This is a genomic window from Nostoc sp. DedQUE02 (genome assembly GCF_034531035.1).
GTDB lineage: Bacteria > Cyanobacteriota > Cyanobacteriia > Cyanobacteriales > Nostocaceae > Nostoc.
The window spans coordinates 1-46765 of sequence record NZ_JAVRBY020000056.1 but is presented as its reverse complement, the minus strand read 5'-3'; the positions used below and the strand labels follow the sequence as shown (position 1 = coordinate 46765).

The window sequence follows — 46765 nt, the reverse complement described above, 5'->3', positions numbered from 1 at the left end:
TCTGTGGAGAAGCCAACATCTCCGGCTGGGGTTTTTACCTTAAACCCCGTCACTTCTGAATCTAGCGCTCTCAATGCGCCTTGCAGTAGTTCATGGAATTTGTTCGGTTCAGTCTAGTTTCAGTAGACCTAAAAGTTCTGCGATCGCGCACAGAAAGATATCTATAAAATTGATCATTGTCAAAAAAACCGTATTCTTAGATACATTCTTTGGAAAACCATTGAGCGAGTTTAAATAAGTAAAACTAATTAATCACCTCAAAAGTTAAGGGTAACGTGCCCATCAAAACATAGTTCTGGTGGTGTTTTGTTACGCAATTTTTGTAAAGTATGGAGGTAAAGAAGCACAATTGAGGATTATTTAGTGTGGCTATGACTACAACTACCCCAGTTCTAACTGATAGTAAAACGTTGAACGAAGTAGTTAACTGTTTAACAGAAAATATTCCAATTCAGACTCAAGGTAAGTGTGAACAGAAGAATATCTTTTAAATTTTAATTCGAGCAGCAATTCAGAAAGATAGTATTGAAAAGATTACGTTGGTTTAGAGTGATAAATAGCGATCGCATCTGGGTGCAGACCATTTTAATTCACATTAGGCGTGAATTATAAACCTTATACAGATTTAGCTGACTGGCACCTTGGTTTGCTGTTTCCATATCACGTCTGCATACAATGATGTGTCGAAGTCCGGCGAAATGTTGCCGTTAGTGATCCGGGCTTCGTGTAATGACCAGTCAGCAAAGAATAAGTCGTGGCTGATGCGGGCCACTATTGCTGGCACATCGCGTCGGATGCTGGGTACGTCACCGATGGGCAGACCGAAGCTGACAAAGCCAGCAGGATTGAACACATGGATGTCTTTCAAATAGGGGGCATTGCCAGGTACTTTCTCTTGGTATTCATGGGCACTGCCAAGGTAAGGGTGGGTGCTGAGTTGATCGTCACGCTGGTCGGCTGGGGCTTCATAACGATCACGCCAGAGGGCAATGTGAAGTGCAAATTCGGCGAGTTCCGGCCGCTTTGTCGGGTCAACAAAGTAGCCAGTACCAGCGATCGCAAAATCGAACTCGAAAACATCATCATTTACTTGAGCAACGATGCGATCGCCCTGGTTGTGAGCAGATTTCCAAGGTGCAGATAAGTGCAGGTGGAAGTTAGAGAACGCTATTACCCGCTCGATTGCGTCTGGTGGTGGTGTAGAGCCAACTTGATTAAACCGCCAAGCTTGGAACCAGCGAGCCGCATCAGGTAGTTGTGGATAGTTATAGTAAGCGCCAGGATAACCTCGGAGGCGATTCACTGGCAGAGATGCGATCGCTGGCCGTCGTGCGAACAGGTGTACTGCCTTAGCGCCTGATTCCAATGCCACTCCTGCCGCATCGAAGGCTGAGGCCGCAGCACCCAGCACTGCTACTGTTTTGCCATGTAGATTGTTGAAGTCGATTTCATCGGCGGTATGTGCATATAAGGTACGTGGCAGAGATGCCAATACAGGCGGTATGTTTGGGCCACCAGTGCCAGCTACACCGTTGGCGAAAATAATTTTACGTGTGGTTTCCACTTGGACGACACCGTTAACTTCTAAGTGTAGACGAAAGAAATCTGCGTCCGGCTCAATCCGCACCAACTTCGTCTGATACCGAACTGGAATACCCAGAAAATGCCGATACCAGCTGAGGTACTCAGCCCAGTCCACTCGTGGAATGCGGTCAAGGGCTGCGTATGCCTCAACACCATGCCGCGCCTCGTACCAAGCTTGAAATGATAGCGCCGGAATACCCAGTTCTGGCCCTGGCAGGTTTTTCGGTGTGCGTAGCTTCTTCATCCGCGCCCGCGTCAGCCACACGCCTGCATGGGCTTCGTCAAGAGCCTCATCAATGACTGTCACGCGGCCAATGCCGGCACGCCGCAGGGCAAATGCAAAGGTGCTGCCACTGCCACTACCACCTACTATCGTCACATTGTGGTCAATACCTGAGCGATCGCTCACCCAGTTTTCGGAATCGGGGCCGAGTAGGCGCAACGCCTCACGTGCAGCAAAATCGAGGTCAGTCGTTGTTGTCATATCGGTATTTGAGGATGAAATGAGAGTCATCAAATGTTTTCCTGATTCTTTAACTATTCTGAATTTTGATTCCTGAATTCTTACAAAGAAGCTACCCCGGTAAAGGTGTACTGCACATTGCAAATTAGTTGAAATTTTCTATAAATTTGAGTAGCTGATAATGCTTATCTTTATTTATTGGCGATCGCCTTTAAAGAAAAACTTTTTAGTTTGCTAAAAATCCCAAACTGTTTTATCTCCTGCTTAACCACAGGCTGGCGATCGGCAGATTCTTGTGGTGGGAATTCCCAAATATCACGGATCTTATCTTCTTGCTGATCTGTTAATTGGAGATGATGTGGTAATTGAGACTGTTGCCCAAATAACCAAGGTAATCCATTTAATAATTCTCTTTCTATTCCATGAAATATCATTTTTACCATGATTAAAAATCAGGTGATTTTGACATTTAGCTTTTTACTTATTGCTGCAATTATTGGCATTTGGCGATATCTTGGTTCAAACTGCTGTCCCAAAGTTGTTTAACATCAACTTTTGTGGAAATTACACCCGCTTGAAAAAAAGTATCAGCAACCTTTTGCTGAGAAGCAATAGCTTCGTCAGAAACAGGAAGTAATTCTTGACGACGCTGTTGTAGTCCTTGCTTGGCATCCTGATAAACGATGCCTTCATCAACATCAATGGTATTTGCATAATTCTTCGACCATTGCTTGAGATTAGATTCCCGCCAAGTTTGAGATTTCTGCAAACGACAGAGAAAATCAGCGATTGCAATTTTCTTTTGAGGATCGGCGATCGCATTCGGTGAAGCAATAATCACAAAGTTACCGCTCAAAATATCTTTTGCAGATTCCAGCACCCGCGCCCCTTCTTTTTTGGCTTGGGGAATGGAGTAACCGTAGGTAGCCCAACCATCAAGCTGTCCTTTACGAAAAGCAGCTAGTCCATCGGGTATCGATAAAGGAATTGCATTGATATCCTTCATCGTTAGCCCGACTTTTTCCAACATCTTAATCAGGAAGTAGTGGGCAGTTGTAGCTTTAACGTAACCCACTTTCTTACCTTTAAGGTCAGCGATCGTTTTGGCAGTCGAGTTTTTGGGTACGAGTACAACTTGACCAACTGTAGGCCCTTTGAGAGTGGCAATAATTTTTACAGATGCTTTCGATTCAATCGCAAAAATCGGCGGAATTTCACTAGCTGAAGCCAGGTCAATCGCACCAGCATTGATTGACTGTACCATCAAATTACCCCCAGTAAACTCAGTAAATTGAGTTTGATAAGGGAAATTATCTAGTTTAGCTAACTTTAAATTTAAGTCCCAGCCACCTTTAAATTTAGCAACATGCAGTTGAGTTGTATTCGATAATGCGACTTGGGATGCACTAGGATTAGTAGCGATCGTTGCCGGACTTGTGGACTTAACCTCTGAGCAAGCTGTTGTTGCTACTAACAAGCAACCCAAAGAGAAGAAAAAATTCTGCCGCAGCCAATTGGTAAACACGTTAATTTTTGGGTATAAAAAGACAATCAAGAAAAATAACCACCAACTACTCTAGTAAGCCTGGTTCTTCGCCCACAATTCGGTCGTAGAGTGGCTGAAAGCTAAACCAACCACCGGAATGGGTTCCTACTTGGTTATGAGTAAAAGTTGCTGTTTCGTGGTCAATGGGAAGTGGTTTGCCAGCTGCTTCTGCAAGTAGTTGGGCTTGAGCCGATCGCTCAAAAGAAATGTACCAAAAAGCAGCTTCGTCTACTGTCTGTCCCACCGTCAAAAAGCCATGATTACGCAGGATGACAGCTTTCTTGTCTCCCAAAGATTCAGCAATTCTTTTACCCTCTGAAGTATCTAAAACTACTCCTTTATAGTCATCAAATAGAGCGTGGTCTTGATAGAAAGCACAAGCATCTTGAGTTAGAGGATCAAGCAGGCGACCAAGACTTGACCAAGATTTACCATGCAGAGAATGAGCATGAGCCGCTGCAACTATATCAGGTCGCGCCTCATGAACCTGGGAATGAATCGCGAAAGCGGCGCGATTGACAGGAGCATTACCTTTGACAACTTCCCCTTCTCTATCGACCAAAATCAAGTCAGAAACTCGGATGTGACCAAAGTACTTGCCAAGGGGATTTACCCAAAAATGGTCGGTAAACTCTAGATCTCTGGCGGTGATGTGGCCTGCTGTCCCCTCACTAAAGCCAAAACGAGCAAACAGCCGAAATGCCGCAGCAAGGCGTTGTTTGCGGTAGAGTCGTTCTTCTTCAACTCGTTCAAAGACTGGCGGTTGTGGTCTAGTGAAATTTGGCATAATTTTCTCTTTCTTGTTTCACAGGGACATTAAGCTACAGTTGCTGTTTGTCGTTGTTGTTGCACTTGTTGACGTACCAAAGGAATCACATCTCGACCATAGGCGATCGCATCTTCCACTGGGTCAAAACCGCGAATCAATAGTGTTGTCACTCCAGCTTTGTAGTAATCAAATAATGACTCTGCAACCTGTTCTGGAGTCCCCACCAAAGCAGTAGTATTACCACGAGCGCCAGTAGCAGCTGCGATCAGTGTCCATAAACGTTTGTCATGAATTTCGCTTTCCTTGGCGAAATCCAGCAACCGCGATGAACCAACAGCTTCAGGTCGGAAAGAAGCACCAACAGATAATTGAATCCCAGCCTTAGCACGGCTTTCATTGATCCGTGAGAGAATATAACGCGCCTTTTCCCATGCTTTTGCTTCTGTTTCGCCCAAAATCGGGCGCAAAGAAACGCTAAACCGCAAATCTTTTCCAGGCGGTGCTGCGGCTTTCACCTCTGCGATCCGTTGTTTAATAGCAGCTATGGGTTCTCCCCAAAACGCATATACATTACTGTGCTTTGCACCTACATCCACAGCAGCACCAGAAGCACCACCGAAATATATTGGTATATGCGGTTGCTGTAAAGGTTTAACTTCCGAAAATGCTTGTTTGAGTTGGTAAAACTCCCCTTGATAATCGAAGGGTTCTTCACTCGTCCAAACTCGCCGCACAATATCGAGATATTCATCGGTACGGCGATAGCGAGTATCATGATCGAGCCAATCACCATCGCGCTGTTGTTCGGCATCGCTCCCACCAGTAATAATATGTACCGCAACGCGACCATTAGAAAAGTGATCTAATGTTGCTAATTTACGGGCGGCTAAAGTGGGAGCCACAAAACCCGGTCTATGTGCAAGTAAAAATTTGAGTCGTTCGGTTGCAGCAGCCACATAACTGACTACATTAAAGCCATCTGGCCCTGTAGAACTATAACCAACTAGCACACGATCAAAGCCACCATCTTCATGGACTTTTGCAAATTTGCGGACATAAGCTAAGTCTATACTTCCTCCCGTCAGAGATACGGTAGGATCATTTAATTCAGACGCTTCTCGCGTACCAATCATGCCAATAAATTCCACAGGCATATTATATTTGCTCCAAACTTTTGTTATTTGAGTTTTTAGTGGCAGTTATTCTGTGCCTCTTTTCATCTTTCCTACCTAGCGGCGGTAGTTTCTAACGGACATACTGCTGTCGCAATATCTACTCGTTGCGGAATAATTTTTTGCTCTAGTAACCAGTCAGCTGTTTTCTGAAGCTTGGCAATATCTTCAGTATTAGGAAATACGTAAGACTCCGGGCCTCGATTTTTAGTCACCTGCTTGGCTACCGCATCAGAGATTTTTAGCTCTTTAACTAAAAAATCTGATGCAGCATTAGTATGTTGATTTAACCATTCACCATCCTCACTCAAAGCAGTCAGAGCAACTTTCACGGCTACAGGATTTTCTTTTGCTGCATCACCACGAACAACCATAATGCTGTAGGTAGGAGCAGGGTGTGTAGTGGTGATTCTTCGCGCCTTATGTTCTAATTCTGCAATGGAAATATAAGGTTCCCAAACTGCCCACGCATCAACAGAACCTTGATATAAAGCAGGTGCAGCATCATTCGGTGATAAGTAAACTCGCTGGACTTTAGATGAAGGAATATTTTCTTTTTCCAAAACTTTTAATAACAGATATTCGCCTGCACCACCTTGATTAACTGCAACTTTCTTACCTACTAAATCAGTCGGTTTACGAATGGGAGAATCACCACGAACTAAGATGGCACTACTCAAAGAATCTGGACTAGGACGCTGTACAGAGCCAATACAAAGAGGTTGTCCGGCAGCAATTCCAGAGATGGAAGGGATATCACCACATCCGCCAATATCCGCTCGATTGCCATTGAGAGAACTTAAAAGCGTCGCACAACGGTCAAATGGCCCACTCCATTCAACTTTGATATTTTGCTTGGCTAACTGACGCTCTAACTCACCTCGTTGACGCGCAATCGGAATTATCCCGCCTTTTTGGTAGCCCAAGCGAATCACATTGTTTTTCTCTGTAGTTTTGGTAGTGAGAGTTTTTGAAGAGGAATCTGAGTTAGCTACGACATTAGTAGCTGTTTGTTGGCTGCAACCAGAAGCGAAAGCGATCGCTCCAAGAACAGAAGTTGCAACAGCAAAGATTTTACTGGCAGAATATTTTTGTTTATGCGGAAAGCCGTATTTTGTGAAATAATTCACCACAATTGACTCCTTGATATCAGTTTTTAGGAGTTTAAGCAGCTATATTAATGATTATAGGAATTAAATACAGTAAATCGATAGATTTAACGTATTTAATAGAAACAAGAATACCACCTTTTGATAGATTGTCCAAATCAAGTCAATATTTCTTTATTTCTATACATCCGTTTAAGAGATTGTTTGAAAAGTGGTTATTTGTAATTTTAATCACATTATTAGCCCCCTTAATCTCCCCTTATAAAGGGGGGAAACTGTTCCCTCCTTTTTATAAAGGAAGGGTAAAAAATATTTGATATAGCAATCCTGTTAGGAGTTACAAACAAATTTACTCCCCATTCCCTATTCCCTCCCTCTACGAGTAGTTTTACAAATCAAATAGGATTGCTATACATCAATCATGATTTTTCAAACATCCTCTAAGCAACAGTCGCTAAAAGACAGGGATAAGCCTTCCTTTATATTCTTTGTTGATAAAGTCTTTGACGTTGGGATGAACGAATAGCTTGTTTAACTTTTGAATCTTGGGTTCGTTTTCTCGACCTTGTAATGTAACTAATGCGAGCGCGTATTTCTTATCCTTAGCGGTTTCTGCACCCATAAAATTGGGTTCTATCCCTGCAAGTGCAACAGTTTGCGCTGAAGATACAATAAAATCTACATCATTAATAGCTCGGACAACTTGTACACCTTCGACTTCTTTGATTCGTAAATTTTTTGAATTAGCAGCAATATCTCTTTGGGTAACAAACTGTGGAGCATTTTCTTTTAATTTAATTAGACCGTTAGCTGCTAATAACCGTAATCCTCAGTCGTTATTTATGACATCATTGACAATGGTGAGAGTTGCGTTTTGGGGAATTTCGCTGACTGATTTTAACTTTTTGGAGAAAAGACCTTAAAAAAATCCTCTCTGTGGCAGTGGTGTACCGTTAATCTCGTAGTCCCCAATCGCACGAGCCTTAAAATGATTTGGGTTGTGTGAGGACAAAGTACGAGCATTGCGCCAGTGACGGTCAAAGTTGGAGCTTTTCTTCGTTGTAGAAGCCCCACCAACTTCAAACAGTAAAGTGGCTGAACGTAATGCCAAATCATCAACAATCAATTTCGCTTTGGCTGCATTCAAAGAAGTTTCTAACGCCGCAGCTGTCTCTACGTCTTGTCCTTGGGCTTTAGCAGCAGGAAGGCGATCAAGTCCATCAGCTGCCGCTAAAACAATTGCTTCGGCAGCAAAGGCATTGGCGGCAATCTGTCCAACGGTCTGCTGCAAAATAGGATCTTCTGTTGCTTGTTCGGTTACGGCATGATAGAAAGTCCTGTTTCGAGTACGGACGAGGTTTGTGGCATCGCGCAGAACGCTGCGAATAATGCCAGCATTGATTGCTGTCAGGAATAATTGCGGAATGATATTGTATGGCAAGTTGTCTTTGTCTGTATCTGTCTCAAAAATTACTTCATCTGCCTCTACGCGGACGTTGCTAAAATTAGTCGTTCCCGTCCCTGTAAGCCTTTGCCCGAAGCCGTCCCAGTCATCTACAAGGTCAATTCCCTCGCGGTTAGTTGGGATGAGTATGAATGCTGTAGTGCCATCAGGTACTAGTACACGGACGAAAATCAAGTCTGCATAAAGGCTGCCAGTACTGTAATACTTCGTCCCATTCAGACGATAGCCGTCGCCATCGGGTGTTAATTTTGTATTTACGACTTGCCCGCCACCGGCTCGTTTGACTTCTAGTTCGGTGGAAGCGAGTCCAATAATCGCACCATCGGCAACGGCTTTGAGCCAGCGACGATTCCTTGCGGTGCGTTCTGAACGCAAAATTCGCTCCGTCACAGAAAAATGATTCCGTACAATGTGAGCTACGTTTGGGTCAGCATCCCCCAGCCGTATTACGACCTCGAATAGTTCCCGCGTAGTGCTACCACCACCACCTTCGTTTATCGGAATTCGCAATGCACCCAATCTGGAACGCCGGATTAATTCAACCACATCAAAAGGCAAGATACGATCGCGATCGCGATCGCTTGCCCCCAGTGCAATAAAATCAAAAAGCTGCTGAAGTTCTGGCGAATTTGCTCTTACAGGAGCCGAAAACTGAATTGTCGTATCTGCAAATTTCTCTGGACTCTTTATCATTAGTTTTTATCTCCAAATATTCTGTGAAAAATCTATGTTGGTGGCTGGTAAAACAATTACTACTCAAGGCTTGACATCTTTTGGCGTCACAGCAGCATACTGTTGAGGAGAGAGAGTTGCATCCCTAACGTTGATTTTCTTTGGATTTTCAATAATATCTTTTGGGCTTGCTGGACGAACATTAACCTTAAGTTTGAGTAAACCTGATTCTTCCAATACTTTTAAAGCGCGATGGGCATTGCTAGGATCATCAGGAATTGTGACTAGAGCTTTATTAGGTACATCTTTCAGAGACTTATATCTCTGAAAGATGTACCTACTGGATTTAAATGAATTTGGGGAGTAAAGGCATACATCTCGAAATTATGTTTTTTGCCGTAGTCTTCCATAAAAGGAATATATTGAAAATAATTAGCATCGATTACGCCATCTTTCAAAGCTGTGTTATTCTGCACAAAGTCATTGAAAGTAACAATTTCGATATCTAGCCCAGCTTCAGGTGCTAAATTCTTTTTGACAAACTCTAAAATCTCTCCGGCTGGAACTGGTGTGACACCAACTTTTATTTTTTCTTTGGTTGCGGTTGTGGTGGTGTTAGCAGCTAGGGTTGCTGATGAATTTGTGCTTGTATTAGCAGCAGAATTATTTTGTGGTGAACTACAGCTAGAAAATATTGTAGAAGCCGCAAATGATGTAATGGCTATTAAAAAGAATCGACGGTTAATGTTAGTAGGTAATTTCATAGTTATAATTACGAGTTATCGTCACATTTTTTAAATGTAATCTTGGTTTTTTAAGAAACATTTTGAATTAGTTTTGGGCATAAAGAATTATCTCGTTTCTATGCCTAAAGCCCCAAAACTTGTTAAGTTTTTTCCAAAAAAAATTAGTTCTATTAGGAAGAATATAATATATATAGCAGATAACTATATAATTGTTGTGCTCGTGGCAACTAATTTTTATTTTTTATGTAAATTAATCCAAAATATTGAGATTTTCATAATTTTAATTAAGAAAATATTAATATTTTGGATTAATGATTAGTAATATTGTTAGTTGTTATGAATACAGCTTTGAGAATTAATAAAATATTTGCTCTCTTACTTCTTTATATTCCTTAAAAATTTGAATAAATAGTGGGCATTAACTAGTGTATTTTATATGAAAAGATAGTTTTACTAAAAATGCCCACCCTACTGCTTAATCATTTACACTCACAAGTTGGGGCAATTTAGTGACAGGGATATCCAAGAAATAAGATAAAACTTCTTGCCGCCAAGTATCGTAAAGTATTGGCAAATCATCAATTTCAATCCCAATAGCTTTTTGACTCAACCGCCAATGATCCCAAAGATAAAGATTTCGTCGGCGTTGACCTTCTTCATCAGCTTCTAGAACCTGTGCAACTAAATCCTGTTTTTCTGTTGGCGAAGCTCGATCGAATTTACGTTGCCACCAGTCTACAACTCCCAGGCGATGTGCTGCTTCATCTGGCAGAATTCTTTCTGCGGCGTACTTAGCTGAGTCTGGGTCATTGATTTTGCTGCTACGACTGTTGATGAATAGCAAAGCTACTATATGAAGTTCATAGTGCAACTCAAATGCTAAAAAGCCTTGCCAATTACGAATGGGTAAATCACCCATATAATCCCAATGCTTTTGTACTTGCTTTTGAATATCCTCAATCGGGTTTCGTCCTGATATCGCTTGCGCTCTTAAACGAGTATTTTGCGCGTGTGCGCCATCATCCCCGATTTGTCTACTCAAAAATAGCTGTAATTCTGGGTCGGGTATTTGGTCTATTATCTTAGCGCAGGCTTGCACAATAAATAGGTCATGGGCTGCACCAGCAACACGGAAACGGTAGAAATTCTCTTTTTCTTCTTCAGTTTCTGGTTGTCTGGGTTCTTCTAGTCGCTTTTTTGGTAAGTGAGGGGCGTGTTTATCAAGCAGTTTGTCAAAAATTTCCAGTTCTAAATCAGTAGTCCAAGCTGGACGAGTAAGTATTGCAGTCATAGATTTTCCCTTATTAAGTGGTGATGGAGCATAGGGATTCAATCAAAAATTGTTAGCCCCTATTTTCAATTTGCAATTGCTTTTTCTCTATCTTTTGTTAATGCCCGAACTCGCGGCATAATCTCCGCAGAAAAACGCTCCATTTCTGTGGAAAAGGGCTGGAATTGCAGCATGAAAGTACCGACTCCTACTTTGGTAAATTCAGCAATTCGATTCGCTACACTTTCATAACTACCAACTAGTCCTGCTGCTGTACCGCCATTACTCCCCACACCAGGGTACTTAGCCATATTTTTGAACATGACTACTTCTGAATCTACTCCTTTGAGTAGTTCGGAGCGATCGTCTTGTGCGAGTACCATTGCTCTTAAATTTTGATATTCTGCTTCTGCTTCTTCGTCTGTTGGTCGAGCAATAACAAAGGCCGACATGGCGAAGCCCAGAGGTTGAGCGTGAGACTTAGTTTTTTTCGTAACTTGAGCAATAGTTTCGCGGATGACTTCAATCGGACGACCGTTGAGGAAAAATGTATGCGCTTCTTTTGCAGCTAGTTCTTGGGCTGGTTCTGACTCTCCGCCGACATAGACGCGCGGATATGGTTTGGCTATGGGTGGTGGACTGAACTTTAAGTCATTAATCTGAAAATAGTCACCGTGAAAGTTAACTTTTTCTCCACTCCACAGAGCTTTGACAACTCTAATCCATTCGTCAGAATATCGATAACGTTCATCATGGGGAAGGAAGTTGATCCCTGGTTTTTCCATTTCTGGTCTGAACCAAGCACTGACTAAGTTAATCGCAAAACGTCCGCCACTAATCGCATCAATACCTAAAGCCATCTTCGCTAAGACGGCAGGATGAAATAGTAATGGTTTAACTGCTGCAATAATTTCTATAGTTTCTGTCGCTTCTGCAAGTGCTGCTGCGGCTGTCCAGGTTTCTAGCTGGTCAAGTTCTTGGTTCCTGGGATTGATGATATGTTGCGCTATTAAAGTTGTGGTAAATCCGCACTTTTCGGCCAATTGGATAAGATTCTTGGCTCGTGAGTAACTAGCATCACGAGGTTCAAGAGGATGGTTCATTACGCCGCAGTTGCCGTAAACGGGAATCCAAATCCCATAGCGTGGTTCAGACATAGCTTTCTCGAACCTTGATAATAGGTGCTAAAAGTTAATTTTGCACCCAATTTAACTACGGTAACTTAATCAATTTACTGTAGTATATTATGAGATTTGCACAGATAAGCATAAAAAACAAGGGGGGTATTAGAGATTAAGTTACTCATCTTTGGGGAAACTCAAGTGAGATGCCCCTCATATCTTTAAGGAGGCAAGAATGTCAGAACCTCGATACGGTATTTGGTCACCTGTGGGCGGTAACTTTGGCCCTCTCAATACACCAGATGAGCCGATTGATGCTAGTTATGAACGCACGCGATCGCTAGTATTAGAAGCAGAACGTTTAGGATATGTCACAACCTTAGTTGCACAGCACATTGCCAACCCCCGCAGTTTAGATTTAGAACAGTTAGAAACTTGGACAGCTTGTGCAGCCTTAGCAGAAGCTACAGAAACTATAGAAATTATCGCCGCCATTAAACCTTTATTATTTCACCCAGCAGTCTTAGCGAAGATGGCTTTAGGTATTGATGCAATTAGTCAAGGACGTTTTGCCATTAACTTAATTAGTGCTTGGTTCCGTCCAGAAATGGAGCGTACTAATATTCCCTTTCCTCCTCACGATGAACGTTATCGCTATTCGGGTGAGTGGTTACAAGTAGTGAGAGCCTTGTGGAGTGGAGAAAAGGTTAACTTTGAGGGTGAATATTTCAAAATTCAAGATTTAAGTTTTCGACCCTTTCCTGTTGCTCAACCCTATCCACGTATTTATCTTGGAGGCGCATCAGAGCCAGCGCAGATATTAGCAGCGCAACAAGCGGATGTTTACTTTATTCATGGTCAACCAATTGAAGGTGTCCGCAAAGTAATTCAACAAGTTATCAGCCGTCCCCGTTCCTTACCCCAACCAGTGCGTTTTGGTTTATCAGCCTTTGTTATTGCACGTCCCACCGACGAAGAAGCACAAGCAGAACTAGAACGACTGATGGCACTACAAAAGCTAGAAGAACAATATAAATTAAGTGTTGCTAAAGGCGTTGACAAAGAAGCAGTTATGTTTCAACTCTTCGCTAAAAATCCTGCTGTTGGGGGGAATGGTGGCACAGCCGCAGGATTAGTTGGCAGCTATGATACAGTTGCCAGTCGCGTTGCAGCTTTTGTTGATGCAGGTATCGATACTTTCATGCTGCAATTTAATCCCTTTCTAACAGAGATGACACGTTTTGCCGAAGAAATTATGCCGCGTGTGCGACACTTGCAAAAAGTTGCTTAGTAATTCTTCAGCAGGCATCAGTAACAGAATTAACTCGCGATACTTAATGTTTGACAAACTAATAGTTAGAGTACCATACTATCTATAATTCATTTTACGTATTCTTTGTGTATGTTATGCAGACTGTATTTTGTGCATAATTCAGTCCGACGAAATAGCACTCATTCATCACAAACAAATCAGAAGCTACTGCTAAGGCAATATCAAAAAGGAGAAAGAAATTGCTCACAGAAAATGAACTACAACTAAATGCTGACGTGCTGGTGATTGGTGGTGGCCCTGCCGCAGCATGGGCAGCATGGTCAGCAGCATCTCAAGGTGTCAAAGTCATCATTGTTGATAAAGGTTTTCTGGGTACTAGTGGTGCTGCTGCTGCGAGTGGTAATGGCATCATGGCTCCTTCTCCAGAGAACTGGGAAAAAGTTGTCTCGGAGCGTTATCGGATAGCAAAAGACCTCGCTAACTTGCGTTGGATAGAGCGTGTAGTTGAAAAAACTTGGCTGAGTTTACCTTTATTAGAAGATTGGGGTTATCGTTTCCCGAAAGAAAATGGGGAATCTGTGCGTCAGAGTTATTATGGCCCGGAATATATGCGGGTAATGCGGAAAAACCTGTTGCGTTCTGGAGTGCAAATTCTCGACCAAAGCCCGGCTCTAGAGCTTTTAGTGGCTGAAGATGGTTCTGTGGTTGGGGCAAGAGGTGTACAGAGACAACATCATCGTTTTTATACAGTTCGTGCTGGTGCAGTTGTTTTAGCGAATGGCGGTTGTGCATTCTTAAGTAAAGCATTAGGTTGCAATACTAATACAGGTGATGGAATGCTAATGGCGGTAGAAGTTGGTGGGGAACTCTCTAGTATGGAAGCTTCTAATCACTATGCAATTTCAACCGCCTTTAATGCCACAGTGACGCGCGGTGTTCCCTTTGGTTGGGCTAGTTATAGCGATGAAGCAGGTAATGACCTTGGTGGTTATATCAATGGTCGTCGCGATCCTGCATTCCTTCCAAATGCTTTGATGAAAGGGTCTGTTTATGCTCGTTTAGATAAAGCCACACCAGAAGTTAAAGCCGTGATTGAAAAGTCACATTTCATCGCTTTTTTACCATATAAAAAAGCTGGGATCGATCCCTATACAGAACGCGTACCTGTCACATTGCTTTTAGAAGGGACAGTTCGGGGGACAGGCGGCATTCGGATTATCGATGATAGTTGTGCTACAAAAGTGCCTGGACTCTATGCTGCTGGTGATGCAGCATCGCGGGAATTTTTAACTGGTTTAGCTTCTGGTGGTGGTGGCCCTAATGCGGCTTGGGCAATTTCTACAGGGCAGTGGGCAGGAGAAGGGGCGGCGAAATTTGCCCAGAGTTTGGGCGCACGTGCAAATGAAAGAATTGCACGTGCAGCTGGTCAGGTGGGAATGCGATCGCACTCCTTTACGTCTGCAACATTCGATAGCGATGTGATCGCGCGTGGTGTGCAAGCTGAAATGTTCCCATTGGAGAAAAACTACTTGCGTTCGGAACAGAAGCTTCTAGACTCTCTTGCCAAATTAGAAACGCTGTGGCAACAAGTACAAGGTAATCCCAAACAAGATAGTGTACGCGATATCGAATTTTCTCGGCGTGCGGTTGCACTGACGGCTGTCGCCAGATGGGCATATTTTAGTGCTTTATATCGCACAGAAACCCGCAGCGAACATATTCGTATAGACTATCCTGAGACCGATCCCAATCAGCGTTATTATCAAGCCACAGGCGGCTTAGATAAGCTTTGGGTAAGACGCGATTGGATCGCGGATGCGCCTGCTACGCCAGCAATAGAAACCATTCAAACCACACCCGTTGTATCAAAGTCGTAGCCAGAATAAAATCATGATTGAGCTTGTCAGCCATAAACTCTGTATTAATTGCAATCTGTGCGTTCAAGTTTGTCCGACTAATGTCTTTGATGCAGTTCCCAACGAACCACCTGTAATTGCTAGGAAAGAAGACTGTCAAACTTGTTTTATGTGTGAGGCATATTGTCCGGCGGATGCGCTTTATGTTGCACCCCAGTCTCATACAGAGATTGTAGTTAATGAGGATGATTTGATTGAAAGTGGCATTATGGGCGAGTATCGAAAGATATTGGGTTGGGGATATGGCAGAAAAAATAATAGTGAATTAGATACTGCTCATAAACTCCGTCAACTGCCGCGCCCTTACCAAAGTTAGTTTTAGTAAAAAGCGATCGCATTCCAAAACTGAAATTGCGATCGCTCATATTTTCCTTAAACTCCAAATACAGGATAAGACTTGATACAGAGTACCGTATAAACTTTAACTTGCGACATTTGGTGATTTCCGAAGGCGATATCTGCCTTAGTCTAAGAGGTTGCTTGAAAAGTATCAGCAAAGCAGGGTATTAAACTGGTATTATGCCAAAAATCAAAGAGTGCGTAGGCGTAGCCCGCCGTAGGCATCGCTCTCTATGTGAAGTTGGTCGTCAAAAGCTTGAAACAACCAAATTCCGTTAATACACAAGATAGTATTTTTGTAAGCGTGCGTAAGTTCTAGTTATAGCATTAACTAAACAATTTTCTTAGAGGATAAAGGCGATCGCAGTTTGGGTGGCGATCGCTTTGAAATTTCACGATTGAAACATTATGAAGGAAACAGCAATTGTACCAGTTATCGAAACTCGTGTAGTTGATGGAAAAACTGAGTATCGCGCAACCTATTATTCGTTTGATAGTGGATGGTGTAAATCAGAAGAAGATGCTTGGTTAGAATTTGAAAATTGGGTTACTGCATCTTTTCATAGTTTTGGGCTTTGAAGTGAGTGCGATCGCCTTTGTTTGTGGAGAGCGATCGCGCCCATCACAAATGCACCAACACCACAAGCGGGCAGGGCAGTGATAGGTGTAATCCGCCGTCATTACAGTAAACCTAGATCCTGAAGGATTTTAAGCAGAGAAAGAACAACAGAGACAACAGAACCTACATCCTTCAGAATTTCAAGCAATCTTCGCCAATCCCAAGGAGTTTTTCCCTTGTCAGGATCTTCTTTAGGATTTTCAGGCTCGGTTGAGCCACAGCTTAATGCGGTTAAAATAGAATAAAGCACAATTCAAACTCCATACTTGTGTTTTGCTAACAATATGCAGGTTGAGTACCAGTCAACCAAAATTGATCAATCGACTTTGTTGATAGTCTTTGGTTGAGTACCAGTTAATCAAAGGCTATTGATCTGAAAAAGTTGGGTCATCTGCCTAAAAGTTTAGAAAGCCAGTTGAACCACATCTTCATATCACTGATACTAAATAGTTAATTTAGTTCTCACAACGTAAAACTCTTTAGTCTAAAAGCCTTTAGGCTGAAGTTTTTTAGGTCTATATTTCAGGTTTTATACTAACCTCTTAATTTAACTTCGTAAACTTATGTGTAGATATCAAAATTTCTGCTCAGTTTCTGATACTTTTTCTTTGCTCTGCCTTGCTTTTAGTTTAATTGAGGACTAAAAACTTAATAAGTTTATGCTGACCCTAAAAAAATTTAGGTTGATAAATCTCTATCTATAGAAATAGGATAACTACTAACTATAGAAATAGAATAACGATACTATGTTATTGTGAAACTAAGTTGTAAAACTAGGCAAAATCTGAGCATTCAAAAGCTGTTTATAAACCTAAAAAAGTTTAGGTTTATAAAAGTATCGTTTTTATTCCCAAAAAGCGATTTCTTAAGTCAATTTCTGATAAGCTAGGCTAAACTCATTGCGTCATCCTAAAGCGCTATGGATAGCCCCAAGTCTAAACTGCGTAGACCACGTTCCAATATTGCAACACTCCGCCGACAAGCGGATCTAACCCAGAAGGCTCTTGCAGAGCAGATTGGGGTTACGGTAAATACTATTGCCAATTGGGAAAATGGAAGGGTTGATCTATGGTTCATCGTAGTCGTAGGAAAATTATGTGAAATATTTGGCTGTTCACCTAACGATTTGATTGAACATAAAGATGTTGACTCTGAAAGAAATGCTCTTAGCTTAGAAGAAATGAGAGAAAGCTTAGGTACAAATGAACCGCAAGTAACTTATGTAACTGATAAGCAGGAGCAAAAAGATTTATGAAAGTCTTAATTGATGCGGATTTAATCTTAGAGCTTCTCATTAACAGAAGTGAAGTAGTAAAAGATGCCGAAGTAATATGGAAGCTGGCTAAATCTCAGAATATTGAAGCGTTTGTAACAAATGCAGGCTTAGAAAAAATCTATTTTTTTTGCCGAGAATTAACCGATGAAAATCGTGCGGGTGAAATAGTTTGGTCTTTAGAGAAGGTATTATCAAGCTGCAACCTTGACCAAAATATAATTAGAAAAGCAACCTCGTCTCAATTAAAAGACTTTGAATCTGCAATAGAAATTACATGTGTAAAATACATGGGATTTGATGGAGTTGTTACCCATTGTCTACAAAATTTTTCTGGTTCTGACTCTAGTGTTTGGTCTATTCATGAACTGCTAACAGTACTCAAAAACAATGAGAAAAACCGAACAATTAAAACAACTAAAAAATTAACTGAACTCTACAAATTAGAAAATAGAGAAGAAACGATCAAGCAAGAATTGAACACTTACAATACGGGCATAAATCAAAAAATAATACCTATAAAACTGCCACAAACAGCAGTCACAAAAAAAGATAATTTAGAAAATATAAAAAAACAAGCAAATACTTTTGAAGCCGAAGAGAAACGGAACTGGGCTGTTAAAAAAAATATGCGCCAAAAGGTTCTGAGATTGTTTCACCTTAGATTCAGGCAATCTATTTTGACAGTAGTACTATTAATAATCATATTGATAGTTTGTATATTATTGCTGACAGGAAAGGTGCTAGAAGCAGCCATTATTACCAAGGCAGTTTTTGTAGCTTTGCTGACGTTGTTTGCTAGCTCTAGGCTTAAGAGGTTGTTTGAAAAGTTTTAGGCGAATATAATTCGCCTAAAACTTCCAGAGTGCGATCGCTCAGGCTCTCAACTAATGACACCAGAACAACGCCATGAACTAGAAAAGGAATTCGCTAACTGTTGTCAACCAGGGACGACCCAGAACTTTGCCATGCTGGTCTACCAATAAAACATCTACACGGGTATGGTCACATTGCCAAACATGGTTACTGTAATCTACTGTTAAATCCTTCCCGTCACGGGTTTTCATTGCTAGGCGTGACCCCCGCCAACCGGGACTGCGAACGCTTTTAGCTTTCTCTTGCTTCTCAATTAATGGTTGCAAAATGCGGTATACGGTCATGTGGGAAGGAGGTTTAACACCAAGTTCATCAGCCCTTACCTTGACTCTCACAGCTACCTGCTGACGAGTCATTCTTTTACTGCCTTTATTGCCTTCTTTGTAGGTTTTTAAGATAAATTCTTGCCAATTCTCATTGACTCGGTGTTTTCCTTTGTCTGCACGTTGAGTTTGAGTAAGTCCTACTAATCCTTCTTGCTCTCATTTATCAATCAGTCGCCGTACTGTTCGCACTGATTTACCCAGCTTTACTGCTGCTTGTTGGAGCCTTTGAGCATATGTTGTGCGATCGCTTGCTTCTAGTAGACTTTGAATCACCTCCATTTTTAACTTTGCCTCATCGGTAAGTTCCGAGACAATTACATTTGCTTTGATGATACTGGTGCTTAAGTCTGTAATGCTTGTCTTGATTGCAGGTGTATCAGAAAAATCAGCGTCCCGCATAAATATAATTGTTTAATTGAAACATATATGTATTTAGTAGAACTGCTGTGGTAACTTTTTCATGAGCAAAGAAGCTTAAAGACCACCAGAATATGTGTGTATATTGGGCAGATTCGTACCATGTGAAAGTGTAGATGAGGTATGCGATCGCAATTGCCCCAATGTCCCTATAAGGCGATTTCAGCACACACCACAAGCACAAAGCTATCAGCGCTAAATACACAGCTAAACCTAGAATTCCCACTGATAAGGCAGAATCAATAAAAAGATTGTGCGCTTTAGTTGCAGTTATGGGTATAGTTTTTATTTTTCCATCTGGAAGATGAGGATGGCTACTGTATAAGTCGTTGAACCAACTTTAAAAGTAGTTGGCAAAGGCGCAGAATCACTATCTTTAAAGCTTCCAAATCCGCAGGCGTTTATCTTCACTGTTTTCACAGTCGCTTTGGGGATATCGAGAGTTGCGCTGCTTCCTAGTGTATTTCCAACTAAAACCACCTTACCCTCTATCGTCTCTTTCATCGCCCTCACTGCTGTACTTTCTTCCAAAACTAAATCACTTGTAGAAGCGGCGGCAGATTCCACATCACCCCGTGCAATGGCGCTGTCACAACAATGGACAGTTGCGATGCTGACGGGGACACCATCACCGTGCGCCGAGGGAACGAGAGGAAAAAAATCCGGTTTTGCGGAATTGATGCAGTCGAGAAGCAACAAAAGCTAGGGCCACAAGCCAAGTCTTACCTGCAATCTCTTATTGACAAGGGAAACGGCACGGTTACAATTATTCTCATCGAACAAGATAGGTATGGGAGAACTGTTGCTGAAGTGTTTGTAAAACCGCGACCAGGAACGCCGGGATACTAAAGCGAAGAAGAGATATTTTTAAACGGTGACATGGTTAGGGCTGGATTTGCCCGACACTATACTCGCTACAGCAACAACTGTCCAAATAAGGGAGTGATATAACAGTCTGAGCAGATGGCGATCGCAAACCGCGCTGGAGTGTGGAATGACCCCAACGCAGTACCACGTTGGGAATTTAGAAAACAAAAGCGTTAAATTAGATGCTAGAAGAAAGACGAACCTGAATTACTCGTTAATCTCGCCTGAACTCCATTTGGGCGAAGTGGTCTTGCAGCAGTTTGTGGATGAAGCGGTAACGACCACCAACACGCTGGAGGAACAATCGCTCGGTGCAGTAGTCGAGGAAGCGGGCGTAGTTCCAGGAGATGTAGCCGCTTTGGCATAAAGTAATACGTAATGCTAAATGTTGAATACAAGCAAGTCCACCAAAACCGTCAGTAATTGGAAGAAAATATATAGCAAGAATCCATGAAACAAGTGCATTTGAGAAAAAGGGTATACATAGCGCAACTACGAGAATAACACCTATAAAAATAGAATTTTTAGCAGATTCTATAATCCCTTGATTGGGATAAAGCTTACTTGTTACATCTACTCGTAAAGCTTGAATTATACCTAGTATAGATCCTCTAACGAGTCCTATGCTTAATCCAAGTACTAAACCTAATATAGATATGAACAATGGTACTAAAAGTGTTGTTAATATTACAGACCAATTTCCGGTTCCAATTGCTATTGGTATAGCAATAATTAATGCTATAGCTGATAAAAAAGTAAAACAACCAGCTACCATATATTTTCCACGAAATATCCCCGATCTGAATCCATAAGTAAAACCATTAAAAAACCCCTTGCTAAATCTTTTAAACTCCTGTGGGTTTGTAGGAAATTTTAAATATTCAATAGTCTCTATATTCTTAAAACCAATATTAAAACCAGCTACAGAGCCTAAAATAAAACCGCTAATATTAAACAGACCATCAAGACTTAGACAAAATGATTTTATTTGATTTATGTTAGAAAAACTTATGAAGTTTAAGTTAGCAAAATCCAGTAAGCTGTTACAGTAAGAAGAAGCAGAAGCTATTCCACAAAAAGCTAATATTAAAATTGTAAACACCCATTTTGATGAATTTGCGTTTGTTAAGTATTCTTCAGCTTTTCCTAGATCCTGTTCAATAATATCTTTAATATCGCCAAAAGAGCTAATCTGTGCCTTTTTATTATCTTTCTTATCTTCAAAAGCTAGATTAAGCACTATGATTAAAAATATTATTATCCAACTAATGGCTTGACCAATAATTCCGCATATAATCACTAGTATTAGCCTATATAATAATCGAGAAAAAGATTTTTTTAATAAAGATGGCTGAATTTCTTCAATTAAAAAATCAGAATGAAATTGCTCTTGCATATTCTGAGCTAACCAAGATAACTTGGTAGAAGTTTCCTTAATTCCAGGCATAGATTTCTGTTCAGATGTATTTCGCCTAAGAGTACGAGTAAACATTTGATGTATGTAGGCATCCAAGAGTCTTTGTAAGCAATTTTCATTAGACGTTATTTGTTGCCAATCGCTTGCTGAAATTTGAGGAAAAACTAAGGTAGCAACACTAAGCAGGAGTGGATTACTAACTAAATCTAGCAGAACCTGATCATTCTGAATTAAATTCCAGAAGTCAGTCCGTTCAACTCTTTCAAGAAAAACTTGAATTTGTGAGTTTGTCAATTTCCGCAAGCAAATTGCTCCATTAAGCAGAAGCCTTTTTGTGTATGCGTTGTAATTTTCAATTCGGCTACAAACTACCAGAAATATCGGTCTATTCTCACTTTCAATAAACTGGTTAATTGCTTTGACACAGAATGGTTGCTGATGCAGCGACACCTCATCTAATCCGTCTAGCATAGGTAAAAGCTGACGCGATTCCAGCCATTGCTTACTAATGCTAGGTCGAATACCATACTTTGATTTTAGTTCTGAAACCAGCCACTTTTGAAGCGTCGGACGCTCATCTTGCCAAGAAGACAAATTGAATAGTACTGGAACAGGATAATCAGGCTGTTCTTCAGCACGCATAATTAAAGCTTGAGCTAATTCTAATTGAGTAGTGGTTTTACCAGACCCCGGCATACCCAGAATTAAAAGTTTACCTCCGATTTCTTGTGAGTCAAAAATTTCCAGAATACTAGTTGTTCTTGGGAGAGTTTCAGGAGACCTCTGACCAATACTTATCTCTATATCCCAAGGTCGCTCTACCTGCTGGGGTTGTGATTCTTTATCCAAATTAATCAACACGGCATTGTGTAGCGACTGCCTTAACCGTGCTGCAACTTCTTCCTTAACTGCGGCTAGTAGCATCCGTTCATTCTTTGACCGTGCAGGGTCGCCTACTGCTTTTGTTGTCTGTCCACCTAGAGAATTAAAAATATTTTGAAAAACATTACCTTGAATATAATCGCCTTCAATCCGTTCGTTATAATTACCTCCTCCAGTATTAATATTGCGGTTTTCAGGCGGGTTCGGCTTTTCCATTGTTATATGAGCTAATTATTAAATCTATGGATTGGCAAACTATAAACTTAGAAGTCTATCAATTCTGTTTCCTTAATCTTCAGCTTCTACTTCCTGCCAGCCTTTGATAGCGCCAACAATGAAAGCACCTGCTGGGTTGTCAATAGCTTTCTCAAAAGCAGCCAAACCACCTTCTTTAACGGCATTGATTACTCGTTTTTTTAATGTAGGGTTGCTTTCAATGCGGTTTATGACTTCTGCTGCTACTACCATTTGTTGTGATGTAGTAGTACTGGGGTAAGTTTGCTCTAATTGTTTTAGTAATAGCTGAATTTCGGCAGCAGCTTGGGTAAGACTTTGGGGCTGTCCGGCAGCATAGTAATTGCCCTGAACATAGTCGCCTTGAATGCGTTCGTTATAATTGCCGCCACCTGTGTTGATATTGCGTAGTTTACCGCCGTAGGCATCGCCAGTCATGGTTGTATCTCCTTGAACTACTGAGTTGCCTTCACCTTGAACGTTGTTGACATTGCCGCCAACTGAACCATCAACTGAAAATCCACCGGGGTTGTTTGTCATAGTACCTACCTGTTCTACATTTGAATAAAAGCTAGGGCGTTGTAATGCCTGATTAACAAAATTTTCTAAACTACGAATTCTACTATCTTTTTCTGCTAAAAGTAATTTAATTTCTCTGTCTGGCAAGTCTTTTATCTCGTTATAAGTGTCAAAATACTCTGCACTCAGTTGGGACTTGTCAGCCGTTGTTGCAGTTTTGGCACGAAGTAAAAACTTGTCCTGTCCCCGTTTCTCCATTGCGACAATCTCTAGTTCAGCATCAGGGTGATTTTCTGCTAATTGCTTAAAGGAAATTGCAATAGCACGCGGGTCAACACCTTGGTTGTGGTAAAGGTCGAGTGTGTCGAAAATTGGTTTGATAAAATTCCCAAACTCACCGTATGCAAACACTTCTTTGTGGTTATCTGGTTTGCGGAGTGGGTCGGGGTTTTCTTTTGTAGGGAGTCGCATATAAACGTATTCACACCGCACTCCGTCAAACTTGGTATCGGTGGTAATACCCCAATCTTGAATATATGCCCCGGTGAGAGTAGCCCCTGTTAAATTAGTTCCATTAAGTTGTGCCTGTACTAATTTCGCCCTAGATAAATCTGCGTCTTGTAAGTTGGCTAGGCTCAGGTCTGTACCAATAAAACTGGCATCTACCAAATTCGATCCTTGAAAATTGACTCCTCGCAAATCTTCACGATCAAAATTCTTTTCTTGCCCCTGAAGAGTCACTAGCACTTGACGAATTTGTGCGTTTTGAAGGTAAGTTGTGCCAGGGCGAACACGATCCAGTTTTTTAGTTTTTTGGAAACAGGTGCGAGTTAAATTAGCTTTTCTAAAATCTGTACTTTTAAGTGTAGCTGCGGTGAAATTAGCATCAGTTAAATCAGAAGAGTAAAAGCTTGTACCACCACTTGCTGCAAAAGCAACAGCGATGTTCCGAATCGAAAAGTATTTTTCATCTCCTTTCATTGCTCTCCAAGCAATGTAAGCACTAAGTAAAACTCCGGCAAAGGCTCCGGCAAAGGCTCCGGCGAAGGCGAAGGCGATGGCTCCTGCGAAGGCGACGGTGACAGCGACGGCGACGGCGAAGGCTCCTGTGAAGGCGACGGCAAAGGCGACGACAAAGGCGAAAGCGACAGCGACGGCGAAGGCTCCTGTGAAGACGACGGCGACGGCTCCGGCTCCGGCGACAGCAAAGGCGACGGCTGAGTTCAATCCTTGGTGAAGAATGATTATAAAAACAACAATTACTGCTATTAAGGCAGCCCAACCCAAAACTTGATTTAATTGACTCGAACTGTCAAATATATAAGCTATTAACACTCCAGTAAAGGCTGAGAAAACTCCTGAAACTCCAGACAGCACCCACGAAACACAAACTAAAAAAATAGCCCAACGCCTTTGTAGTCCAGCAGTGGCATGACTAAAGTTTACACCCCTCAGATTCGCTCCTGTAAAATCTGCACTTCGGATATCTGCATAACTAAAATTTGCCCCTTCAAGGTTTTGTCCCTTGAAGGAGCGCCCACGAAGATTTTGATTGGAGAAGTCCTGGGGCATAACTGGTAAGAAGACGCTTGCACTTCAATTCTGATACAAATTGGCGATGAGATATTCCAGATTTGAGAAAAATCAATTTGAAGACACGGTGACAGAACGCGAACACTGTTTTAAAAGAGCGATCGCAATCTCTCATAACCACTTAAGCCGAGCTAGAGCTTTCTCCAGTCATGACAGCAGATGTAATTAAATGTGCCAACCGTAGAGCTTCTGACATTAAACCGCCGTTCGCCCAAAGGGGTTTTTGAGTACTACAAAGCACTGCATTTGTAGTGTATTGGAACTACTACCACAGTCCCAACAAGTCTTATCCAAAGTGGCGGATTGGAACGAGCAGCTTCTTGAATATGGGCAGCAGTTAAGGCGACAGCAGCAGCAACGCCAGCCGGATGATGAATTAAGTCTTTAAAAGTATCAGTCTCTTTCCCAAAATTGAATTGATTGTATATTTCTACATTTGATGAATTAGATGCCACACATTTGATGCAACTGCGTCCATCTAATTTTGCAGCATATAACGCCAGATCCACTGCTCGTAATAGCTCATAAGCATTTCTCAACCTTATTAGAGGATATGACTCTGTAATGGGAAAATTCCCTGTGTAATACTTATGTATTATTTCATCGACTGCTTTTAAACTAAATAGTTTAGTTTGAAAGCAGCTACCTTCACACTACCCCTTTATAGAAAAATAAAGTTGTAATTAAAGTTTGCTATTAAATCGATAAAATCAAGTGTTTATATGTATTTTCCCAGCAAAAAACTTCAGTTAATACACGGGTACAAGAAAATACAGGATTCATACTAGGAGAATATTATGACAACACGAGCTTTTCGCGGCATTACCTATACTGTTCAAACGGCAGCAGGTAATGGTCGAATAATACAAGGTACGCAAGGAAATGATTGGATAGAAGCTCCAGGTAGCAACAATTTCATCAGCACTGGAAAAGGAAATGACGTTATTCTGGCAGGACTTGAGTTTTTCAAAATTAGTTCCTATCTTCCATACGGGGGTGAAGCTATCTTTTTTAATACGTTACCTGTAACTGGGAATACTGTCATCAATGCTGGTGCTGGTGACGACTATGTTGCTGTAGGTTTAGGGAACTACGCGATCAATTTGGGTAATGGTAATAATATTTTCGATGGTAGTGTTACTTCCGGTAATATCTTCGTATCGGCAGGCAATGGTGATGACATCATTGATGCAGGAGGATTGGGCAACTATCAAGTTGATGCGGGTGCTGGCAACAACTGGATTTATTTAGCAGCAGGGAATGCCCAAGTATCAGCAGGTTCGAGTAATGATGTAATTACCACAAATCAATTCGCTGGTTTGAGTGCGCTTTTGAGCTATATCTTTCCAGAAGAAGGTACGCCACAACCCTACAAACAGGTGATTGATGCTGGGAATGGGGACAACCAAATTGAACTCCCTGTGTTTGGGCAAACAAGTATTCGCACAGGTTCAGGTCAAGATTTTGTTTTAGCAGTCTCCTTAAATTCGGCAATTGGTGGTGCAGTCAATTCTGATACCGTAGATATTCTTACTGGCAGTGGTAATGACACTGTGATCACAATTGACACAAAAAGTTTAATCAACACTGGATCGGGAGATGACTTAATTGTTGTAGGAGCTGGAGATGACATGATTTATGCCGGAAGTGGTCGCAATGTGATTAATCTTCGGGGTGGTTCTATCTCAATTCCTAGTCCCCTAAATAATCTTGGATTATTCGCTTCGGAAGTTACAGTTCAAGGAGGAGGAAACGATACTCTTTACCTGGAAGGCCGTTTTAACAAAGTGATTTTGGGTAGTAGTGGTTTTGCGACAATCTACGGCTTTGATCGCAATGATCAGTTAGATGTTAGTGGGTTAAATGCAACTCTCACTCGTAGCGGACAAGACACCTTGATCAGCGCTGGTAGTACTTCTTTGGGGGTTCTCAAAGGATACACAGGTTCAGTAGATTTAGTGTAAAAGCTAGTGTGATCGCTTGGGTATCGAAAACACCCCATACCCAAAAACTCCATTCCACAAGTGGAATAGAGTTTTTGATGCTGTTAGCACGGGAGCAACTGGCATATTTTTTCGTAGGGTGGGTGACGCTGCGATGATTTTTGAACGTAGTAATCAAATTTATAGCGTCACGCACCAACCACCATTTGTGACACGCAACTTTAGTCCAGCAGTTTTTGTAATCGCATTTTGACGGCTATTATTTTGTTTTTCAGTTTTGACCCAAAAAACTTGTTCGCAAATTATTGCGTACTGTGCGTCAAAAATTAAAATTCAAGTTTAGTGAGATGCCGTGAAATTGCCGCAGGTATGCCATATATACTCCAATACGCTTGGGTTAAGCAAATTTATCTGTTAAGGCAGGCTGTTCTTGAGCAGGGGAGGCAGGAGAAGCAGGGGGAGAGAAAAAAGCTTAACTGAACTGTATTGATATATACTCCATGAGTTAACCATGTTTTTATCATAAAAATCGGTTCCAGGAACTTCCTGGAAGTGGTAAGAACTGACTGAAGAATGACTGATAAATGCCATGAGTTTTACGTTATTTTGACTGAGAATTGCCACAGAAATGACATACTCTCAATTCGAGCATACTGATGTATTTTGATACCGAAAAAATTTTGATGGAGCCGGAGGTAGCAACAGTCCCGCGAGAAAGTTTAGAAATTTATGAACAAATTTTGATAGATGAGTCAAATCCTAACAATAGTGCTTGGATTGAATATGAACAAAAGTGTCTTGCTGTAGGGTAGAAGCCAAAAAGCGCTTCAATGCTGACAAGCAATTGCAAAAGCGGAAATTTGAGTTAGCCCAACGCTAAAGCATGGCGATGGTGGAAGCGATCGCCAACGCACTCTTAGCAGGCGGTTACACCATCGCACTTCGCTTAATATCTGTTTAAACAACATCAAAGCAAAAGGTCTGACTGTAAAGCATTCAGCCGCAGATTAAACCGCAAGTGTGATCCATGAATTGAAAAGACTTTGAGGCTTGTATTCCACGTAATAGCCCTTTCGTGGAGGAAAGGGCTTGATAAAAGCAAAATGGTAACTAAAGAATTAAATTTATTTGTGTTTACCCTCATTCTGCTCTTTTTTTAGCCGTCTAACTTGTGAGAGTACAACAAGGCACTTATTAGCCACCCAGATTAAAACCTCTACTGGAGAGTCCCCCTGCTGAATACGGTTTGACGCTTGTACACCAATTAGTAATGTTTGCAAAATTAGTAAGCCAGCGATAATTTTCTGACTTAGGTTGGAATTGCGTTTTTTAGTTGACATTTAATTCACCCTGTTTTTTAGGTTTACAAGGTGAATTGTTTTTTTGGGCTTTTGCCCAGACACGTTCCCCAAACAACGCTTATAATGTCCGTATAATCGGGGTTTGAAGCTTGGGCACACTTGTCTGTTTGGGCTATCGATATTTTTAATATTTTGTTTATATTTGACTAATGCTAAGGAAGATTCGTTGGGATGAATCAGTAAAAGAGAATACACTGTATTTGGTAGAAGCTTTACTGTGTCATGCGGATGATGAATTTGAGGATGAGGAACTAAAAACCACAGTTTATGTGGAGTGGAAGACGGAGAATAAACTGCGAGTTACAGGATTTGAAGACAAGCAGACAACTAGAAAAAGAAAGCAAACAGTTGAAGTTGGCACAAAAAAAGAACATTTACTCAAGCTGCTCAAAAAAGCTGGCAAAAGTTTAAAACTTCCTAAACCAAAAAACGAAGTTAGTAAAAGCCTACAAAACAGGGAATTAGATGAAATTCAAACTGCACTCGACTGTTTGAAAGAGTTGGAAGTGCGAGAAGACGAAAAATCTATAAAAAATCAAGGTTACTGGAAATTTACTCTGACACTGGTACATCAAACGAAAAGGGAAGAAAATCTTAAATTAGTTAAGCAGAAATGGAAGGAACATCCGAAAACGAATCTCCTAAAAACGCGGGAACCTGAACAGTTTGAAATCTTAATTCCTCCAGAAAATCTTCCTCGTAGTGGCGTTGTAGAGTTTGTTGGACGGCAAGATGAGTTGAAACTGCTACACCAGCAGTTACAGCAGACCAAGCCAGTAGCGATTTCTGCTATTGCTGGCATGGGTGGGATCGGAAAAACAGAACTGGCACTACAATATGCCCTTTATCATTTGCATAAAGGCACATACCCTGGTGGGGTTTGCTGGTTGATAGCTCGGCAAGAAAAGGAGACTCAGACTGTCAACATTGGAACTCAGATTGTTGCGTATGCTGTAGTGTATTTAGGGCTGAGGATTCCAAATGGGTTAGAACTAACTGACCAAGTGGCATTCTGCTGGCGCAATTGGCGTGAAGGCGAGGTGTTAGTAGTGCTAGATGATGTGACGGATTACAAAGATATAAAGCCGTATCTGCCACCCCAAATTCAGCGTTTCAAGGTGCTGATGACTACGCGGCTTGAGTTTGGTTCACCGATTCAAACCATACTATTGGGAGTGCTGGCACCGGAGAAGTCACTTGAACTATTGGAAGTTCAGATTGGAAAAAAACGGGTAGGAATTGAGCTAGAGATTGCTAAATCTCTGTCTGAATGGTTGGGACATTTGCCGTTGGGGTTGGAGTTGGTTGGACGATACGTGGCGAAAAAACCAAACCTTTCATTGGCGGAAATGCTATTTCGACTTCAGAGAAAAGCAGAAGAACGGCGCTCGCTGAAAGACCCATCACTTGGGGGGAATCCAAATGATCCAACCTGGATATTAACAGCTAAACGTGGGGTAGAAGCCGCTTTCGAGTTGAGTTGGGAAGAATTGGATGTCAATAGTCAGCATCTAGGCAAGCTTTTGAGTTTGTTTGCTCTCGCTCCAATTCCTTGGAATTTGGTCGAGGATACGGAGCGGAGATACTCTGAGATGTCTCCCAATAATGGAGAATTTGAACCTGAAGAGTTGGAAGCTTCCCTTGATCGGTTGCTCCAATTGCATTTAGTTCAACATATCAGCCAGTACACGTATCTCTTGCATTCGCTAATTCGAGAGTTTTTTAAGAGCAAGCTAGAGGGAGAAACTCATGCCACTTACTGAAGTCAAGCAATTAACTGAAGCAGAGAAAATCAAACGCGCTTTTGCAGAAACAATGGTAGCAATTTCTGCTAAGGAAATCCCCGCTACACTAACTCAAGAGTCAATTAAGTCAGTGAAAGATGCCATTCCACATTTAGCAGAGGTGGCACAAAATCTGATCGATGCAGTTAGTGATGAAAATTTAATTTGGGCTTTTGTTGGCTTAGGTAGATTTTATCAAGAACAAGGTTTGTATAAGCTTGCAGAACCCTGGTTTGAGCAATGTGTATCAGTAGTGAAATCCCGTTTAGGAGAAGAACATTCCGACTTTACCGATAGTCTGAACAACTTAGCTAAACTCTACTACTCGCGAAGGCAGTATGAAAAGGTTGAACAATTGTTAAAACAAGTTCTGGCACTTGATAGAAGGGTGCTGGGAGAAGAACATCCCAACTTTGCCAGTCACCTAAATAACTTAGGTGTACTTTACAACTCCCAAGGGCGCTATACTGAGGCTGAACCATTGTTAAAGCAAAGCCTGGCGCTAAGAACAAAGGTGCTGGGAGAAGAACATCCTGACTTTGCCCAAAGCTTGAGTAACTTAGCCTTACTCTACAAATCTCAAGGGCGCTATACTGAGGCTGAACCATTGTATCAGCAAGTCCTAGTATTAACAGAAAAGCTGCTGGGAGAAGAACATCCTGACTTTGCCCGAAGCCTGAACGACTTAGCTCTACTCTACGACTCTCAAGGGCACTATAATGAGGCTGAACCATTATATCAGCAAGCCCTCGCACTAAGAACAAGGGTGTTGGGAGAAGAACATCCCGACTTTGCCAGTAGTCTTAACAACTTAGGTGTACTTTACAACTACCAAGGACGCTATACTGAGGCTGAACCATTGTTAAAGCAAAGCCTGGCACTAAGAGCAAGGGTGCTGGGAGAAGAACACTCCTTGTTTGCCAGTAGCCTGAACAACTTAGCTATACTCTACTACTCTCAAGGACGCTATGAAAAAGCTGAACCATTGTATCAGCAAGCTCTGGCACTAACAAGAAAGCTGCTAGGAGAAAAACATCCTGACTTTGCCACTAACCTGAACAACTTAGCTCTACTCTACTACTCCCAAGGGTGCTATGAAAAAGCTGAACCATTGTTAAAGCAAGCCCTAGCACTAACAAGAAAGTTAATGGGAAAAGAACATTCCGACGTTGCCACCAGTTACAACAACCTGGCTTTACTCTACTCTAACCAAGGAAGGTACAGCGAAGCGGAACCACTTTACCTAAAAGCGCTGAAACTAAGGCAACGGCTACTGGGAGAGGAACATCCCTCTGTCGCCACCAGCTTCAACAACCTGGCAGGACTTTACTCTGACCAAAGAAGGTACAGTGAAGCAGAACAACTTTACCTAAAAGCGCTGGAACTAAGGCAACGGCTATTGGGAGAGGAGCATCCCTCTGTCGCTACCAGTTACAACAACTTGGCAGTACTTTATGAATCCCTTGGACGTTACACAGAAGCCGAACCTTTGTACGTCAAAGCTTTGCAATTAAGGCAACGCTTGCTAGGAGAGAAACATCCCGATGTCGCCCAAAGTTGCAACAATTTAGCAGGATTTTACAAATCCCTTGGACGGTACGCTGAAGCCGAATCATTGCTTTAGCAAATATTAAAATTTACAAGCGACAGTTAGGTATAGGTTATCCAGAAACAATTATCTAGCTCTTTTGCGTAGTTATACAGATTATCAAAGAACAAACTAAGTGCCAGTTGAATATTCCACGTTAGAGCCAAAACGTGTAATCCCCTAATTAATCCTCAACTAATCAAATTCATTAAGGTCAATTCCCATATCCTTGCAATCCCGATCAGGATTTAACTTTGAACCCTCTGGTAATATTGTTTGACACAATCTTGCTGAATTCAGTTGATTTTCAGTCCAATTCGTTACATCACTAAGGTCAGTATTTACGAGCATAGTACCTTTCAAGTTGGTATCTTGAAGATTGGCACCTCTAAGATTAGCAACGACGAATCTGGCACTTCTGAGGTCAGCATCTCTGAGGTTAGCATCTCTGAGGTTAGCACGGAGGAATCTGACTCCTTTGAGGCTGGCACCTCTGAGGTCGGCATCTCTGAGGTTAACATCACTAAGATTGGCATCGCTAAGATCGAGGTTTAACTTGCTGATCACCTCTGCTTCAATAAGAAATCGAATAACACTCGCCTTGTGTTCTCCGTCTTCTCCAAATCTTCTTAAGATTGATAGTGTTCTGGCTCGAATCACATCTACTGCGGCACTAAGTAACTCTGCTTGTTCATTTACGGAGTTATTCTCAAAATTATCTACAGGTATTTCCTGATGATTTTCTTGATGAAAATTTATCTGATTAATTCTGATAGCAATTGCAATCAAATTTTTATCAACTAATAGTGTTGATAATCGATCAAAATAATCCTGCAATAATTCCTCAAGTCGGTTAGATTCTGCTATTTCTTTTTCAAGTTTTACCTGTTGTTCAGCTCGTTCCTTCTCAAACTTTGCTTGTTCATCATCTCGATTTTGTTGTTGTTGTTGAAGCCAATATCCTAAAACAGCTAATGACAAGGGAACGCCTAATACACTCAACCAATCCCAAAGCGTTTTTCCAGACTGCTGAACTTCGATAGTTTTTATGACTTTGCCCGTACTATCCCGTTCTGTGTTTGTCGTAGAATCAGAACCAAATCCAGTCCAATCTGGTGCGTAAATAATTGACGCGATCGCTCCAGCAACAAACAGAAAGGTGCAACCTCCAATCAATCTACGTTTTGTCAGCCAAACAGGTATCTGCATCTCGATGTATTAAATAGTAAACACTGCTTATAATACGCTGACAAAACTAGACCCTACTGTTCCTACAAATAACTTCAAGCAGTTTAACTAGTTACTAGACAAAATTTTTCTAGATATACACCGGGAGCGAAAGAACTATGGTAAGGGGTTTAGTCGTTCTAATTTGCAGTATATGCGCCTGTTTTATTTGAAGTATGAAAATTGCCAAACACTGTCTGGCAAATTGAGTTGGTCGCACTATACAGAGCTTTTGGCTATTTCGGATGATTTGGTGCGGTCATTTTATGAGCAGCAGTGCATCCAAGATCGCTGGAGTGTGCGGGAGTTGAAACGCCAGAAGGATTCGGCTTTGTTTGAGCGTCAACTTTATTTGCCAGATCCAGAGGTTTTAAAGCAGGAGTTAAGGCGGCTTTTGGAGGTAAATGATGGGTGATGTTCCCTGCCCCCTGTCAAAAGATGTCGTGAAACTTGATTTTCCGCCTAAAGAGCGATCGCGCTTATATACAGCAAGGCTTTTCAGAGTAGTCTGTCAGGCAAAAGCCAAAAAGATGAACACTTGCAAAGTTTTTTAAAAACATTGTTGAGAAGAGTGCAATGATTAATTAAAAAAGTAAATATAGCTTGAACTCCTTTCTTGCAATGCAACAAGCCTCTAATTCAAATAGCGGCGCACGTCCAAAACATCGACATTGGTTTTGGTACATTTTTGGGACGTTAGTTGGTTTATTCGGCTTATATGGACTGGTGAGTTATATCGTTTTACCAGCACTGTGGAGTCACTACGAACATAACCCCAGGCTGGAACATTCTCCGAAAACAACGCAAACGGCAGAAGGGATCTCTGGAGATCCTCTGAATATTGGATTTGTCGGTACAACAGCAGAAGTGGTACAGACGCTACTGGCAGTAGGTTGGTATCCGGCAGACCCGATCACCTTACGCTCAAGTGTTGGGATTGCTAAAAGTGTTCTCCTCAAGGATTCTTATCCAACTGCACCTGTGAGTAATTTATATTTGTGGGGACGCAAACAGGATATGTCTTTTGAACTACCCGTGGGCAATAATGCCAAAGCTAGACATCATGTGCGCTTGTGGCAATCAAAGGACTTAAGTAGTGATCATAGACCTCTGTGGTTGGGTTCTGCGACATTTGATCAAAGCGTTGAACTTAGCCATCGCACAGGACAGATTACTCACCACATTGATGCAAACATTGATCTAGAAAGAGATAACCTGATTAAAAGTATTGGAAATACACACCAAATCGCCCAATTATATCAAGTCACAGGTGTCGGAGTTCAATGGCTTGGTCGGAATGGAGGAGGCGACAAATATTACACAGATGGGGAATTAACTATTTGTGTACTTTCGATGAACAGTATTGCCCAAAAAAAACCATTAACTCTTTTGCCTAATCCAGAGCCTGTGAATCTCAAAAATGAAGTATGGTCATGGCTGCGACACTATTTCAAATAGTTTGCCTTCAAGTGATTGGAGGTAATTGGAGTATGATTTAACAATTCAAAATTCCAGTCAATTTACAACAAAGCTTGCTTTGATATTTAACTGCTGCCAAAATGACTGCCAATGGCGCACCACGAGTTAACTGCGACCATCCATTGTCTTGAACTCTGAGATTCGCCATTACTATCACTTATTCTCCTGTAGACTTAGATTCTCAACAGACTAGGAAATTTATCTAAATAGATTTCTATTTAGAATAGAATATAACTATTTTGTATTAGATGATTAAAAATGTTTCCATTTACTACCGCTTTTGTAGCTTTCCTCATATTTCTATCAGGATTCAAATTAGACCGAGAATATCAGCGTGGGGTGATCTTTCGCTTAGGTAGAATCAATGGAGTTCGTGGACCTGGACTATATTGGGTTATACCTTTGATTGACCAAAAATCTCAAATTGATATTCGCACTAAAACAGTAAATATTGAACCTCAAGAAACTGTTACTGCTGATAGCGTCACCATAAAAGTTAATGCTGTTCTCTATTATCGCATTACTGACCCAACTCTGGCCATCAACAAGGTTGAGAACTACCAAATAGCTGTCTATCAAACTGCTTTGACTACTTTACGCAATGTTGTAGGTCAAAATATATTAGATGATGTTTTACAAAACCGGAACAAAATTAACACCAAAGTTCAAGAAATTGTCGATGAAATAACTGGACCTTGGGGCATTTTAATTGAACGTGTGGAAACCAAAGATGTAGAAATTCCTCAGTCTATGCAACGGGCAATGGCAAAAGAAGCAGAAGCTATTCGGGAAAAACGCGCACGGATAATTAAGGCAGCAGCTGAAAAAGAAGCTTCTATGCAGTTATCTGAAGCTGCACAAATGATTATGCAAAATCCTGCCTCTCTAGAATTACGGCGGCTACAAATGTTAACCGAAATTGGTGCGGAAAATAATACTACCACGTTACTGATGATGCCTTCAGATTTTATAATTTTAGCGAAAAATTTGTCGTCATCAATTTCAAATCAGAGTCAGAAGTCTCAAGAGGAATAAGTTTTGGGCACCAGAGAGAAGTGACAAGTTTTGTGTAAAGCGAGGATGAAAAGCATCTAGGCATTGGGTGTTTGACGATATTGAATCAAACAAAAAGTAAAATTATAGAAGTTCAACACTCTTGAAAATGATCGTCGCTTCGCTCCAATTCAAAATTATCAATTCAAAATTTAAAATTATTTAATTAATTTTTCAACTTTTCAATTTTTAATTCTCTGAATTTTGAACTTAAAATTGAATTGGAGCAATGGTTACAAGCCCATTATTTTATTAATGGAGACATAAAAAAGCACAGTATCATTATATCAAGCCCACGCATTTATGCGTGGGGGTTGATAATTTTGAATTTTGAATTTTGAATTGTTTTGACCGACACCCCCGTAACGAACTCAAAAGTGAAAAATCAGAACAATTAATACGATTGCTCATTTGACCACTAAACTTGATCGGAAGAATAAACAATGGTCGTAACAAATACCCAGTCGGGAACGAATGTCTATGAAGTTGCTGAGGGGATTTACCGAATTAATACACCGATCGCACTCCCAGGTGGAGGGGAGGATTTTCATTCAATCAATACCTGATTGTTGACGACGAATCATTGATTTTTCATACTAGGCCGCGCAAGATGTTTCCCTTGGTGTGCGAGGCAGTTGCGAGTGTATTGCCAGTAGAACGCCTGCGTTATATCGCCTTTTCTCATGTTGAAGCAGACGAGTGTGGATCGCTCAATGAATGGCTAGCTGTAGCCCCAAACTCGTCGCCCCTTTGTGGCACGATCGCGGCAATGGTATCTGTCAACGACCTTGCCGAGCGTTCGGCAAGATCGTTGGAGGACGGTGAGTTGCTCTCAAGCCGAGTTTGTAAATCTATAATCAGATTCTCTCCACCGCGTCGGGCTGACCATAAACCAGAATACTGCAAACCTATATTCCACTCTCCTTGCATATAATCTTCATTTTCTGAAACTATGCCTGTATATCTAACTTGTTATTGTTGGCACTGTGGCGACGATGATAGGTGTGTTCCGAGAAGATGACGATTTATTCAAGGAACGGCTCAAACCACCCATTCAAGAGTCACAACCCCTGGCTGACAAAATTCTTGCCAGCTTATTAATCGCAACATTCTTAGGTATAATTGTTTTCATCCCCTTAGATGTGTTCCGATTTCATCTGTTTGCTTAACCAAGCGAGATCGTTTCGGTACTGGGATTGGTCGTGTATATTGTTGGTTGGTGGATTATTTCTCTCTCGTTTAAGGTAAATACCTTTGCAGCAACTGCGGTCAAACATCAGGCAGACCGACAGCAAACAGTGATTGATACAGGGGTTTACGCCGTTGTGCGGCATCCTATGTATGTAGGTGCCATTCTGGTGATGGTTGGTATGTCCCTGTGGTTAGAATCTGTAGCAGCATCTCTACTAACGATCATCCCTATTACAATCTTAGTGGTACGGATTCAATTTGAGGAGCAATTTTTGCGGCAAGAACTCAAGGGCTACGATAGCTATACAGAAAAAGTTAGGTATAAGTTGTTGCCATATCTCTGGTAGGTTGTGCTGTATGAGTACTGCTTACCTTTATTCCCGTAGCAGAGCAATACATTAGCGATCACAGTTTCACTAAATCTCACAGTTCTTGCGTTCTTGCTTGTGATGCAATGCAAACCTGAGTTCATTGATTTTTGGAAACACACTGTTAAGTGAAACAGGGCAACCTAATACTTACCGTGTTGGTGTGAGGTAAAGGTTATTTGCAGCCGCTCGAACCGTTAGTAGTAGTTACGATGCACTTCAACGGACTAAGAACAAGCAACTAAATCGAAATTACAATCATTACGAGACAAAGTAATCATGGAATTCAACCCAAACAACAATGTTGTTAAACTCTGTCTTCAAGGTATGGGCATGGAAGAAGAAGGCAAACCAGAAGAAGCAAGTGAACTGTTTCTTCAAGCCTGGAACGAAGCGACATACGACTTTGAAAAATTTATTTCAGCCCATTATGTAGCTCGATATCAGAAAAATATTTCTGACAAATTAAAATGGCTCGAAACGGCTTTGCAGTTTGCATTAAAAATAAATAACAACACTGTTAAGAGTGCTTTCCCTTCTCTATATTCAAACATTGCCAAATGCTATGAGGACTTAAGCGACCCTGACAAGGCAAGAAAGAATTATGAATTAGCAACTTCGTTTAAGGATAAACCTTCTGACAAAGGCCCCTTTTATCATGGAACGAAAGCAGATTTGCAGATTGGCGATTTGCTGACAGCAGGGGGCAGTTCTAATTACAAACTTGAACTCAAAATGAATCACATTTATTTCACAGCCCTTGTCAATGGGGCGGGACTAGCTGCTGCATTAGCAAAAGGCGATAACCGTGAACGTGTTTATATCGTTGAACCAACAGGGGAGTTTGAAAATGACCCGAATGTTACAGACAAAAAATTTCCCGGCAATCCAACACGCTCATATCGCTCCCAAGCACCATTAAAAATCGTTGGCGAAGTCACAGATTGGGTGAGACAAACACCTGAAGAACTCCAAAAATGGCGTGAAAAGTTGGCCAATAACAAAGGAGAAATTATTAATTAATTTCTAAGATTACTCTTCTAATATTTCGTAAGTGAGTCAGTAAGGATAAAAAATGGTCAAAGATGCGGTGCAGCGAATAATGGAACGTACTTAATTACCTAATATCAATTTAAGATGAAGCTGCATATAATAGAAAGAAGCAAAGTCGGTAAGTTGATATATCCATAACCCGCCCGTTTAAAATTGAAATCGCCCAGAGCGAAGAGGAATTAAAAAAACGCCTACAAACAACGTCTTCAGGAATCCAGAAAGAAAAGTTACAAATGTTGTGGTGGCTTAAGAGTGGTCAAGTTAAGCAACAGCAAGAAATAGGGCAACGTTTGGGCAGAGATACATCAACAGTAACAAGATGGTTGCAGAAGTACAGAACGGGTGGGCTGTCTGGCTTGCTGGAAATCAAGAAAGCAGCAGGAGCAAAACGAAAAATTAATGATGCGGCACTTGCTGCCCTCAAGCAGGAACTGGAAACAGAGAAAGGATTTAATAGTTACGGTGAAATAGTCGAGTGGTTGAAAAAAGAACATAGACAAGATATAGAGTATGCAACAGTTGATGCGTGGGTGAGATATCGATTTAAGGCAAAATTGAAAGTGCCTCGCCCGCAAAGCCATAAGCTTTCTGGAGAAATTGGTATCTGAGTTTAAAAAAAATCGGCATCATTCTCAATTGTCATGAAGTTCATCTAGCATCCGGCAAGTGTGTTCGCTACCTGTGTCAGGATGAAACAAGGGTTGGACTGAAAACTCTTACAGGAAAAGTGATTACCGCTTCTGGGGTCAAACCAACTGTTGAGGTGAAATGGCCCAGGGGCAATTTTTGGATTTATGGTGCTATTGAACCGTTAACTGGAGATCATTTCCTTTATGAGTATCCGAAATTGAATGGCGAGTGCGCGAATTGTGCTTTCAGTGGGGGTCATTGGAAAAGCTTATGCCTTGCATGGGACAACGATGGAAACCCGGATTACTGTCATTGACAAGGTTCCATCTGATAATCCCAGCAACATTCCTTGCATAAGAGAAACCTTGGATTTGCCTCAACTGCTGCCATTGATTGAGCAATTACCACAGCGATCTCTGTGGCAGCATTCAACTGCTAAAGCGGAGGCTGCGGTGGCGAAGGTCGTTAAGCTGCCAAAGCGTACTGTAGCAGATCAACCACAAACAGTTTTCGAGATTCCAGACGTGGCAGTTCTGGAGTACGAATTGGTCGAGTGGAGTGGCTCAGACAGTTTAAAAGATGCCTTGTACGAAAGCTACCGACCGCAAAGAGTTTGGATTCACAGTGCAAAACCACATCCCTCATTGCTTTGCGAGAGCGCAGCCCTAGCACTTGTTTCACCACCAGCACCTACTTACAAACCACATCTCCCACGCAACATCATCACACAAGGCAAGTTGTCAGAGGCACAACTCAAAAGCGTTATTTACGCAGGTCAAACGCACTGTGAATTTCTGTCTGGCTCTTATATTGTGGATGATTCGTGGGATAATGTGACTGTAGCAGCTCAGGGCGAAGAAAATGCGGTGAAATTTCGCCGTGGCTGGTTCTTAGGCGATGGTACAGGCTGTGGCAAAGGTAGACAGATCGCGGGAATCGTTTTGGACAATTGGTGTCAAGGGCGAAGTCAAGCCATTTGGGTATCGAAAAGTTCTGCTCTAGTTGAAGATGCGCGTAGAGATTGGTGTGCTTTGGGAGGTAATGAAAAAGACATTATCGACCTTAGCAATATCAAACTAGGCGATTTAATCCCATTCTCCCAAGGTATTCTGTTCTGCACATATTCCACTCTGCGATCGCAAAAGAATGGCAAAAGCCGACTCAAACAAATCGTGGAGTGGGCTGGTGCGGATTTTCAGGGTACAGTTGCTTTCGATGAGTGTCATGCAATGGGTAACGCGATGGCACAAGACGGTAAACTTGGTCTGGTCGCCGCTTCCCAGCAAGGTGTTGTTGGGCTTCGGCTAGAAAACGCATTATCCCAGGCACGGGTTGTCTATGTCTTTGCGACTGGAGCGACGAAGGTTTCCAACCTATCTTATGCCAATCGTTTGGGACTTTGGCACTACCAAGACATCACCCACTGCGGACATTTCCTCAGCAACCCCTTAATCACAATTTGCAATGCTGGGTCATCGTTTCAGCACTCCATGAGAAAATCAAACCCAGGATTTTACACAAACTCCTTGCGGCCTTCAATTATCGTATACCGCCGCATCATCTCCGCAACTGCCACCGCCTCACCATCCGCCGTATACACAGTGTCCCCCGACATCGCAATCGCAATCCTGTTTTTCCTTGCCCACTCGAACCAATCTTTGACCTGTGCAGATTCTGGTTTTCTCCCCTCTTTACAAGCTGCCACAAACACAGCCTCTGGTGACTTAATACCTTTCCAAGTCCGTATCGCCTCCTTCAAGTAAGCGATCGCTCCTGGTACATTGTCCCAACATCGCCTGACTGTGCGTTGAATATCTGCGTTTAGTCGAAACTGAGGAGTGCAAGGTATTTCTCGTAGCTATTGTAATAAGAATTAACTCATTAAGTTTTCAAACAATCCACGCTTACTTTATCACTGACGATGTTTAGTGTGACGTTCATAATCCTCAAAACGAATCTTAGCGATCATACTTCGAGAAAAAGTTCTGGCAACAATACCCTCGCCTCGACCACCAGCACCCTCATCCAGAGCTAATAAGGTTTTCGGCAACAAAGCTTTGAGAAACTCATAAGTTTCCTCAATACTTACGGGCAATGCCTCAACAGTTGCAAGTCGCGGTGTTAGTTCAAATCCAAAATCAATAGATGCTTTCCTGAGTTGGTCTTCATCTAGAAATGTCTGCCCACCGTTGTCTCGCCATGATGCTAATTGTTGTACGGACTTCGTAAACAGCATGGTAATATCACTGTTCACTGCAACATCAAATAGCCGCCAAGCAATACTTTGCTTTGCTGTATATTGCTTGCTGCCAGCAGTAACTTTCCCACCGTACAGTTCAAGATAAGCAACAATAATCTTATGCTCTGAGTGCGGCAGTTGATCTGCAACACTCCTAAGAGCATCTACAATTCCCAGTGCCGGATTACCGATGAGATCGCCTTTAGCAAACAACAATTCTTCCCTACTACCTAGAATGTAATTACCATCGGGCAACATAATAATGCGAGAATTAGTCCCATCTATTTTCTCAGTTAAGATAACCTCTCCATTGAAGCTAACGACCTCATCAAGCAATTTTCCTTTATTATCTAAGGCATGATATGTTGGGATACTAGGATATTTGGTCATGGAGTTGAGCTTGTTTAAATCACAACTTCGCACCGAAAAATTGTAATTCATCAAAAACCTCACAGACTTTGTAAACTCTTAGCTTGGCTTAATACTATTAATACTACAATTGTAGTATATAAAAACTAACTATTACTTCATGTTTTAGAGGACGTTGTTGCGTGGCTTTAGGGATGCGGACGAGTTCTCAAATATGCCACTAATAAATAGCTGATAACATTCACCCCTGCACCGAATACCGCCGCATCATCTCCTGTAACGCCACAGCCTCGCCCTCCGGCGTATACGGCACTTACAAGTAATAAAATGCCTAGCCGTATCAAGGATATTTTGGCTACACAACTATATTTCTGGCGCTTTCGCCCTTCGGGGCGAAAGCGACGGCTGGGCATTTTATTATTTGGATCTCCCTACACAACCTCACCCGACATCGCAATCACAATCCGTTGTTTGCTTGGCGTTGGGAGTGGGAACGAGATTGCAATATGCCAGTAGTTGAAGTGCGTAGGCGTAGCCCGTCGTAGACATCGCTCAAAGGGTTGTCGTAAATATCGCATGAAACCACAGCCTGTCGCTCATTAGTAACGATTTATTTAGTTTCAACTTTTACAATTGCTGACATTCCCGGATAAAATCGGGACTCGTAACCTTGAATGCTTGCCCCATCAAACACAATCTTAACGGGAATTTGATGTAGTGAATTATTAGAAACTGAATTACTGGTAGGATTATCTTCTGGCATAAAGGCGATACTATCGACCTTGCCTTGAAACTGCCGATTAGCAAAAGCTGAAACTGTAATTTTTACTTTTTGTGCTGGATGTATATTTTCTAACTGCTTTTCTGGAAAATAAGCAATAACCCAAGGACGTGGCTGCATTATTGATAAAAGAGTTTGTCCTAGAACCACCTGCTGTCCTACTTGGACGTTTTTATTTCCAACTAATCCGCCAACCGTAGTTGCAATGTTAGTGTAGCTTAACTCCAGTTGAGCTTTTTTTACCTCTATCTGTTTTTGAGTAAAATTTGCCAAAGCTATCTTATATTGCTGTTCGTTTAGCCTCTTTTGCTGATTAAGGACTTGTGCTTGTAAAGTTCTTTTTTTAATTAAGGATTGTTGTTCTATCTGAGTATTTTTAAAAGTAGTAACTGGTTCTAATCTCTAAAGAGCAACTACAATCTGGGAAATCTTCTCCCGTGCTAATGCTGCTTGCTGTTTAGCTAATTCTAAAGATGTTTTTGCCTTGTCGAGAGATAATTGGTAGTTACTTTTATCAAGTTTCACTAATACCATGCCGGGAGATACCATCTGATTATCATTAAACTTAATTTCAGCAACTATTCCTGGTATCCGGGTAGTCACAGGGTTGATATCTGTGGTGACATGAGCATTATCAGTTGCTAAATATCTTTGCCTATCAAGCCATTCAGGGTAAGCATAACTAACCAAATAAATTGTCAGTCCACCCAATAATAATCCTGCCCCTGTAAATATTAGCAGATATCGAACCCAAAAAGGTGATAATTTTGACTTGAGAGTATTGTTTGATTCAGTAGAAGTCTTGATTACCTCCTGTTGTGATGACACGGAAGTTTTGTCTGATGATAATGTTGTAACTTTGTGGGACTGTTGTAAAAAATTTTTAAGTTTCATCTTAGAGCGTTTTTGGAAAAAACAGTAAATTAATTAAGTCGAAACGTGTAAAACAGCTTTCTCAGGAAAACGTCCCTCAAGCAGTTATTGAGCTAAATCGCCAATTTCTGTCAAAGAAGCTTCTATATCAATATGAGGACGTAACTGACCTGCTTCAATAAGCTGTAAAAGCCGTTTTACCCTCACTGCCGCTGATTTGCATTGAGTTCGTGGAACAGAAGTAGACTGTAGAAGCTAGCGCCTTAATTCTCCCCGATTAAAAGAAATTGCTGCAACTTTCACTGGTACTTCATTGGATGCGGGTATCGGTGTATCCACTTCCCCAAATACTAAACGCCCTGGTACATTCGGGTTAACAATCACAGCACGAATTTGGCTCACAGTTAAAATGTCCTGAGTTTTGTTAAAGTTTTAAATTAATTTTCCGCTATTTGCAGTCTTTAATAAATACATCTGTATATATAGATAGACACTGGATAGCAAAATAACCCTCTTGAGAAAGATATATTCTCAAAAAATCATTTAATTTTCAGGGATAAATCCAGAGTAAACTAGCTATCGCTGATTAAGCTATAGGAGCGATCGCAGTTGTCTATGAGAGATCGATTATGATTAATCCCGACCCGAACCATGCCTTACTTACTCACCACAAGCGGAATATTGCGCTACAGTCCGTAAAAGCAGATACTCAAGTTGTATGAAGCATAAACCCTCGCTTTCACCAGTTTAGCCATGCCCCAAGACAACTCCTGTCAAAATCTCAGAGGTCGTTCATTCAAAGGTCAAGACCTTGCAGGGGCAAACTTTAGCTATGCAAATATTAGAGGGGCTGACTTTAGTGAGGCTAATTTAAGAGGTGCAAACTTCAGTCACGCTAAAGCTGGATTACAACCCTATCAGCAAAAAAAATTACTATTAATTGTATTTGTACTTTCAGCAGTATCAGGAATTATTTCAGGGATTATTGGTTCTTCGATAATAAGAATTAGATATTGGAGTATTCAATCTTTTATCGCCGATTTAATTTCTTTAATTATACTTGTATTATTTTTCCATATTACTATTAATCAAGGTTTTGTACTAGGATTGGGAGTAGTTGCTGCTACTTTCATTGGAGGCTTCTTGTTGTTAGGGTTAGGAACCGCTTCCTTCCCGATTGGAATATTAGCTTCAACCACTTCCATACTTAATCAAGCAGCTAATATTGCCAACAGCGTTATTATAGTTGTTTCATTTATTATTGCTGAAATTATTATTTTGATTATAACTATAGCTTTTGCGTCTGCTATTGGCAAAAAGAAAATTAATAATTTATTAGTTAATGGTACTGCTATCGTAACAGCAATTTTTGTTGCTGTTAACGCAACATTGGAAACGGAAGCTACTACCAGCATCTTTTCAGCAATCGCTGCCATTATATTTGCTACAACTGCTGTGTTATTTAGCAACTATATTAATCGATGTGCTTTAGCTGGAGATGAAAAAAATGTGTGGATTATTTCATTCGCAACTGCCTTTGCTACTACAGGAAGTACAAGTTTTCGTAGTGCTAATTTAACAGATGCTAACTTTACCAAAGCCACACTAAAAAATACTGATTTTAGAGATGCAGTTTTAAACTGCACTGAGTGGTATGGATCAAAATGCCTTGACGCAGCTCGTCCTGGTAAAACTTACCTGAAAAATATACCGCTACGAAAATTATTAGTTACAAGAGATGGGCAGAATCTCAACTTTGATGGGCAAAACTTACAAGAAATAAATCTACAAGGTGCTAACCTCAAATATTCTAGTTTTATTGGTGCTAACTTAAGTGGTACTAATTTACAAGATGCTAATTTATTCCAAGCTAGATTAGTACAGACCCAATTAGATAGAACTGACTTTAGAGGTGCTTGTCTTACAGGAGCTTTTATTGAAGATTGGAATATTACTAGTGATACCAAATTTGATAATTTGAAGTGTGAATATGTTTATATGCAGCTTCCTACAGCTGAGAAGCCCAATTATCTCCGAAAACCAGATAATATACAAGAAGTTTTTGAAGATGGAGACTTTGGTAATTTTATAAAACCACTTGTTGATACGTTAGACCTTTATCATAATCGTGGAGTTGATCCCCGTGCTATTGCAATTTCATTTAAACAGCTAGCAGAAAATCATCCAGATGCCAAATTAGAAATTGTCGCAATGGAGAAGCGGGGTGAAGATAAATTTTTACTTCGTGCTAAAACTTCACCAGAAGCTAACAAATCAGACTTGAGTGCAGAATATTTTTATAATTACAATCAATTTAAAGGTTTAAATGAACGAGAAATTAAACTATTACTATCAGAAAAAGAGAGTCAAATCCGCAGATTGGAAAATATGGTGATGACAGCACTAGAACGTCCTAGCTTTTACGCCGAAAATTATAATAATCAAGGAGATACCATAATGTCAGAAGCTTCTAAAAAACAGTCCAACTTTGATCTCAAAGGCGCTCAATTCGCTGGTGGTCTAGTTAACGCAGACACAGTAACCGCAAATCAAATCGGCGGCAACATTACCAACTACTCTACTGAGCAAAAGCAGAATCTTGCAGAAGCAGCAGCAGAAATTCAGCAGCTTCTCAACCAGTTAGAGCAGAGTTACCCTATTAACACTCCACTAGAAAAACAGATAGCAGTGACAGAAGCACTCAAGCAAATCGATAATAATCCTACTCTGAAAGCGCGGGTAATTGGGGCGTTAAAATCTGGTGGAACTGAGGCATTGAAGGAACTAGTGGATCATCCTCTTGTGAATATACTTTTGGCAACTTTAGAAGGCTGGCAGGATGCTGAATAGTTCAGTTGTTACAGATGAAGTAGGAGAGTAACTGGTGATGGCGAATGACGAGCATTTGGCAATACTTAGCCAAGGGGTAGAGGTTTGGAATGAATGGAGAGAAAAAAATTTACAAGTAAAACCAGACCTTAGTTTGGCAAACTTTAGTTCAGTTAATCTCAGAGAAGCAAACTTCAGTTCAGCAGAACTCAGTTCGGTAGACTTCAGTTCAGCATATCTTCATTTGGCGAACTTCAGTTCGGCTAATCTTAGAGAAGCAAACTTCAAATCATCCAGTCTCTATTTGGCAAACTTCAGCTCGGCATACCTCTACTTAGCAAACTTCCGTTTAGCATATCTCAAAGAAGCTAAATTTAATTCGGCATTTCTTCATTTGGCAGACTTCAGTTCAGCAGACCTAGATTCAGCAAACCTTAGTTTGTCAGACCTCTATTCGGCAGACTTAATTTCGGCAAATCTCAGTACAATTCAAGCATTAGGAACAAATTTTACAGCAGCAAATTTGACAGGATCTTGTATAAAAGACTGGAATATTAATAGCAATACTAATCTGACTAATGTATCTTGTGATTTTATTTATTTGAAAACAGGCTCAGGCAATGATGACAACATCGGTTATGAATATCTAGAACGTCGTCCAAGTGACCGGGAGAAAAAATTTCTCACAGGAGAATTTACAAAGATATTTCAAAAAATCAAAGAGACTGTTGATTTAATATTCACTAATGGCATTGATTGGCAAGCATTTCTTACTTCCTTCCAAAGACTACAAGTTGAATGTAGTGGCAAAGAGTTAACCATCCAAGCTATTGAAAATAAGAATGATGGTGCTTTTGTAATTCGGGTAAATGTTCCTGCCGATGCTAATAAAGCTGAAATTGAGAAGTATTTAAAACGAGAATATGAATTAGCTCTTGTAGCGTTAGAAGAAAAATACCAACTTCAGTTACAGGGTAAAGATGAGCAGATAGATATTTACCGCAAGCAAAGTACCGATTTGACTGAGATTGTAAAGCTCTTGGCAAGTAAAGCTACTTATGACCTGAGAAATTCTCAGATTGGTGGAAGCCTAATTAATGCCGAGACAGTTAACTTAGAACGAATAGGTGGTAATATTCACAACAATAACGCTTAAACCTGCCCAAACCGACCCATGTCCGATTCAGAAGACCCAAAGCAAGTCAGCAATGACTTACGAAATTCCCAGTTTGGCGGTGGGTTTATTAACGCTGGCACAGTGAATGCTGGGCAAATTGGCGGCGATATCTACAACATTCACCTTGGGCAGCAGACGGTGGCATCAGGTAATTCAGTCCAATCCCAGAGTCAACGGCAGCGATCGCATGAAGAACCGCGATCGGTGTTCCATATTGAGCAATTTTCATTTTTCTTCTACCTTGGGGTAAAATTCCCATTACAAAAAGTAATTGCCTTAGAGGATGTTTGAAAAGTCCTCTTCTTGGTAGCAAAACGTTCTAGATCCCCCTAAATCCCCCGATAAATTGGGG

Annotated in this window: 49 protein-coding genes and 2 pseudogenes; 23 read left to right on the top strand and 28 right to left on the bottom strand. The window is 41.2% G+C overall.

Annotation, left to right across the window (positions count from 1 at the left end):
* Nucleotides 1–625: 625 nt before the first annotated feature.
* The 12 genes and pseudogenes from RMX98_RS29025 to RMX98_RS28970 all read right to left on the bottom strand — a co-directional run bounded on the left by RMX98_RS29025 (nucleotide 626) and on the right by RMX98_RS28970 (nucleotide 11953).
* The gene (locus tag RMX98_RS29025) at nucleotides 626–2098 is read right to left on the bottom strand and encodes an NAD(P)-binding domain-containing protein (RefSeq protein WP_322680968.1); all 1473 of its coding nucleotides are present in this window, start codon (nucleotides 2096–2098) and stop codon (nucleotides 626–628) included.
* A 140-nt stretch (nucleotides 2099–2238) separates the two neighbouring features.
* Entirely contained in the window at nucleotides 2239–2490 is a 252-nt protein-coding gene (locus RMX98_RS29020; RefSeq protein WP_322680969.1) for a hypothetical protein, read from the bottom strand.
* Nucleotides 2491–2540: 50 nt separating this feature from the next.
* Nucleotides 2541–3572, bottom strand: coding sequence for an ABC transporter substrate-binding protein (locus RMX98_RS29015; RefSeq protein ID WP_322680970.1), 1032 nt, complete (start codon nucleotides 3570–3572; stop codon nucleotides 2541–2543).
* Nucleotides 3573–3618: 46 nt separating this feature from the next.
* Nucleotides 3619–4380 carry a class II aldolase/adducin family protein gene (locus RMX98_RS29010; RefSeq protein ID WP_322680971.1) on the bottom strand — a complete coding sequence of 254 codons (762 nt, stop codon included), beginning with the start codon at nucleotides 4378–4380 and terminating at the stop codon, nucleotides 3619–3621.
* Nucleotides 4381–4409: 29 nt separating this feature from the next.
* A complete protein-coding gene (locus RMX98_RS29005) occupies nucleotides 4410–5516 on the bottom strand; it encodes an LLM class flavin-dependent oxidoreductase (protein ID WP_322680972.1) in 1107 nt (368 codons plus the stop codon).
* A gap of 71 nt (nucleotides 5517–5587) precedes the next feature.
* The gene (locus RMX98_RS29000; RefSeq protein ID WP_322680973.1) at nucleotides 5588–6667 is read right to left on the bottom strand and encodes an aliphatic sulfonate ABC transporter substrate-binding protein; all 1080 of its coding nucleotides are present in this window, start codon (nucleotides 6665–6667) and stop codon (nucleotides 5588–5590) included.
* Nucleotides 6668–7097: 430 nt separating this feature from the next.
* Nucleotides 7098–7457 (bottom strand): annotated as a pseudogene (locus RMX98_RS28995) (MetQ/NlpA family ABC transporter substrate-binding protein); the annotation flags it as partial.
* Between the two features lie 105 nt (nucleotides 7458–7562).
* The gene (locus RMX98_RS28990) at nucleotides 7563–8801 is read right to left on the bottom strand and encodes an acyl-CoA dehydrogenase family protein (protein ID WP_322680975.1); all 1239 of its coding nucleotides are present in this window, start codon (nucleotides 8799–8801) and stop codon (nucleotides 7563–7565) included.
* A 63-nt stretch (nucleotides 8802–8864) separates the two neighbouring features.
* Entirely contained in the window at nucleotides 8865–9059 is a 195-nt protein-coding gene (locus RMX98_RS28985) for a MetQ/NlpA family ABC transporter substrate-binding protein (RefSeq protein ID WP_409881651.1), read from the bottom strand.
* Between the two features lie 29 nt (nucleotides 9060–9088).
* Nucleotides 9089–9544, bottom strand: a complete 456-nt coding sequence (locus tag RMX98_RS28980; RefSeq protein WP_322680976.1) for a MetQ/NlpA family ABC transporter substrate-binding protein — start codon at nucleotides 9542–9544, stop codon at nucleotides 9089–9091.
* Nucleotides 9545–10001: 457 nt separating this feature from the next.
* Nucleotides 10002–10817, bottom strand: coding sequence for a hypothetical protein (locus RMX98_RS28975; protein WP_322680977.1), 816 nt, complete (start codon nucleotides 10815–10817; stop codon nucleotides 10002–10004).
* Nucleotides 10818–10882: 65 nt separating this feature from the next.
* Entirely contained in the window at nucleotides 10883–11953 is a 1071-nt protein-coding gene (locus RMX98_RS28970) for an LLM class flavin-dependent oxidoreductase (protein WP_322680978.1), read from the bottom strand.
* Nucleotides 11954–12152: 199 nt separating this feature from the next.
* Here RMX98_RS28970 and RMX98_RS28965 point away from each other — a divergent pair, with 199 nt between their 5' ends.
* The 4 genes from RMX98_RS28965 to RMX98_RS28950 all read left to right on the top strand — a co-directional run bounded on the left by RMX98_RS28965 (nucleotide 12153) and on the right by RMX98_RS28950 (nucleotide 16024).
* Nucleotides 12153–13208, top strand: coding sequence for an LLM class flavin-dependent oxidoreductase (locus RMX98_RS28965; protein WP_322680979.1), 1056 nt, complete (start codon nucleotides 12153–12155; stop codon nucleotides 13206–13208).
* A gap of 221 nt (nucleotides 13209–13429) precedes the next feature.
* The gene (locus tag RMX98_RS28960; protein ID WP_322680980.1) at nucleotides 13430–15067 is read left to right on the top strand and encodes an FAD-binding protein; all 1638 of its coding nucleotides are present in this window, start codon (nucleotides 13430–13432) and stop codon (nucleotides 15065–15067) included.
* 13 nt (nucleotides 15068–15080) lie between these two features.
* Nucleotides 15081–15422 (top strand): 4Fe-4S binding protein, encoded by a 342-nt coding sequence (locus RMX98_RS28955; RefSeq protein ID WP_322680981.1) that lies wholly within the window; start codon nucleotides 15081–15083, stop codon nucleotides 15420–15422.
* Nucleotides 15423–15853: 431 nt separating this feature from the next.
* Complete coding sequence (locus RMX98_RS28950) at nucleotides 15854–16024, top strand: hypothetical protein (RefSeq protein WP_322680982.1); 171 nt, start codon at nucleotides 15854–15856, stop codon at nucleotides 16022–16024.
* A gap of 101 nt (nucleotides 16025–16125) precedes the next feature.
* On the opposite strand, the gene RMX98_RS28945 is transcribed toward RMX98_RS28950, so the two are convergent.
* Nucleotides 16126–16314 carry a hypothetical protein gene (locus RMX98_RS28945; RefSeq protein ID WP_322680983.1) on the bottom strand — a complete coding sequence of 63 codons (189 nt, stop codon included), beginning with the start codon at nucleotides 16312–16314 and terminating at the stop codon, nucleotides 16126–16128.
* 669 nt (nucleotides 16315–16983) lie between these two features.
* Between RMX98_RS28945 and RMX98_RS28940 the strand changes: the two genes are divergently transcribed.
* Together RMX98_RS28940 and RMX98_RS28935 are read left to right on the top strand one after the other, a co-directional pair.
* Nucleotides 16984–17319, top strand: a complete 336-nt coding sequence (locus RMX98_RS28940; protein ID WP_322680984.1) for a helix-turn-helix transcriptional regulator — start codon at nucleotides 16984–16986, stop codon at nucleotides 17317–17319.
* Nucleotides 17316–18173 (top strand): PIN domain-containing protein, encoded by an 858-nt coding sequence (locus RMX98_RS28935; protein ID WP_322680985.1) that lies wholly within the window; start codon nucleotides 17316–17318, stop codon nucleotides 18171–18173. The genes RMX98_RS28940 and RMX98_RS28935 overlap by 4 nt, the downstream gene beginning before the upstream one ends.
* Before the next feature lie 78 nt (nucleotides 18174–18251).
* On the opposite strand, the gene RMX98_RS28930 is transcribed toward RMX98_RS28935, so the two are convergent.
* From RMX98_RS28930 to RMX98_RS28920, 3 genes are all read right to left on the bottom strand, one after another.
* Nucleotides 18252–18569 (bottom strand): hypothetical protein, encoded by a 318-nt coding sequence (locus tag RMX98_RS28930; RefSeq protein WP_322680986.1) that lies wholly within the window; start codon nucleotides 18567–18569, stop codon nucleotides 18252–18254.
* 126 nt (nucleotides 18570–18695) lie between these two features.
* Nucleotides 18696–18938, bottom strand: coding sequence for a hypothetical protein (locus RMX98_RS28925; RefSeq protein WP_409881644.1), 243 nt, complete (start codon nucleotides 18936–18938; stop codon nucleotides 18696–18698).
* Nucleotides 18939–19241: 303 nt separating this feature from the next.
* Nucleotides 19242–19523, bottom strand: a complete 282-nt coding sequence (locus tag RMX98_RS28920) for a hypothetical protein (protein WP_322680988.1) — start codon at nucleotides 19521–19523, stop codon at nucleotides 19242–19244.
* Between the two features lie 30 nt (nucleotides 19524–19553).
* On the opposite strand from RMX98_RS28920, the gene RMX98_RS28915 reads away from it, so the two are divergent.
* On the top strand, nucleotides 19554–19805 hold the full coding sequence (locus RMX98_RS28915) for a thermonuclease family protein (protein WP_322680989.1): 252 nt from the start codon (nucleotides 19554–19556) through the stop codon (nucleotides 19803–19805).
* Between the two features lie 232 nt (nucleotides 19806–20037).
* Here the strand turns inward: RMX98_RS28915 and RMX98_RS28910 are convergent, their stop codons facing one another.
* The 3 genes from RMX98_RS28910 to RMX98_RS28900 form a co-directional block, all read right to left on the bottom strand.
* Nucleotides 20038–22338, bottom strand: a complete 2301-nt coding sequence (locus RMX98_RS28910) for an NACHT domain-containing protein (RefSeq protein WP_322680990.1) — start codon at nucleotides 22336–22338, stop codon at nucleotides 20038–20040.
* A 72-nt stretch (nucleotides 22339–22410) separates the two neighbouring features.
* Nucleotides 22411–24447 carry a pentapeptide repeat-containing protein gene (locus RMX98_RS28905; protein ID WP_322680991.1) on the bottom strand — a complete coding sequence of 679 codons (2037 nt, stop codon included), beginning with the start codon at nucleotides 24445–24447 and terminating at the stop codon, nucleotides 22411–22413.
* Between the two features lie 251 nt (nucleotides 24448–24698).
* The gene (locus RMX98_RS28900; RefSeq protein WP_322680992.1) at nucleotides 24699–24977 is read right to left on the bottom strand and encodes a hypothetical protein; all 279 of its coding nucleotides are present in this window, start codon (nucleotides 24975–24977) and stop codon (nucleotides 24699–24701) included.
* Between the two features lie 288 nt (nucleotides 24978–25265).
* Between RMX98_RS28900 and RMX98_RS28895 the strand changes: the two genes are divergently transcribed.
* Nucleotides 25266–26432 carry a hypothetical protein gene (locus tag RMX98_RS28895; protein ID WP_322680993.1) on the top strand — a complete coding sequence of 389 codons (1167 nt, stop codon included), beginning with the start codon at nucleotides 25266–25268 and terminating at the stop codon, nucleotides 26430–26432.
* 635 nt (nucleotides 26433–27067) lie between these two features.
* On the top strand, nucleotides 27068–27223 hold the full coding sequence (locus tag RMX98_RS28890) for a hypothetical protein (protein WP_322680994.1): 156 nt from the start codon (nucleotides 27068–27070) through the stop codon (nucleotides 27221–27223).
* 312 nt (nucleotides 27224–27535) lie between these two features.
* Here the strand turns inward: RMX98_RS28890 and RMX98_RS28885 are convergent, their stop codons facing one another.
* The gene (locus RMX98_RS28885; protein ID WP_322680995.1) at nucleotides 27536–27751 is read right to left on the bottom strand and encodes a hypothetical protein; all 216 of its coding nucleotides are present in this window, start codon (nucleotides 27749–27751) and stop codon (nucleotides 27536–27538) included.
* A 170-nt stretch (nucleotides 27752–27921) separates the two neighbouring features.
* Here RMX98_RS28885 and RMX98_RS28880 point away from each other — a divergent pair.
* A pseudogene (locus tag RMX98_RS28880) lies at nucleotides 27922–31239 on the top strand (tetratricopeptide repeat protein).
* Between the two features lie 100 nt (nucleotides 31240–31339).
* Here the strand turns inward: RMX98_RS28880 and RMX98_RS28875 are convergent.
* Nucleotides 31340–32353: a pentapeptide repeat-containing protein gene (locus RMX98_RS28875; protein ID WP_322680998.1), complete on the bottom strand. Its 1014-nt coding sequence runs from the start codon at nucleotides 32351–32353 to the stop codon at nucleotides 31340–31342.
* Between the two features lie 103 nt (nucleotides 32354–32456).
* Between RMX98_RS28875 and RMX98_RS28870 the strand changes: the two genes are divergently transcribed.
* Together RMX98_RS28870 and RMX98_RS28865 are read left to right on the top strand one after the other, a co-directional pair.
* Complete coding sequence (locus tag RMX98_RS28870) at nucleotides 32457–32786, top strand: DUF1016 N-terminal domain-containing protein (protein ID WP_409881650.1); 330 nt, start codon at nucleotides 32457–32459, stop codon at nucleotides 32784–32786.
* A gap of 188 nt (nucleotides 32787–32974) precedes the next feature.
* Nucleotides 32975–33829, top strand: coding sequence for an LssY C-terminal domain-containing protein (locus RMX98_RS28865; protein WP_322680999.1), 855 nt, complete (start codon nucleotides 32975–32977; stop codon nucleotides 33827–33829).
* A gap of 37 nt (nucleotides 33830–33866) precedes the next feature.
* On the opposite strand, the gene RMX98_RS28860 is transcribed toward RMX98_RS28865, so the two are convergent.
* The gene (locus RMX98_RS28860) at nucleotides 33867–33998 is read right to left on the bottom strand and encodes a hypothetical protein (protein ID WP_322681000.1); all 132 of its coding nucleotides are present in this window, start codon (nucleotides 33996–33998) and stop codon (nucleotides 33867–33869) included.
* Between the two features lie 110 nt (nucleotides 33999–34108).
* Between RMX98_RS28860 and RMX98_RS28855 the strand changes: the two genes are divergently transcribed.
* The 8 genes from RMX98_RS28855 to RMX98_RS28820 all read left to right on the top strand — a co-directional run bounded on the left by RMX98_RS28855 (nucleotide 34109) and on the right by RMX98_RS28820 (nucleotide 39908).
* Nucleotides 34109–34885, top strand: coding sequence for a slipin family protein (locus RMX98_RS28855; RefSeq protein ID WP_322681001.1), 777 nt, complete (start codon nucleotides 34109–34111; stop codon nucleotides 34883–34885).
* Nucleotides 34886–35346: 461 nt separating this feature from the next.
* Nucleotides 35347–35469: a hypothetical protein gene (locus RMX98_RS28850; RefSeq protein ID WP_322681002.1), complete on the top strand. Its 123-nt coding sequence runs from the start codon at nucleotides 35347–35349 to the stop codon at nucleotides 35467–35469.
* Nucleotides 35470–35486: 17 nt separating this feature from the next.
* The gene (locus RMX98_RS28845; protein ID WP_409881641.1) at nucleotides 35487–35837 is read left to right on the top strand and encodes a hypothetical protein; all 351 of its coding nucleotides are present in this window, start codon (nucleotides 35487–35489) and stop codon (nucleotides 35835–35837) included.
* 52 nt (nucleotides 35838–35889) lie between these two features.
* Nucleotides 35890–36072: a hypothetical protein gene (locus RMX98_RS28840; protein WP_322681004.1), complete on the top strand. Its 183-nt coding sequence runs from the start codon at nucleotides 35890–35892 to the stop codon at nucleotides 36070–36072.
* A gap of 27 nt (nucleotides 36073–36099) precedes the next feature.
* Complete coding sequence (locus RMX98_RS28835; protein WP_322681005.1) at nucleotides 36100–36441, top strand: isoprenylcysteine carboxylmethyltransferase family protein; 342 nt, start codon at nucleotides 36100–36102, stop codon at nucleotides 36439–36441.
* A gap of 573 nt (nucleotides 36442–37014) precedes the next feature.
* Entirely contained in the window at nucleotides 37015–37485 is a 471-nt protein-coding gene (arr, locus tag RMX98_RS28830; protein ID WP_409881649.1) for an NAD(+)--rifampin ADP-ribosyltransferase, read from the top strand.
* A 158-nt stretch (nucleotides 37486–37643) separates the two neighbouring features.
* A complete protein-coding gene (locus tag RMX98_RS28825) occupies nucleotides 37644–38123 on the top strand; it encodes a helix-turn-helix domain-containing protein (RefSeq protein ID WP_409881648.1) in 480 nt (159 codons plus the stop codon).
* Nucleotides 38124–38366: 243 nt separating this feature from the next.
* Nucleotides 38367–39908 carry a strawberry notch family protein gene (locus RMX98_RS28820; RefSeq protein WP_322681006.1) on the top strand — a complete coding sequence of 514 codons (1542 nt, stop codon included), beginning with the start codon at nucleotides 38367–38369 and terminating at the stop codon, nucleotides 39906–39908.
* 149 nt (nucleotides 39909–40057) lie between these two features.
* Here the strand turns inward: RMX98_RS28820 and RMX98_RS28815 are convergent, their stop codons facing one another.
* From RMX98_RS28815 to RMX98_RS28790, 6 genes are all read right to left on the bottom strand, one after another.
* Nucleotides 40058–40825 (bottom strand): RNA ligase family protein, encoded by a 768-nt coding sequence (locus RMX98_RS28815; protein WP_322681007.1) that lies wholly within the window; start codon nucleotides 40823–40825, stop codon nucleotides 40058–40060.
* Between the two features lie 116 nt (nucleotides 40826–40941).
* Nucleotides 40942–41166 carry a hypothetical protein gene (locus RMX98_RS28810; protein ID WP_322681008.1) on the bottom strand — a complete coding sequence of 75 codons (225 nt, stop codon included), beginning with the start codon at nucleotides 41164–41166 and terminating at the stop codon, nucleotides 40942–40944.
* A 44-nt stretch (nucleotides 41167–41210) separates the two neighbouring features.
* Nucleotides 41211–41339: a hypothetical protein gene (locus tag RMX98_RS28805; RefSeq protein WP_322681009.1), complete on the bottom strand. Its 129-nt coding sequence runs from the start codon at nucleotides 41337–41339 to the stop codon at nucleotides 41211–41213.
* A 24-nt stretch (nucleotides 41340–41363) separates the two neighbouring features.
* Nucleotides 41364–41882: an HlyD family secretion protein gene (locus RMX98_RS28800; RefSeq protein WP_409881647.1), complete on the bottom strand. Its 519-nt coding sequence runs from the start codon at nucleotides 41880–41882 to the stop codon at nucleotides 41364–41366.
* 54 nt (nucleotides 41883–41936) lie between these two features.
* Nucleotides 41937–42428, bottom strand: a complete 492-nt coding sequence (locus RMX98_RS28795; protein ID WP_322681010.1) for a biotin/lipoyl-binding protein — start codon at nucleotides 42426–42428, stop codon at nucleotides 41937–41939.
* A gap of 234 nt (nucleotides 42429–42662) precedes the next feature.
* On the bottom strand, nucleotides 42663–42809 hold the full coding sequence (locus tag RMX98_RS28790) for a hypothetical protein (protein WP_322681011.1): 147 nt from the start codon (nucleotides 42807–42809) through the stop codon (nucleotides 42663–42665).
* Between the two features lie 351 nt (nucleotides 42810–43160).
* Here RMX98_RS28790 and RMX98_RS28785 point away from each other — a divergent pair, with 351 nt between their 5' ends.
* The 3 genes from RMX98_RS28785 to RMX98_RS28775 are packed head-to-tail and all read left to right on the top strand — an operon-like array spanning nucleotide 43161 to nucleotide 46704.
* Nucleotides 43161–45257 carry a pentapeptide repeat-containing protein gene (locus RMX98_RS28785; RefSeq protein ID WP_322681012.1) on the top strand — a complete coding sequence of 699 codons (2097 nt, stop codon included), beginning with the start codon at nucleotides 43161–43163 and terminating at the stop codon, nucleotides 45255–45257.
* Nucleotides 45258–45294: 37 nt separating this feature from the next.
* Nucleotides 45295–46392 carry a pentapeptide repeat-containing protein gene (locus RMX98_RS28780; protein WP_322681013.1) on the top strand — a complete coding sequence of 366 codons (1098 nt, stop codon included), beginning with the start codon at nucleotides 45295–45297 and terminating at the stop codon, nucleotides 46390–46392.
* An 18-nt stretch (nucleotides 46393–46410) separates the two neighbouring features.
* Nucleotides 46411–46704, top strand: coding sequence for a hypothetical protein (locus tag RMX98_RS28775; RefSeq protein ID WP_322681014.1), 294 nt, complete (start codon nucleotides 46411–46413; stop codon nucleotides 46702–46704).
* The last annotated feature ends 61 nt before the right edge of the window (nucleotides 46705–46765 follow it).

What these genes read in the sequence shown, in the direction of transcription:
- RMX98_RS29010 (WP_322680971.1), bottom strand. Translation starts at nt 4,380, where the DNA reads ATGCCAAATTTCACTAGACCACAACCGCCAGTCTTTGAACGAGTTGAA.
- RMX98_RS28980 (WP_322680976.1), bottom strand. Translation starts at nt 9,544, where the DNA reads ATGAAATTACCTACTAACATTAACCGTCGATTCTTTTTAATAGCCATT.
- RMX98_RS28905 (WP_322680991.1), bottom strand. Translation starts at nt 24,447, where the DNA reads ATGCCCCAGGACTTCTCCAATCAAAATCTTCGTGGGCGCTCCTTCAAG.
- RMX98_RS28780 (WP_322681013.1), top strand. Translation starts at nt 45,295, where the DNA reads ATGGCGAATGACGAGCATTTGGCAATACTTAGCCAAGGGGTAGAGGTT.
- RMX98_RS28855 (WP_322681001.1), top strand. Translation starts at nt 34,109, where the DNA reads ATGTTTCCATTTACTACCGCTTTTGTAGCTTTCCTCATATTTCTATCA.
- RMX98_RS28860 (WP_322681000.1), bottom strand. Translation starts at nt 33,998, where the DNA reads ATGGCGAATCTCAGAGTTCAAGACAATGGATGGTCGCAGTTAACTCGT.
- RMX98_RS28775 (WP_322681014.1), top strand. Translation starts at nt 46,411, where the DNA reads ATGTCCGATTCAGAAGACCCAAAGCAAGTCAGCAATGACTTACGAAAT.
- RMX98_RS28795 (WP_322681010.1), bottom strand. Translation starts at nt 42,428, where the DNA reads ATGAAACTTAAAAATTTTTTACAACAGTCCCACAAAGTTACAACATTA.
- RMX98_RS28925 (WP_409881644.1), bottom strand. Translation starts at nt 18,938, where the DNA reads ATGCGGGACGCTGATTTTTCTGATACACCTGCAATCAAGACAAGCATT.
- RMX98_RS28990 (WP_322680975.1), bottom strand. Translation starts at nt 8,801, where the DNA reads ATGATAAAGAGTCCAGAGAAATTTGCAGATACGACAATTCAGTTTTCG.
- RMX98_RS29020 (WP_322680969.1), bottom strand. Translation starts at nt 2,490, where the DNA reads ATGGTAAAAATGATATTTCATGGAATAGAAAGAGAATTATTAAATGGA.
- RMX98_RS28785 (WP_322681012.1), top strand. Translation starts at nt 43,161, where the DNA reads ATGCCCCAAGACAACTCCTGTCAAAATCTCAGAGGTCGTTCATTCAAA.
- RMX98_RS28955 (WP_322680981.1), top strand. Translation starts at nt 15,081, where the DNA reads ATGATTGAGCTTGTCAGCCATAAACTCTGTATTAATTGCAATCTGTGC.
- RMX98_RS28940 (WP_322680984.1), top strand. Translation starts at nt 16,984, where the DNA reads ATGGATAGCCCCAAGTCTAAACTGCGTAGACCACGTTCCAATATTGCA.
- RMX98_RS28810 (WP_322681008.1), bottom strand. Translation starts at nt 41,166, where the DNA reads ATGCCCAGCCGTCGCTTTCGCCCCGAAGGGCGAAAGCGCCAGAAATAT.
- RMX98_RS29005 (WP_322680972.1), bottom strand. Translation starts at nt 5,516, where the DNA reads ATGCCTGTGGAATTTATTGGCATGATTGGTACGCGAGAAGCGTCTGAA.
- RMX98_RS28910 (WP_322680990.1), bottom strand. Translation starts at nt 22,338, where the DNA reads ATGGAAAAGCCGAACCCGCCTGAAAACCGCAATATTAATACTGGAGGA.
- RMX98_RS28895 (WP_322680993.1), top strand. Translation starts at nt 25,266, where the DNA reads ATGACAACACGAGCTTTTCGCGGCATTACCTATACTGTTCAAACGGCA.
- RMX98_RS28885 (WP_322680995.1), bottom strand. Translation starts at nt 27,751, where the DNA reads ATGTCAACTAAAAAACGCAATTCCAACCTAAGTCAGAAAATTATCGCT.
- RMX98_RS28915 (WP_322680989.1), top strand. Translation starts at nt 19,554, where the DNA reads ATGGACAGTTGCGATGCTGACGGGGACACCATCACCGTGCGCCGAGGG.
- RMX98_RS28935 (WP_322680985.1), top strand. Translation starts at nt 17,316, where the DNA reads ATGAAAGTCTTAATTGATGCGGATTTAATCTTAGAGCTTCTCATTAAC.
- RMX98_RS29025 (WP_322680968.1), bottom strand. Translation starts at nt 2,098, where the DNA reads ATGACTCTCATTTCATCCTCAAATACCGATATGACAACAACGACTGAC.
- RMX98_RS28965 (WP_322680979.1), top strand. Translation starts at nt 12,153, where the DNA reads ATGTCAGAACCTCGATACGGTATTTGGTCACCTGTGGGCGGTAACTTT.
- RMX98_RS28820 (WP_322681006.1), top strand. Translation starts at nt 38,367, where the DNA reads ATGGCGAGTGCGCGAATTGTGCTTTCAGTGGGGGTCATTGGAAAAGCT.
- RMX98_RS28975 (WP_322680977.1), bottom strand. Translation starts at nt 10,817, where the DNA reads ATGACTGCAATACTTACTCGTCCAGCTTGGACTACTGATTTAGAACTG.
- RMX98_RS28950 (WP_322680982.1), top strand. Translation starts at nt 15,854, where the DNA reads ATGAAGGAAACAGCAATTGTACCAGTTATCGAAACTCGTGTAGTTGAT.
- RMX98_RS28850 (WP_322681002.1), top strand. Translation starts at nt 35,347, where the DNA reads ATGGTCGTAACAAATACCCAGTCGGGAACGAATGTCTATGAAGTTGCT.
- RMX98_RS28815 (WP_322681007.1), bottom strand. Translation starts at nt 40,825, where the DNA reads ATGAATTACAATTTTTCGGTGCGAAGTTGTGATTTAAACAAGCTCAAC.
- RMX98_RS28930 (WP_322680986.1), bottom strand. Translation starts at nt 18,569, where the DNA reads ATGACTCGTCAGCAGGTAGCTGTGAGAGTCAAGGTAAGGGCTGATGAA.
- RMX98_RS28890 (WP_322680994.1), top strand. Translation starts at nt 27,068, where the DNA reads ATGTATTTTGATACCGAAAAAATTTTGATGGAGCCGGAGGTAGCAACA.
- RMX98_RS28970 (WP_322680978.1), bottom strand. Translation starts at nt 11,953, where the DNA reads ATGTCTGAACCACGCTATGGGATTTGGATTCCCGTTTACGGCAACTGC.
- RMX98_RS28875 (WP_322680998.1), bottom strand. Translation starts at nt 32,353, where the DNA reads ATGCAGATACCTGTTTGGCTGACAAAACGTAGATTGATTGGAGGTTGC.